This window comes from Rhodococcus yananensis, assembly GCF_020515525.1.
Taxonomy (GTDB): domain Bacteria; phylum Actinomycetota; class Actinomycetes; order Mycobacteriales; family Mycobacteriaceae; genus Rhodococcus; species Rhodococcus yananensis.
Window position 1 is genome coordinate 1 of record NZ_JAIYEP010000033.1, and the last position, 44,711, is coordinate 44,711.

The following is a 44,711-nucleotide window of genomic DNA, read 5'->3' on the forward strand; positions in this document are numbered from 1 at the left end:
GGCCCCGATACGAATCGGGGCCGCGGCGATCTGTGTGTGCGTCACCGTCGACATGCTCGGCACGTTAGACGGGAGTCGAACGGGCGTGACCGTTCGACGCGGTCGCGGTGCGGATCGTGTCCTACTTGAGAAGGTCGCGTGCGGTGGTCGTGACCGTGCTGGTGAGCTCGCGGGCGAACGACACCTGGGCCTTGGTCAGGTCGGCGACCCAGTCGATCGGGGTGGCGTCGGCCAGCTTCTCCTGCAGGTCGAGGAGGCTGGTGACCGCCTTCTCGTAGGTGTCGACGCCCAGGTTGCCGCTCTGCTTGGCGGCCTCGACGAGCTTCGCGTTGAACTCGGTCACGCGCTCGGAGGTCTCGTCGACGGCCTTGGTGAGGTCGGTGGCGGCCTTGTCGGCGGCCGCGGAGGCGCTCGCGGCGAGCTTCTCGGCGGTCTTCTGGGCGTTCGCGGTGGCCTCGGTGGCGGCCTTGACCGCGGCGTCGGTGGCCTTGGTGGCGGCGTCGGTCGCCTTCGCGGCGGTGTCCGCCGCAGCCTTGGTGGCGGTGTCGGTGGCGTTCTTGGCGGCGGTGGACTTGGCGGGAGCGGTCATGGTGGTGGTCCCTTCGTGGGTGGCAGCCCGGTGGTGTGACGGCCCGGGAATGCGGTGGATGGACGCCGCGAGCAGCGCTGCTAGCAGGTTAGCAAGATGATTGCTAACTTGCAAGCTCAGTCGAGCACGTAGGTCCCCGGTGCCTCCGCGATGGGCGGATGTGCGGCGCCGCCCATCGCGGGCGGAGTCACGAGGGCACCGGCACGCGCGGTCGACCACGCGGTCCAGTCCTCCCACCACGACCCCGCCGTGCGCACCGCCTGTTCGTGCCACGCCTTCGGATCGTGCGGGAGTTCGGGCTGCGCCGGGTCGCCGGGTGCGCCGACCGCCTCGAACCAGGCCTTCGGGCTGGGCGGATTGACCGCCCCCGCCACGTGCCCGCCGCTCGTCAGGACGTACCGGACGCTGCCACCGAGCAGGTCGACGGCCTTGTACGAGGCCGTCCACGGCACGATGTGGTCGTTGATCGCACCGACGACGTACGTGTCGCACGTGACGTTCGACAGGTCGAGCGCCTGCCCGTCGAGCACGTACTTCTTCTCGGCCAACTCGTTGCGTCCGTACAGCGACCGCAGGTAGTGCGAATGCATCGCCGCAGGCATGCGGGTGCTGTCCTCGTTCCACGCGAGGATGTCGAAGGCGGCGGGCTTCTCGCCCTTCATCCACCGCGACACCCAGTAGTTGAACACCAGATCCTTGGCCCGGATCATGTCGAAGCTGCCGGCCATCTCCGAGCCCGACAGGAAGCCCTGCCGGCTCATCCGGTACTCCACCCGATCCAGCGTGGCCGGGTCGGTGAGCAGCGACAGTTCCCCGACCTCGCTGTAGTCCAGCAGCGTGTTGAGCATCGTGAACGCGCTGATGCGCTCGTCCCCGAGCGCCCCCATCCGGGCGGCGGCCATCGCGGCCATCGCACCGCCGAGGCAGATCGACAACACCTCGATGCGCGACGCGCCGGTGATCTCCTCGACCGCGTCCAGCGCGGACGCGATGCCCTGGCGGTAGTAGTCGTCCATCGTGATGTCCTGCATCGACTCGTCCGGATTGCGGTACGAGATCGAGAACACGGTTCGGCCGTGCTGCACGGCCCATTCGATGAGGCTGCGGCCGGGGGCGAGATCGAGGATGTAGTACTTGTTGATCCACGGCGGAGCCGCCAGGATCGGGATCTCGTGCACCTGCTCCGTCTGTGGCGCGTACTGGATCAACTCGATCAGATCATTGCGGTAGACGACCTTGCCGGGCGTGGCCGCCATGTTCACCCCGAGGGTGAAGGCTTCGCGATCGACCTTGAGCGGCAGCCCCTTCCGGTTCGCGAGATCGTCGATCGCATACCGTGCACCGCGCCACAGGCTGGCGCCACCGGTGTCCAGGGCGCGGGTGAGCACGCCCGGATTGAACACGAAGTTCGACGGTGCCACCGCATCGAACAGCAGGTTGGTGAGCTGGCGGGCCTTGCCGTCGCTCAGCGTGTCGCCGGCGCCGGCGTCGGTCAGATCGTCGACGTACTCACGTGTCGCCAGATAGCTCTGCAGCAGGGAGAAGTAGGCGGGGTTCTCCCGCCACGCCGCCTCGGCGAACCGCCGATCCTTCGGATCCACCGCCACCGGCGGGTTCGGTTCTTCGGCATTCCACACGCGGGCGGCAGCGGCGGGGATGTGTGCGAGACGGTTCGCGTACTCGGTTGTGGCCTCGGCGAGCGCACGCGGGTTCTTCGCGGCACGTCCGGCGACCGAAGCGACGGCGGGGCCCCACCCGATCGGGTCGAGCGACGACGAAAGCCTCTTCTGCAGATTGTTGAGCACCAGGCAACTCCGGACAAGGGGAACGGACGGTCGCCCCGAGGCTGACACGCCCGACCGGAGGTGCGCATCTTACCGCAAGGTACATGCGTTCTGCATGTTGCCCCGTCGGGTGCGTCGGGCGTCGTGACCTGGGGCTCCGGGTGTCCCCGCTCGCACCGCCCGAGATGCTGTGAGAATGCTCACGTGTCGTCCGCGGTGGGGTTCGGGCCACCGCGTCGTCGTTTGGCGACCGTCACCTCGCGAAAGGCCTCGTACATCTCCTCCAGGGATCGACGCTGGGCATTCGTCAGATCCGGATCCTCACGGATCGCGCGGGTCACCGCCGACTCTCCCTCGGCTGTCGGGGTCACCTGCGAGACCAGCGCGTCCGCCGACACGTGGAGCTGTTCGGCGATGGCGGCGAGGACCCGATCGCTCGGCGCGCGGAGATTCCGTTCGATCTGCGACAGATACGGATTCGAGATGCCCACCATCGACGCCAGCTGACGCATCGGGAGTTCGGCGAGCTCGCGTTGACGCCGGATGAGTTCGCCCAGGGTCGTCGGGCGAGGATCGTCCTCGTTCATGCGGCCAGCATAGGTCGGGTGCCGAGCCGTCCCGGCCGGATACACCCGCGTGTGCCCATCGCGCCCTCGTCGCGGATAATAGGTGTCGTTCCCTGATCACCGAGAGAGGACAACCCATGCTTGCCCGCACCGACCTGCGTGGTCGTACGCCCACCACTGCGGAGCTGAGGGGCGCGCTGCCCCGCGGCGGAGTGGACGTGGACGCGGTGCTGCATCACGTTCGTCCCGTCGTCGACGACATCCGGGACCGCGGCGCCGAGGCCGCACTCGAGTACAGCGAGAAGTTCGACGGTGTCCGTCCCGCCACGGTCCGCGTTCCCGCCGCCGAACTCACCCGTGCCCTCGCCGAGATCGATCCCGACGTGCGTGCGGCCCTCGAAGTGGCCATCGAACGCACCCGTCGGGTGCACGCCGATCAGCGCCGCACCGATACCGTCACCGAGGTCGTTCCCGGCGGCACGGTCACCGAACGCTGGATCCCGGTCGATCGTGTCGGGCTCTACGTTCCCGGCGGCAACGCGGTGTACCCGTCGTCGGTGGTGATGAACGTCGTCCCGGCGCAGGCCGCCGGCGTGGACTCCCTCGTGATCGCCTCGCCGCCGCAGAAGAACTTCGGCGGTCTGCCGCACCCGACGATCCTCGCCGCGGCGGCACTGCTCGGCGTCGACGAGGTGTGGGCCGTCGGTGGAGCGCAGGCCGTCGCCCTGCTCACCTACGGCGGCACCGACACCGACGACGGCGAACTCGCACCCGTCGACATGATCACCGGTCCCGGCAACATCTACGTCACCGCGGCCAAGCGCCTGTGCCGCAGCCGCGTCGGGATCGACGCCGAGGCCGGACCCACCGAGATCGCCATCCTCGCCGACCGCACCGCCGATCCCGTGCACGTCGCCGCCGACCTGATCAGCCAGGCCGAACACGACGTCATGGCCGCCTCCGTGCTCGTGACCGACAGCGTCGACCTCGCCGACGCCGTCGACGTCGCGCTCGCCGCCCAACTCGAACTGACCGCGCACCGCGAGCGCGTCACCACCGCGCTGTCGGGCAGCCAGTCCGGCATCGTCCTCGTCGACGACGTCGACCAGGGCCTGAAGGTCGTCAACGCCTACGCCGCCGAGCACCTCGAGATCCAGACCGAGAACGCCTCCGCCGTCGCCGCACGCGTCCGTTCCGCCGGAGCCGTGTTCGTCGGGCCGTGGGCGCCCGTGAGTCTCGGCGACTACTGCGCCGGCTCCAACCACGTGCTGCCCACCGCCGGCTGCGCACGCCACTCCTCGGGGCTGAGCGTGCAGACCTTCCTGCGCGGTGTCCACGTCGTCGAGTACACCGAGGCCGCGTTGAAGGATGTCTCCGGTCACGTCATCACCCTCGCGAACGCAGAGGATCTGCCCGCGCACGGCGAGGCCGTCCGACTGCGTTTCGAGGCCCTGAAATGAGCGCCCCGATCCCCGGCCGCGGTGTGACGCTCGCCGACCTGCCGCTGCGCGAGAACCTGCGCGGCAAGTCGCCGTACGGCGCGCCGCAACTGACGGTTCCGGTCCAACTCAACACGAACGAGAACCCGCACCCGCCGACGCAGGCACTGATCGACGACGTCGCCGAGTCGGTGCGCACCGCAGCCGCGCAACTGCACCGGTACCCGGACCGCGACGCGATCGCGCTGCGCACCGACCTCGCCGCGTACCTCACCCGGCAGACCGGTGTCGCCGTGGGCGTCGAGAACGTCTGGGCCGCCAACGGATCCAACGAGATCCTGCAGCAGATCCTGCAGGCGTTCGGGGGACCGGGCCGCAAAGCCATGGGTTTCGTCCCGTCGTACTCGATGCACCCGATCATCGCGGACGGCACGCAGACCGAGTGGCTGCCCACCCACCGCCGCGACGACTTCACGCTCGACGTCGACGCGTCGGTCGCCGCGATCCGCGACCGTCGACCCGACGTCGTGTTCGTCACCAGCCCCAACAACCCGACCGGGCACAGCATCCCGCTCGACCAGCTCCGGGCGATCGCCGACGCCGCGCCCGGCATCGTCATCGTCGACGAGGCGTACGCCGAGTTCTCCTCCGTACCGAGCGCGCTGACGATCCTGGACGAGTACCCGGCCAAGCTGATCGTCTCCCGCACCATGAGCAAGGCGTTCGCCTTCGCGGGGGGCCGTCTCGGCTACCTCGCTGCCGCCCCCGCGGTGATCGAGGCGCTGCTGCTCGTGCGGCTGCCGTACCACCTGTCGGTGGTCACCCAGGCGGCGGCGCGTGCGGCGCTGCGGCATGCCGACGCCACGCTCGGCTCCGTCGCGGAACTCGCCGCGCAACGCGACCGGGTCGCCGCGGAACTGACGCGGTTCGGTTACGACGTGATCCCGTCCGACGCCAATTTCATCCTCTTCGGACGCTTCGCCGATGCGGCCGCCACCTGGCAGCGTTACCTCGACGAGGGGGTGCTCATCCGCGACGTCGGCATCCCCGGGCGGCTCCGCACCACGGTCGGGCTGGCGCACGAGAACGACGAATTCCTGCGGGTCAGTGAGAAACTCGCCGCAACCGAAATCGAGGGGACCCGATGAGCGACCGCATCGCGAAGGTCGAGCGCACCACGAGGGAATCGAGCATCAGCGTCGAGGTGAATCTCGACGGGACGGGCCGCACCGACATCTCCACCGGCATCCCGTTCTACGATCACATGCTCACCGCGCTCGGGCAGCACGGCAGTTTCGACCTGACCGTCCACGCGAAGGGCGATATCGAGATCGAGGCGCACCACACGGTGGAGGACACCGCGATCGTCCTCGGGCAGGCGTTCGGGCAGGCACTCGGAGACAAGCGGGGCATCCGCCGCTTCGGTGACTGCTTCATTCCCATGGACGAGACCCTCGCGCACGCCTCCGTGGACGTGTCCGGGCGCCCCTACTGCGTGTTCACCGGTGAACCCGAGTACATGACGCACTCGGTGATCGGCGGCCACCCCGGTGTGCCGTACTCGACGGTGATCAACAAGCACGTGTTCGAGTCGTTCGCGTTCCACGCGCGGATCGCCCTGCACGTGCGGGTGCTGTACGGTCGCGACCCGCACCACATCACCGAGGCCGAATTCAAGGCGGTCGCGCGGGCACTGCGTGAGGCGGTCGAGTCCGATCCGCGTGTGAGCGGTGTCCCCTCCACGAAGGGCAGCCTGTAACCGTGGACGTCGTCCTGACGTACGCGTGCTTCCTGCTGGCCGGTCTCACCGCGGGCGGCACCTGGTCGATGTGGAAGGCCGACAACAAACTGTTCGCGGGAGTCCTGCTCGCCGTGACGCTCCTGGCGGCCATCGCCGGTGTCCTGCGCATCGTGTGACGACCGAGCCGCCACGCACCTACTCCGACGGATCCGATGTGACTGAACGAACCACGCTGTTCGGTGTCCGCGGACTACCGGCCGCATGGTCGCTGTCCGCCGCCGCCTTCGGCGGCTTCTCGCTGCTGCTGCCGGTGGTACCGCGCGCCATCGCCGACGCCGGCGGCAGCGACACCCTCGCGGGGTCGGTGACCGCGGTGTTCATGCTCACCACGGTGCTCACCCAGCTGGCGATGCCCCGGCTGATGCGCGCCTACGGGCACCGGGCGACCCTCGTCGCCGGCTGCCTGTTCCTCGGCCCACCCTCGCTGCTCTTCGTGCTGTCGATGGCCCCGGCCGCGGTCCTGGGCACCTCAGCGATCCGCGGCATCGGTTTCGGCATGATCACCGTGGCATCCGCGGCGCTCGTCGGCGAACTGGCGCCGCCGCGCCTGCTCGGCCGCGCCACCGGGGTACTGGGCATGTGCATCGCCGGGTCCCAGATGGTCGGTCTGCCCGCCGGCCTCGCGATCACCGAACGGTTCTCGCCCACCCCGGTGTTCGTGCTCGGTGCGGTGGTGTCCTCGGCGGGACTGTTGGCGGCCGCCCGGCTCCCGCGGACCCGGGCCCGCGCCGCAGGCCCGGCGACCCGCGCACCGTGGTCGATGTTGGCCCTGCCGATGGTGTGTGTCGGCGCGGGGGCCATCGCCTACGGCGGTCTGACCTCACTGCTGAGTATCGCCGTGCCCGATCTGCCGGTGCCCGTGGCCCTCGCCGTGCTGAGCGCGTCGACACTGATCGGTCGATTCGGAGCGGGCGCGCTCGCCGACCGGGTCGGCGCAGGCAGGTTGTTGCCCGTCGGTCTCGGTCTCGCGGCCCTCGCGATGGTGCCCTTCGCGCTCGTCGCGGACGGCCGGTTCGGGGCCGCTGTGCTGATCGGGGCCGCGGTGTGCTTCGGGCTCGGCTTCGGGATCGTGCAGAACGAGGCGCTGCTCGTCGCCTTCCGTCGCGCCGGCACCGAGCACATCGGGTCGGCCAGCGCCGCGTGGAACGTCGGTTTCGACGCCGGTACCGGTGCCGGATCGTTCGCGCTCGGCGCTCTCGCGACCGCATCCGGATATCCGGTCGCGTTCACGGTCGCCGCCGTCGCTGTGCCCGCACTGCCCCTGCTGGCCCGGATCGCCGGGCCGTCCGAGAAGCCCCGCCCCTCCACCTAGAATCGGGAACCATGAGCGCAACCAAGGTCGCCGTCCTCGACTACGGCTCCGGCAATCTGCATTCCGCGACCCGGGCGATCGCCCGCACCGGTGTGCACGTCGAGGTCACCGCCGACCCGAAGGTGGCGCTCGCCGCGGACGGACTGGTCGTGCCCGGTGTCGGCGCGTTCGACGCGTGCATGCGCGGGCTGCGGGCCGTCGGCGGCGAGAAGATCATCGGTACCCGCCTCGCGGGGGGCCGCCCCGTCCTCGGCATCTGCGTGGGGATGCAGATCCTGTTCGAGAAGGGCGTCGAACACGGCATCGAAACCGCCGGCTGCGGCGAATGGCCCGGCACCGTCGAACGCCTCGACGCCCCGGTGCTGCCGCACATGGGCTGGAACACCGTCGATGCACCGGACGACTCGGTGTTGTTCGCCGGTCTCGACGCCGACACCCGCTTCTACTTCGTGCACACCTATGCGGCGCAGACCTGGGAGCTGCCCGATCCGGAGCGGATCGCCCCACCGAAACTCACCTGGGCCGAGCACGGCAGCCGCTTCCTCGCCGCCGTGGAGAACGGTCCGCTGTCGGCGACCCAGTTCCACCCCGAGAAATCCGGGGACGCCGGCGCCACCCTGCTGCAGAACTGGGTGCGCTCGCTGTGACCGGGCGCCGCGAGCGCGACCGCCGCGACGACGAGCCTTCGGGTGACCTGTCGATAGGTCGGCTCGCGCTCGCGTCGCTCGGTGCCGCTGCCGCGGTCCTCGCCGTGGCCACGATCGTCATCGTGACGGTCCGGCCCGGTCCGGTGGCCGGGTTGATCATCGCGCTCGTCGGTGTGGTCGGTGCGATCGTGGCGATGGGTGTGGTGTCCACGAGGATGACGCGGCGGGCGTACGGTCGCGATCGCTGAGGGCCTGTCCCGAGAATCGCCCACCGTGCGCGGCCACCGACCGCACCGAGCGCGACGCACCCGGCCCCGGTCGTTCACGGCGACCGCGTGCGCGCCATCCGTGCGGCACGGTCGGTTCGGAGTTGGACGCGGCAGGCACTAATGTGGTCGCAGTGAGCCTGGTCCTTTTGCCTGCAGTCGACGTGGTCAACGGTGAAGCAGTTCGCCTCGTACAGGGAGAGGCGGGCAGCGAAACCGGTTACGGTTCGCCACGCGACGCCGCCCTGCAATGGCAGGACGCCGGCGCCGAATGGGTGCATCTCGTCGATCTCGACGCTGCGTTCGGCCGCGGCGACAACCGCGAACTGCTGGCCGGGGTCATCGGCGAACTCGACGTCCACGTCGAACTGTCCGGCGGGATCCGCGACGACGACACCCTCGCCGCGGCCCTGGCGACGGGGTGCGCGCGCGTGAACATCGGCACCGCCGCGATCGAGAACCCCGAGTGGTGTGCCCGCGCGATCGCCGAGTACGGCGACCGCATCGCCGTCGGTCTCGACGTCAAGCTCATGGACGGCCAGTGGCGGCTCCGGGGGCGCGGCTGGGTGTCCGACGGCGGTGACCTGTGGGAAACGCTGGAGCGACTCGATCGGGACGGGTGCTCCCGGTACGTCGTCACCGACGTCACCAAGGACGGCACCCTCACCGGCCCGAACCTCGACCTGCTGCGCGACGTCGCCGCGGCCACCGACTCGCCCGTCGTCGCCTCCGGTGGCGTCTCCACGATCGACGACCTGCGCGCCATCGCCACGCTGGTCGACGACGGGGTGGAAGGCGCGATCATCGGCAAGGCCCTCTACGCCGGCCGGTTCACGCTTCCCGAAGCCCTCGACGCGGTCTCACGCTGACGCATGACGGACCGGGACGAGCTCGACCGCCTGCTCGCCGTCGCGAGCGGGGTCCTCGACGAGGTCTCCGACCGGTTCGTCACCGGCCACGGGGCACCCCGCGCCGTGGACAAGGGCGGCAACGACTTCGCCACCGACGTCGATCTCGAACTCGAACGTCGCATCGGCCGTGAACTCGTCGACCGCACCGGCATCCCCGTGCACGGTGAGGAGTTCGGTGGTCCGGCCGCCGGTGCGGGCACCGTGTGGCTGCTCGATCCCGTCGACGGCACCGTCAACTACTCCGCAGGTCTCCCGATGGCCGGAATCCTGCTGGCGCTGGTCCACGACGGTGAGCCGATCGCCGGCCTGACCTGGCTCCCGCTGGCGCGGCAGCGGTTCGCCGCGGTCGCCGACGGTCCGTTGCTGGTCGACGGTGTGCCCCGCACGCCGCTCGCTGCGGCCCGGCTGGACGACGTGATGATCGCGGTGGGCAGCTTCGACGTCGACAGCCGCGGCCGGGTGCCCGGCCGCACACGCCTGTCGGTGATCACCGAACTGAGCCGGCGGGTCGCCCGGCTGCGCATGCACGGATCCACCGGGGTCGACCTCGCCTACACCGCGTCCGGGGCGCTCGGCGGCGCCGTGGTGTTCGGGCACCACCCGTGGGACAACGCGGCCGGGGTGGCGCTCGTCCGGGCGGCCGGCGGAGTCGCCACCGATTTCGAGGGCCGGCCGTGGCGTATCGGCTCCGGTTCGGTGCTCGCCGCTGCACCCGGTGTGCACGATGAGATACTGGACATCGTCCGATCCGTGACGGATCAGCATCCAGAAGGAGAACAATGACTCTCGCCGTGCGGGTGATCCCGTGCCTCGACGTCGATGCCGGACGCGTCGTCAAGGGCGTCAACTTCGAGAACCTGCGGGATGCCGGCGACCCCGTCGAACTCGCGGCCCTCTACGACGCGCAGGGCGCCGACGAGTTGACCTTCCTCGACGTCACCGCGTCGAGCGGTGACCGCGGCACGATGCTCGACGTCGTCACCCGCACCGCCGAACAGGTCTTCATCCCCCTGACCGTCGGCGGTGGTGTCCGCACCGTCGAGGACGTCGACCGCCTGCTGCGCGCGGGTGCCGACAAGGTGTCGGTGAACACCGCGGCCATCGCGCGCCCCGAGGTGCTGCGGGAGATGTCGGAGCGTTTCGGCTCCCAGTGCATCGTGCTGTCCGTCGACGCCCGCACCGTCCCCGACGGAGACGAACCCACCCCGTCGGGCTGGGAGGTCACCACCCACGGGGGTCGCCGCGGCACCGGTATCGACGCGGTCGAGTGGGCGCGGCGCGGCGAGGAACTCGGAGTGGGGGAGATCCTCCTCAACTCGATGGACGCTGACGGCACCAAGAACGGTTTCGATCTGAAGATGATCGAATCGGTGCGGGCGGCGGTCCGGGTTCCGGTGATCGCGTCCGGCGGCGCCGGCGCGGTCGACCATTTCGCGCCGGCGGTACAGGCCGGTGCCGACGCCGTGCTCGCGGCGAGCGTGTTCCATTTCCGGGAGCTGACGATCGGTCAGGTCAAGGACGCCATGCGAGCAGAAGGGATCACAGTGCGATGAGCGACATTCTCGACCCGAGGATCGCGGCACGACTCGAGCGCAACGACGCGGGTCTGTTCGCCGCGGTCGTGCAGGAGAAGTCGACGGGCGACGTGCTGATGATGGCGTGGATGGACGACGAAGCGCTCGCCCGCACCCTCGCCACCCGCAAGGCCACCTACTTCTCCCGGTCACGCAACGCGTACTGGGTCAAGGGGGAGACCAGCGGCCACACCCAGTACGTGCACGAGGTGCGCCTCGACTGCGACGGCGACACCGTGCTGCTCGTCGTCGACCAGGTCGGTGCGGCCTGCCACACGGGCACGCACACCTGCTTCGACGCGGATGTGCTGCTCGCCGCGGAGTGACCTGCCGTCGGGACGGTCAACATCGAGGTTTCACGGCCGCACCGAGGGTGGTCGCACCGAACATCTTCGGTGTTCCCCGCATGTAGAAGACGTCGAGATCCGGGGTGTCGAAGCCTGCCGCGCGCAGCAGCGCCGGGACGTCCCGGGTCAGGTGGCATCCACCGGCGAGGGTGCGTTGCAGCGGCTCGACCCGCCGCTGCCACCGTTGCACCCGCGTGTCGGGTGCGAGGCCGTGCTCGACGAAATGCAGTGTGCCCCCGGGCTTCAATACGCGACGCGCTTCGCGCAGGGCCGCGGCGACGTCGGGGATCGTGCACATCGTCCACGTCGACAGTGCGGTGTCGAAGGTGTCGTCGTCGAACGGCAGTACCTGCGCGTCGGTGCCCCCACGCTCGACGGGCACGACCGACCCCGCGCGGCGGCGTTCGGCGAGTTCCCACGCCAGATCGGACGGTTCGACGGCGACCACCGAGTCGACGGCGGGCGGATAGTGCGCGACGTTGAGCCCGGACCCGAAACCGATCTCCACGACGCTCCCGAGCAGATCGGCGCACACTCGTCGGCGCAACGGCTCGGCCACCGTCGTCGAGCACGTGCACTCCACCACGCGTGGAACGATCCGCTCCGCGTAGAACCCCACATCCGCCCCCCGCCGCTGCGTCTCCGGTCCGTCGTGTCCACCCTACGGTGTGGCACGATGTGCCGATGCCGTTGATCCAGATCAGCCAGACACCCGGGCTCACCACCGAGCAGAAGACCGAGGTCATCGCCGCGGTGACCCGCGCCTACGCCGAGGCGTCGGGCAAGAACGAGTCCTCGGTGTGGGTGACGATCACCGAGGTGCCGCGCGAGAACTGGGGTGTCGGCGGTACACCACTCGGCTGATCGACCAAGCCTCTCGGCCGAGCGCCGGCACGAGCGAGCGTAGAGGGATTCCGCCCCCGCGACTCAGGCCTTCCCGGTGCCTTCGGCGATGCCCCGGTCGAGTTGGGTCAACAGCGCCGCACCCAGCGTGGTGAGTGTGTCGACCTGGGCATCGTCGAGGCCGTCGAACACGAGTCGACGCACGGCCTCGACGTGTGCGGGCGCGGACGCGACGACCTTCGCGTAGCCGTCGTCGGTGAGCACGGCGAACGAACCGCGACTGCCGGGGACGGTTTCGCGCCGCACCCAACCGCGTGCACCGAGCCGCGTGACGACGTGTGAGAGCCGCGACAGCGAGGCATTGGCCTGCTCGGCCAGCGTGGACAGTTGCAGCCGGCGCCCGGGTGCCTCGGACAGCACGGCGAGGACGAAGTACTCGAAGTGCGTCATGTCGGAGTCGCGTTGCGACTGGGTGTCCAGAGCGGCGGGCAACCGGGTGATCAGCGCAACCAGCGTCCGCCACGCGGTCTGCTGTCCGGCGTCGAGCCACCGGGGACTGTCGCTGCCCATGGATGTGTCCTCGCTTCTCTCGTTCCGTCCGATCCAGCCTGCCAGAGGGCCGTCGTACGTCGGCGCGCGGTGGTGGCCCGATCACGCGGGCGGTGTCGTCACTTCGGGAACCGACCCGCAGACGGTGCGGACTCGAGAGGATTTCCCGCATGGCGGTGATCGCAGCGGTGATCGTCTCCCGTGTCACACACCTGCTGCTGTCGGTGGCGCACGCGACGACCCTGGCCGGGTCCGCGACCTGCGCAAGGCCTGGAACGCCGGCAGCTCGACGCGGACGTTCGTCCGGTACGGGGTGCCGCTGACCGCGACGGTTGCGACGGCGGCGATCGGGACGGGCTGGATGATGCTCACGTTCGCGGCCCGAACCCGCCGATGTGACGACCCCGGGGGACGACCGCGGCGGGGCCTGGGATGATGGGCGGCATGTCCGGCGAGCCCACCACCATTCCCGCAGCCACCCCGTCCGCGTCCGCCGCAGGATGGTCGGATGCGACCACCACCCGGGAGCAGTTCCGCCTGCTCGCCGCCGAGCATCGCGTCGTCCCGGTCACCCGCAAGGTGCTCGCCGACGCGGAGACGCCGCTGTCGGCGTATCGCAAGCTCGCGGCCGACCGCCCGGGCACCTTCCTTCTCGAATCGGCCGAGAACGGGCGGTCGTGGTCGCGGTGGTCGTTCATCGGCGCCGGTGCACCGGCCGCGCTCAGTGTCGTCGACGGCGATGCCGCGTGGTTCGGCCACGTCCCCTCCGGCGCCCCCACCGGCGGCGACCCCCTCGACGTGCTCCGCGACACCCTCGATCTGCTGCACACGGACCGCATCCACGGACTGCCCCCGCTCACCGGGGGGATGGTCGGCTACCTCGGGTACGACATCGTCCGCCACCTCGAGAAGCTGCCGTCGCTCGCCACCGACGACCTGCAGATCCCGGAGATGGTGATGTTGCTGGCCACCGATCTCGCGGCCGTCGACCATCACGAGGGCACGATCTGGCTCATCGCGAACGCCGTCAACTGGGACGGTTCCGACGAACGCGTCGACGAGGCCTACGACGACGCCGTCGCGCGCCTCGATCGCATGACCGTCGATCTGTCGGCTCCCGCACCGTCGACCGTCGCGACGTTCACGCGACCGGAGCCGGATTACCGGAGGCAACGGACCACCGAATCGTTCTGCGCGGACGTGCGCTCGCTCATCGGGGAGATCGAGGCCGGCGAGGCATTCCAGGTGGTGCTCTCGCAGCGTTTCGAGATCGACTGCGATGCCGCCCCGATCGACGTCTACCGGATGCTGCGCGCATCCAATCCGAGCCCCTACATGTATCTGCTGCACATCCCCGATGCCGACGGTGGCACGGCATTCTCCGTGGTCGGTTCGAGCCCCGAAGCGCTCGTGACCGTCGCCGACGGTGTCGCCACCACGCATCCGATCGCCGGAACCCGGTGGCGCGGCGCCGACGACGAGGAGGACATCCTCCTCGAGAAGGATCTGCTCGCCGACGAGAAGGAGAATGCCGAGCATCTGATGCTCGTCGATCTGGGCCGCAACGACCTCGGGCGGGTGTGCGAACCCGGCACCGTCACCGTGCACGACTACCGGCACATCGAACGCTACAGCCATGTGATGCACCTCGTCTCCACCGTCACCGGGCGCCTCGCCGACGGACACACCGCCCTCGACGCCGTGACGGCGTGTTTCCCCGCCGGAACCCTGTCGGGTGCACCGAAGGTGCGCGCGATGGAACTGATCGAGGAACTCGAAACCACCCGGCGCGGCATCTACGGCGGCATCGTCGGCTATCTCGATTTCGCCGGTGACGCCGACACCGCCATCGCCATCCGGTCCGCGTTGATCAAGGGCGGAACGGCCTACGTGCAGGCCGGCGCCGGCGTCGTCGCCGACTCGGATCCCGAAGCGGAGGACACGGAGGCCCGCAACAAGGCGATGTCCGCGCTCGCCGCCGTCGCCGCGGCGGCGACCCTCACCCCGTTCCGCGGAGCTGCCGAATGAGCGCGCCACAGCAGACGCGGCCCGGACGCAGCCGCAACACCGTCGTCGCAGTGGTCCTGCTGATCCTCGCGGCCGCGGCGCTGTGGGGGTCGAGTCGGATGACGTGGGTGCGGGTGGAGTCCGCCGACGGACTCGGCGCCGACCGCGTCACCGAACTCAACGGTGGTGCGTGGGCCGCGGCGACCACGCCGCTCGCTCTCGTCCTGCTCGCCGCGGTGGCCGCCGTGCTCGCGGTGCGCGGCACCGCGGTGCGGATCGTCGCCGCCGCGGTCGCGCTCGCCGCCGTCGCGGCGGCGATCGGCCCCGTGGACCTGCTCGCGACGGGCGCCGACGCCGACACTGCCGCGCAGATCGCCGCGCTTCCCGACCGGGCGGAGGTCACCGCCACCGATGTCTTCGTGTTCCCGGCGCTCCTCGCGCTGGCCGGTGCCGTCTTCGCCGTGGCCGCGGCGGTCGCCGCGTGGCTCACCCCCGTCGCACAGGCGGGACTGTCGTCGAAGTACGACAGTCCCGGAGCGCGGAAGGAAGCGACCGCGAGGCTGGCCGACAGCCCGGCCGGAACGGACGAACCCGTCACCGAACGGGCCCTGTGGGATGCCCTCGACGCGGGTATCGACCCCACCGTCGACGGCGGTGACGACGACCCCGGAGACGAGGGCAGGAGTGATTCTTCTCCTTCGGGGACCCGCCGCTGACCGGTGCGGGGGCACGCACTAGGCTGAAGTCGACCCTCGATGAGGTTGATCACACGAGGATCGGCCGAACGCGCCGGAAACCACGGTGCACGGGACGACCCGACGCAGGGGTAGACATGGGTGCGAAAGGACTCGGGCCACGATGACAGTTCTCGACTCGATTCTCGAAGGGGTGCGCGCCGACGTCGCCGCTCGGGAGGCGGTTGCCGATCTCGCCTCCGTCAAGGCCGCCGCCGCGGCCGCACCCCCGCCGATCGACGCGAAGGCGGCCCTGCGCGAACCCGGTATCGCCGTGATCGCCGAGGTCAAGCGTGCGAGCCCGTCGAAGGGGGCGCTCGCCACCATCACCGATCCCGCCGAACTCGCCCGCGCGTACGAGTCCGGGGGAGCCCGTGCGATCAGTGTGCTCACCGAGGAACGCCGCTTCCACGGCAGCCTCGCCGATCTCGATGCGGTGCGCCGCGCGGTGGGTATCCCGGTCCTGCGCAAGGATTTCATCGTGGGCCCGTACCAGATCCACGAGGCCCGCGCACACGGGGCCGACATCGTGCTGTTGATCGTCGCCGCGCTCGAACAACCCGTGCTCACCGGATTGATCGAACGCGCCGAGTCCCTCGGGATGACCGCGCTCGTCGAGGCGCACACCGAGGAGGAGGCCGACCGCGCACTCGAAGCGGGCGCGTCCGTCATCGGGATCAACGCCCGCAACCTCAAGACGCTCGAGGTGGACAAGGAGACGTTCGGCCGGATCGCCCCCGGGTTGCCGACCGAGGTCCTCAAGATCGCCGAGTCGGGCGTGCGGGGACCGGCGGACCTGCTCGCCTACGCGGGTGCCGGTGCCGACGCGGTACTCGTGGGCGAGGGCCTGGTGACCAGCGGCGATCCGCGTCAGGCCGTCGCGGAACTGGTGACGGTCGGTACGCATCCGTCGTGCCCGAAGCCTGCGCGCTGACCGGCTCGACCCGATGGCGCGTCGGACCGCGCAGTGGGGCAGACTGGACGGGTGACTGAAGACGATTCCGTACTGTCCGCCAAGGGGCGCGGACTCCCCGCGATGAGCGACGCCGTCTCGACGCAGACCGCGCACGAACCCGACGCCGGTGGGCACTTCGGGTCGTTCGGCGGACGGTTTCTTCCCGAGGCGCTCATGGCGGTCATCGAGGAGGTCACCGCAGCCTACGAGAAGGATCGCACCGATCCCGGTTTTCTCGGCGAACTCGACCGGTTGCAGCGCGACTACACGGGCCGGCCGTCGCCGGTGTACGAGGCGACGCGGCTCGGTGAACACGCCGGGGGGGCACGGATCCTGCTCAAGCGCGAGGATCTGAACCACACCGGGTCGCACAAGATCAACAATGTGCTCGGGCAGGTGCTGCTCGCGAAGCGCATGGGCAAGACCCGCATCATCGCCGAGACCGGAGCCGGCCAGCACGGCGTGGCGACCGCGACCGCGTGTGCTCTCTTCGGGCTCGGATGCCGGGTGTACATGGGTGAGGTCGACATGAAGCGGCAGGCCCTCAACGTCGCCCGCATGCGGCTGCTCGGTGCGGAGGTCGTCGCCGCGACGACCGGTTCGCGCACCCTCAAGGACGCGATCAACGAGGCGATGCGCGACTGGGTCACCAACGCCGACAGCACCTACTACTGCTTCGGTACCGCCGCGGGCCCGCACCCGTTCCCCGCCATGGTCCGCGATTTCCAGCGCATCGTCGGACTCGAGGCCCGAGCCCAGGTGCGCGCGCTGACGGGTCGGTTGCCCGACGCCGTCGCCGCGTGCGTCGGCGGTGGTTCCAACGCGATCGGCATCTTCCACCCGTTCATCGACGACGCGTCCGTCAAACTCGTCGGGCTCGAGGCCGGGGGAGACGGCGTCGACACCGGCCGGCACGCCGCGACCATCGGCGGCGGCTCGCACGGTGCCCTGCACGGCGCGTACTCGTACCTGCTGCAGGACGAGGACGGTCAGACCATCGAATCCCACTCGATCTCCGCGGGACTCGACTATCCCGGTGTCGGTCCCGAACACGCGTGGCTCGCGGACACCGGGCGCGCCGAGTACCGCGCCATCACCGACACCGAGGCGATGGACGCGTTCTCACTGCTGTGCCGCACCGAGGGCATCATCCCGGCGATCGAGTCCGCGCACGCCGTCGCCGGTGCGCTGCAACTCGGCCGGGAACTCGGGCAGGGCGCCATCGTCCTGGTGAGCCTGTCCGGTCGCGGCGACAAGGACGTCGACACCGCAGGAAAGTGGTTCGGGTTGCTGCCCGACGACGACACCCGCACCGAAGGAGACGCGCAGTGAGCGCCCCGTACGAACGCCTCGCCGACATCTTCGCCACGTGCCGCGCCGAGCAGCGCGCCGCGCTCGTCGGATACCTCCCCGTCGGTTATCCCACCGTCGCCGCCTCGATCGAGGCGATGACGACCCTCGTCGAGGGCGGATGCGACCTCGTCGAGGTCGGCATCCCCTACAGCGATCCGGTCATGGACGGCACGACCATCCAGAACGCGGCGAATCAGGCCCTGGCCGGCGGTGTCCGGGTGCGGGACGTGTTCCCCGCGGTCGAGGCGATCACCGCGGCGGGCGGCGCCGCCGTCGTCATGACCTACTGGAATCTCGTGTTGCGGTACGGGATCGACAACTTCGCCCGTGATCTCGCCGCGGCAGGCGGACTGGGGATCATCACCCCGGATCTGATCCCCGACGAAGCCGCCGAGTGGATCGCCGCATCGGAGAAGTACGGCCTGGGCCGCACCTTTCTCGTCGCTCCGTCGTCCACCAACGAACGCCTCGCCACGACCCTCGACCGGTGCCGCGGATTCGTGTACGCGACCTCGACGATGGGGGTCACCGGCGCCCGCGACTCCGTCGACAACCGGGCCCCGGAACTCGTCGCGCGGGTGCGTACCCACTCCGACATTCCGGTCGGTGTCGGTCTGGGGGTGCGCAACGGCGCCCAGGCCGCCGAGATCGCGGCCTACGCCGACGGAGTGATCGTCGGTTCCGCGCTGGTCACGGCGGCCGGCCAGGGACGGGACACGCTGCTGGCGCTGACGCAGGATCTCGCGAAGGGTGTGCGGTCCGCTAGCGTGGCGTCGTGACATCGACTGCAACAGTTCTGGCCTACCTGCCCAGCCCGCCGCAAGGCGTCTGGTACGTCGGGCCGCTCGCCCTGCGTGCCTACGCGCTGTGCATCATCGTCGGCATCGTCGTCGCGATCTGGTGGGGTGACCGCCGCTGGGTGGCCCGCGGTGGGCGGCCCGGCACCGTTCTGGACATCGCGGTGTGGGCGGTGCCCTTCGGGCTCGTCGGCGGCCGGCTCTACCACGTCATCACCGACTGGCGGAAGTACTTCGGTGAGGGCGCCGACCCCGTCGACGCACTGAAGATCTGGGAGGGCGGCCTGGGGATCTGGGGTGCCGTCGCGCTCGGCGCGGTCGGTGCGTGGATCGGCTGCCGCAGGCGGGGAATCCCGCTGCCCGCGTTCGGTGACGCTCTCGCTCCGGCCATCCTGCTCGCGCAGGCCATCGGCCGCCTCGGTAACTGGTTCAACCAGGAACTGTACGGTCGGGAGACGACCGTCCCGTGGGGCCTCGAGATCTACGAGCGCGCCGACGACGCCGGTCGGATGTCGCCGCATCTCATCGACGGGGTGTCCACCGGTGAGGTCGCATTCGTCGTGCACCCCACCTTCCTGTACGAACTGTTGTGGAACCTGCTCGTCGTCGTGCTGCTCGTGCTCGCCGACCGGCGATTCGCGATCGGGCACGGGCGTCTGTTCGCGCTGTACGTCGCCGGATACTGCGCGGGCAGGTTCTGGGTCGAACTCATGCGCGCCGACACCGCCACCGAGATCGCGGGAATCCGCGTCAACACGTTCACCTCGGGCATCGTGTTCGTCCTCGCCGTCGCCTACGTGATCTTCGCGCGCAAGGGCAGGGAAGCGCCCGAGACACTCGACCCGAGCGGTGAGTCCGGGGAGGACGATGCGGGCTCCGCCGGGAAGGCGGCGCCGGGCGGTGACACCGGGCCGGGCGAGCCGGAGGCCGGTGCCGCGGGACGGTCCGGAGCCGGTACCGGATCCACCGGTAAGGTCGACGGCACAGCCGTCACGACAGACGAAGGGGAGAAGCTGTGACAACGCCGGAGCCGGGCAGGTCCGATGCGGGGGACGAGGAACCCGCCAAGCCGGATCTGCGCAAGGACACCGATCCGCTTCCGTCCGTGCCCGACCAGTACGGGTCGACGACCGGCAGTCCCGGTCCCGGATGGGAGACGCAGACCGGTGTCGGCACCGGTCCCGGGTGGGGCAGCTCTCCGACGTATCCGACACCGACGTCTCAGTACCCCGACAACGCGGGCTATCCGGAGCCGACCCCTGGCTACCCGGAGTCGACGCCCGGATCCGGGCCGGTGTACGGCACTCCCGATCCGCAGTATCCGATGTCCGGTGCGCCGGGGCAGACGGGCGCGGGGTATCCGGGTGAGGCATACCCGAGTGCGGGATATCCGGGGGCGACGTACCAGGCATCCTCGCAGGCCGGTTACGGCCCCGCACCTCAGCCGACGTACGGGGCGTACACGGCGCCGCCCGGATACCCACAGGGCGCCGGCTACGACGTGACCGCGCCGTACGGACGCGACCCGTACACCGGCGAACCGTACTCCGACAAGTCGAAGGTCACAGCGGGCATCCTCGAGATCCTGCTCGGCGCATTCGGCGCCGGACGGTTCTATCTCGACCAGCCCGGTATCGCCATCGCCCAGATCGCGGTCACGTGGCTCACCTGCGGCATCGGCGGAATCTGGCCGCTGATCGACGGCATCCTCATGCTCACCGGCAAGGTTCGAGACAACAACGGACGACCCCTGCGCCCCTGATGCTCGCGGGTCTACGCCGGTCGGTGCGATCGGCGTAGACTGACGCGACCGACGGCACATCCGGGTGCCGCGACACCCCCGGCAGGCGGCCGGTGCAGCACGACCATCCACACCTCCGCCGTCACCCATCGGACGACGGATTGCCCGCCGCGTGTGGGCTCTACGATCCCGCACGCGAAGTGGACTCCTGCGGCGTCGCCGGGATCGTGGATGTGCACGGGCGCCGATCCCACCGCGTCGTCGCGGATGCGCTCGCGGCGCTGCGCGCCCTGGCCCACCGCACGGCGAGCGGCCGCGAACCGGACTCCGGCGACGGCGCCGGAATCACGGTCACGGTGCCGTGGGAACTGAACCGCGAGACCGTCGCCCTCGATCTTCCCGCCCCGCGGCACTACGCCACCGGGCTGTGCTTCCTTCCCCGCGACACGGCCCGGCGCATCGTCGAGTCGCTCGCCGCGGCGGAGGGACTCGACGTCCTCGGCTGGCGCGACGTCCCCGTCGATCCTCACGGCGCGCACCTCGGTGACACGGCGGAACGGTCCCGACCCCACATCGCCCAGCTGTTCGTGGCCCCCACGGTCGCCCACCCGTCGGGTCGCGATCCCGGGGTCGACCTCGACCGCGCCGTGCATCCGCTGCGCCGCCGCGCCGAACACGAGTGCGCGGTGCACGGTGTACCCGTCTACTTCCCGTCGCTGTCCGCCCGCACGATCGTGTACAAGGGGATGCTCACCGTCGGGCAGTTGCCCCTGTTCTACCCGGACCTGCGTGACCCGCGGTGCGTGTCGGCGATCGCCCTCGTCCACGGCAGGTATTCGACGAACACCTTTCCGGCGTGGCCGCTCGCCCAACCGTTCCGGTACTGCGCGCACAACGGCGAGATCAACACGATCCGGGGCAACCGGGCCCGGATGCGCGCCCGGCAACCGCACCTGCACGCCGCGTTCCTGCGCGGCCCGGTCCACGACATCCCGATCTGCTCACCGCACATGTCCGATTCGGCGTCGCTCGACGAGACCCTCGAACTCCTGCATCTCGCGGGCCGCACACTGCCGCACGCCGCCGTGATGATGATGCCGCCCGCCTGGGAGAACGACCCCCGTACCGCTGGGCAACGGCGGGCATTCCACGACTTCCACGCCGGGTTGCTCGAACCCTGGGACGGTCCCGCCTGCCTGGCCTTCACCGACGGCGCGGTGTTCGGCGCCGTCGGCGACCGGAACGGCCTGCGCCCCGGCCGGTGGTGGCACACCCGCGACGACACCGTGATCTTCGCCGGTGAAGCCGGGGTGCTCCCCACGGAACCGTCCGATGTGATCGCGAAGGGCCGGCTCGAACCCGGGCGACCGTTCGTCGTCGAAACCGGACCCGGCACCGCGGGGCGCATCGTTCCCCCGGACGAACTGCTCGACACGCTCGCCGCCGAACACCCCTACCGGTGCTGGCTCGACCGCGGCCGGATCCCGTTCGTGACCGGGCGACCGGACCCCGAACCCTGCGGTGAGCGCGCCGATCCCCGGACCCGGTGGCTGTACGGATACACCGCCGAGGACCTCGACGAGACCCTGGCGACCATGGCGACCACCGGCCGGGAACCGGTGGGGTCGATGGGCTCGGACATCCCACCCGCCATGTCCTCCCCGCGACCGCGACTCCTGTTCGACCACGTGACCGCCATGTTCGCGCAGGTCACCAATCCGCCGCTCGATGCGATCCGCGAACGGGTCGTCACGGCGCAACGCCATCTCACCGGCCCCGAGGGAGACCTCCTCGCCGCGACACCACGATCGGCACGCCGACTGTCCCTCGACACGCCGATACCGACCGCCGCCGACCTCGAGGCGCTCCGCCACCTCGGCGCACGCCACCCGGCGCTGCGCGCGACCCAGGTGTCGGCGACGTTCCCGCCGGACGGCACCGCCGCGGCTGCCCTCACCGGGGCGCTCACCCGGCTGCGCCACGAGGCCGAGAGGGCCGTGGACTCCGGCCACGGAATCCTGATCGTCACCGACCAGGCGCGCGACGGTACCGCGGTGCCGATACCGTCGCTGCTGGCGCTGGCGACGGTGCACCGGCATCTCGCCGCGACCGGCCGGCGCACCCGCGTGGCGCTGGTCGTCGACAGCGGTGATGCGCGGGAGGTCCACCACGTCGCGGCGCTCCTCGGGTTCGGGGCCGACGCGGTGTGCCCGTCGGTGGCGTACGGCGTCGTCGCGACGCTCGCGGACGACGGACGGCTCGGAGACGTCTCCGCCGCCACCGCGGTCCGCAACTACCGGACCGCGCTGATCGACGGTGTGATCGAGGTGATGGCCAAGTGCGGTGTCTCCACGATCTCGTCGTACATCGGGGCGGGCACCTTCGACGTGATCGGACTCGACCCCGACGTGCTGGGTGTGGACGCGGCGATCGGCGGCACCACCGTCGCCGACGTCGCCGAGCAGGCGCGCGAGCGGTACCGGATGGCGCACTCGCCGCGCGCCGACACCGCGGCACCGCCGAGCGGTGGAATCCACCGGTACCGGCGGGACGGCGAACCGCATCTGTTCACCCCGGAGGCGGTGTTCCTGCTGCAGCACGCGACACGCACCGGCCGCGCCGAGGTGTACGCGCGGTACTGCGCCGAGATCGACAGCCGCTCGGCGGACGGCGGCACCCTGCGGGGACTGCTGCGGTTCCACCGTGCCGCCGACCCGATCGACGTCGTCGACGTCGAACCCGTCGAGTCGATCGTCACCCGGTTCGCGACCGGTGCGATGAGCTACGGATCGATCTCCGCGGAGGCCCACGAGACGCTCGCCGTCGCGATGAACCGGCTCGGGGGTCGGTCGAACTCGGGGGAGGGAGGTGAGGACGTGGCGCGGCTCGGTGACCCGCTGCGCCGCAGCGCCGTCAAACAGGTCGCGAGCGGCAGGTTCGGGGTGACCGCCGCCTACCTCGCCGACGCCACCGATCTGCAGATCAAGGTGGCGCAGGGAGCGAAACCCGGTGAAGGCGGGCAGCTTCCGGCCGAGAAGGTGTATCCGTGGATCGCGCGGACCCGATGCTCGACCCCCGGAGTCGGACTGATCTCACCGCCCCCGCACCACGACATCTATTCGATCGAGGACCTCGCCCAACTGATCCACGACCTGCGCTGCGCCAACCCCGCCGCACGTGTTCACGTCAAACTGGTCAGCGGTCTCGGGGTCGGTACGATCGCGGCGGGCGTCGTCAAAGCGGACGCCGACGTGATCCTGATCTCCGGTCACGACGGGGGCACCGGCGCGGCGCTGCTCACCGCGCTGCACCATTCCGGACTGCCGTGGGAGATCGGGCTCGCCGAAACCCAGCAGACCCTGGTGCTCGGGGGTCTTCGTGACCGCGTCACCGTCCAGTGCGACGGTGGCCTGCGCACCGGTCGTGACGTCGTGATCGCCGCGCTCCTCGGCGCCGAGGAGTTCGGTTTCGCCACGGCGCCGCTGGTGGTCCTCGGCTGCATCCTGATGCGCGTGTGTCATCTCGACACCTGTCCCGTGGGCATCGCCACCCAGAACGAGGATCTGCGCGCCGCGTTCGCGGGGCGTGCCGAGCACGTCGAATCGTTCTTCCGGTTCGTCGCCGAGGACGTGCGTGCCCGCCTCGCCGGGCTCGGTCTGCGCAGCATCGACGACGCGGTCGGGCGCGTCGACCTGCTCGACCCACGCGCCGCCGGGAGTCGTTCCGCGGGAGTGGATCTGGCTCCGCTGCTGGAGGTTCCCCGGGACGTGGGCGGCGCCGCGCCGCACCGCCGGTGTCTCCGGCGTCGCACCCGCGCGGACGCATCGACCCTCGACGGACGGCTGCTCTCCGCGGCACGTTCGGCCCTCGACGACGGCCACACCGTGCGGATCGACGACGTCGTGCACAACACCGACCGGGCGGTCGGGACGCGGGTGGGTGCCGCCGTCACCGTCCGCCGCGGTATACCCGGCCTGCCACCCGACACCGTCCGGATCCACCTGCGCGGCAGCGCCGGTCAGTCGCTCGGGGCGTTCCTCCCGCGCGGGGTGACCGTGGTCGTGGTCGGGGACGCCAACGACTACGTCGCGAAAGGACTCTCGGGCGGGTGCGTGGTGGTGCGGCCCGATCCGGCCGCACCCTTCGCGGCGCACACGCAGGTCATCGCCGGCAACACCGTCCTCTACGGTGCGACCACCGGGGAACTGTACCTGCGTGGCAGGGTCGGTGAACGGTTCGCCGTACGCAATTCCGGTGCATCGGCGGTGTGCGAGGGAACCGGCGACCACGCGTGCGAGTACATGACCGGAGGCCGGGTCGTGATCGCCGGACCGACGGGACGCAACCTCGCGGCCGGAATGTCCGGTGGTGTCGTCCACGTCCTCGACCTCGACCCCGAGTGCGTGAACACCGGGTCGGTTCGGATGCGGGCGGTCGATGCCCGCGACATGCAACCGCTGCGAGTGCTGCTCGAACGCCACCGCGAGCGCACGGGATCACCCATCGCTGCGGCGGCGCTCCGTGACTGGCCCTGCAGCGCCGCCCGGTTCTCGACCGTCACCGCGGTCGACGAGCCGGGCTGCAGCCCCCGCCCGCGCGCCGCGCGACGGTCGGTGACGGGGAGCGGACCGTGACCGGAGTGCGTAGCGCGCAGGCGCAGGCACAGGCACAGGCACAGGGAGGCAACCTCGATGAAACAGGAAGGCCCCGTCGTGAGTCGGGCGATCTCCCGTCTCCGGGCGGGAGAGGAAGTCGATGATCGTCGATCGTCCCCACGCGTGCCGCGGGCCGAGATGCCGCAGCGGGACATCCGCGAGCGGGTCCTCGACTGGCGCGAGACCCGCGCGGCGCTGCCACCGCCCGAACGGGATGCGCTGGTGAGCGTGCAGGCCGGCCGGTGTCTCGACTGCGGGATACCGTTCTGCCAGTCGGCGGGTTTCGGATGTCCGCTCGGCAACCGCATACCGGAGTGGAACGCGCTCGCGTCACGGGGGCTGTGGGCGGCCGCCTCCGCACGCCTGCACGAGACCGACAACTTCCCGGAGTTCACCGGCAGGCTCTGCCCGGCGCCGTGCGAATCGGCATGCGTTCTCGCGCAACACGATCACACCGCCGGAGTCACGATCGAAAGTGTCGAGCGGACGATCGCCGACCATGCCTTCGAGGACGGTGCGGTGCATCCGCTCACCGCGGAACACCGCTCGGGGCGCACCGTCGCGGTGATCGGTTCCGGGCCGGCCGGGCTCGCCGCCGCCCAGCAACTCACCCGGGCGGGCCACACCGTGATCGTGTACGAGCGTGACGACAGGCCCGGTGGGTTGCTGCGCTACGGCATCCCGCCGTTCAAGATGGACAAGGCGCTCATCGACCGCCGACTCGAGCAGATGCGGTGCGAGGGGACCGTGTTCCGCACCGGATGCGATGTCGGCGTCGACGTCACCGTCTCGGAGCTCCGATCGGACGTCGACGCGATCGTTCTCGCGGTGGGGGCCCGGCGCGGACGCGACATCGAGGTGCCCGGTCGCGGGCTCGCCGGGATCCGGCCGGCGTTGCCGTACCTGATCGAATCGTGCCGTGCCCGGCAGGACGGACGTCGTGCCCGTGCGGACGCCCGCGGCCGCCGGGTGGTGGTGATCGGTGGGGGTGACACCGGCGCCGACTGTGTGGGCACGGCGCACCGCCAGGGTGCGCGTTCCGTGGTGCACCTGGACTACCGGCCGCGACCACCGGACCACCGCACCGGTGCTGATCCGTGGCCGACCCGACCGCTGGTGTTGCGCACGTGCCCCGCCCACGAGGAGGGCGGTGATCGCCGCTTCGAGGTGGCCGTGCAGCGGTTCGTCGGCGACCGGGCCGGACACGTGCGGGCCGTGGTGCTCACCCGCGTGGATCGGGCCCGGACCCCGACGGGCGCCGCGGTGACCGTCCCGTGCGATCTGGCGCTGCTCGCACTCGGGTTCGACGGGGTCGGTGACGCGCCGGTGCTCGACGATCTCGGTGTCGCCCGCACACGTCGAGGGACACTCGCGTGCGACGACTCGTGGCGCGCGGCCGTTCCCGGCGTGTTCGTCTGCGGCGACGCGCACCGCGGTGCGTCGCTGGTGGTGTGGGCGATCGCGGAGGGGCGGGCGGCGGCTCGTGCCGTCGACGACCTGCTCAGCGGGAGTTCGGATCTGCCGGCTCCGGTGACACCGCGATCGGGGCCGTGCGGGTCGTGAGGGCGTACCGCGGCGAGGCGCCGCCGACACGCACGGATGGAGACCGCGCGCCGGGGGGACTAGGGTTGTGCCGTGACCCGACGCACCAAGATCGTTTGCACCATGGGCCCCGCCACGGCCGATCCCGACGTTCTCCGCGAACTCGTGGCCTCCGGCATGGACGTGGCCCGACTCAACTTCAGCCACGGAGAGCACTCCGACCACCGGGGCCACTACGACCGGGTGCGCGCGGCCGCCGAGGAGTTCGGCAGCGCCGTCGGCATCCTCGCCGACCTGCAGGGACCCAAGATCCGCCTCGGCCGGTTCGCCGACGGCCGGACGGTCTGGGAGAACGACGAGATCGTCCGGATCACCGTCGACGATGTCGACGGCACCCACGATCGGGTGTCCACCACCTACAAGCAACTCGCGCAGGATGCCGCGCCCGGCGACCGGTTGCTCGTCGACGACGGCAAGGTCGGCCTCGTCGTCGAATCCGTCGACGGCAACGACGTCGTGTGCCGCGTCACCGAGGGCGGGCCGGTCAGCAACAACAAGGGCGTGTCCCTGCCCGGAATGAACGTGTCCGTTCCGGCCTTGTCGGACAAGGACATCGACGATCTCGAATTCGCGTTGCGGCTCGGTGTGGACTTCGTCGCACTGTCGTTCGTGCGCTCGCCCGCCGACATCGAACTCGTCCACGAGGTCATGGACCGGGTCGGCCGACGTGTCCCGGTCATCGCCAAGCTCGAGAAGCCCGAGGCCGTCGAGAACCTCGAGGCGGTCGTGCTCGCGTTCGACGCGGTGATGGTCGCCCGCGGTGATCTCGGCGTCGAACTCCCGCTCGAAGAGGTGCCGCTCGTGCAGAAACGAGCCATCCAGATCGCGCGGGAGAACGCCAAACCCGTCATCGTCGCCACCCAGATGCTCGAGTCGATGATCGAGAACTCGCGGCCCACCCGCGCCGAGGCGTCGGACGTCGCGAACGCCGTGCTCGACGGCGCGGACGCGGTGATGCTGTCGGGAGAGACCTCCGTCGGCAGGTTTCCCGTCGAGACGGTGCGCACCATGGCGCGGATCGTCGCCGCCGTCGAATCCGACTCGACCGACGTGCCCGCGCTCACGCACATGCCCCGCACCAAGCGCGGTGTGATCTCGTACGCCGCACGCGACATCGGTGAGCGTCTCGACGCGAAGGCGCTCGTCGCGTTCACCCAGTCCGGCGACACCGTGCGCCGGCTGGCACGGTTGCACACGCACCTGCCGCTGCTCGCGTTCACGCCGGTACCGCACATCCGCAACCAGCTGGCACTGACGTGGGGGACCGAGACGTTCTCGGTCGAGCCGGTGGACACCACCGACCGCATGGTCGAGCAGGTCGACGCCGCGCTGCTGTCGCTGGGCCGCTACCGGCGCGGCGACCTCGTGGTCATCGTGGCCGGGGCGCCTCCGGGGCGGTCGGGTTCGACGAACCTGATCCACGTCCACCGACTCGGTGAGAAGGACACCCGTTGACGGACACCGCGGCGCGCGGGTCCGACCTCGACGTCCTCCTCGGTCTCCTCGACATCGAGCAGATCGAGGAGGACGTGTGGCGCGGTGTGCACCCCGCGCAGACCGGGAGCCGCACCTTCGGTGGGCAACTCGTCGCCCAGGCACTGGTCGCGGCGGGCCGCACCGTCGGGGATCGGCCCGTGCACGCCGTCAACGCGCATTTCATCCGGGGCGGTGACGTCCGCCGACCCATCGAATACCGGGTGGTGCGTCATCGCGACGGTCGCGATTTCGCCAACCGGATGGTCACGGCCGTGCAGGACGACCGGGAGCTGTTCGTCATGCTCGCGGCGTTCCAACGGTGGGGTCGCGGACTCGAACACTCGGTGACGGTGCCGGACGTGCCGTTGCCCGACGCGCTGCCCCCGATCGGGGACAGGCTGCGCGGATACGAGGAACAGCTGCCGCATTTCGTCGGGGCCCTCAAACCGATCGACATGCGGTACGCGAACGACCCGGCGTGGGTGCTGCGCGACGCCGGTGAGCGTCTCGAGCACAACCGCGTCTGGATGCGCGCCGACGGTGCACTGCCGGACGATCCGCTGCTGCATGTCGCGACCCTCGCGTACGGCTCCGACACCACCGTCCTCGACTCCATCCTCACCACCCACGGTCTGTCGTGGGGACTGGACCGGATCGTCGCCGCCACCGTGAACCATTCGATCTGGTTCCATCGCCCGGTGCGGTTCGACGAATGGCACCTGTACGCAACGGAATCGCCGGTTGCCGCCGGGTCCCGCGGCATGGCGACGGGACGCTACTTCACGCTCGAGGGCGAGCTCGTCGCGACGATCGTGCAGGAGGGGCTGGTGCGGCACTTCCCGCCGCGGCGGTGACGGGCACCGCGGCGGCCGGGTGTTCCTCCCGCAGGTGTGCTGTCCCTCCCACAGGTTTGCGCTCCGCTGTTTTCCGGGGCTAGCCTGTCGCGGGGCCCACCGTCGTGGTCTCCGTCGTCAACGAGGTCGTCGTCGACCTCCCGGAGGAAGAATGCTCGGCAGCAAGCGCGCGCAGATCGTGTACACACGCATGGTGGGCATGGCCCCCGCGTGTTGTCGCTGCCGCCTCTGACCGTCCCCTCCCTCCTCGGCCGTCCGCAGATTTCCCGTTCCCCGTGTCGCATGCCCGCACATCCGCGGTGCGTCCACGACGGAACCACCGGACTCGCCCGCCCGGCCGCCGCCCTCCGGGGCGCCGACCGTCCCGGTTCGAAAGGATCCACCCCAGTGTCCGCACCCTCCGACCCCGCATCGTCCGCGGCGAAAGGGGTCGGGACCGACGACCACGGCGGTACGTTGCATGCTGTGTACGCGTCTCAACGCGCTCGAGTCCAGGCTCCGCGCACACCCGATACGCGACCGCGCGAGACCGCGCCGACCTCGCCCGGTCCTTCGTCGGATGACCGGGCCCGCGACGGGCAGCCCGCTGCCCGGCACCACGTCCCGGGTCGCGCCGCGGCCCGGCAACACCACGGAAGGTTGACACCGATGTTCCTGCGCCGCTTCGCCGTCGCCACCTCAGCTCTCGTTCTCGGGGTCGGGCTGGCCGCCTGCTCGTCCGGAAGCGACGAGAACACCCTGTCGATCTCGGCGTCGTCGACCCCGCACGTGGAGATCCTCGAGCACATCGTGGACTCCGGTGCACTCGGCGACTACTCGCTGGACATCCACGAGGTCACCGGCGAGATCGACCCGAACGACCTGCTGCAGGCCGGTGACGTCGAGGCGAACTTCTTCCAGCATCGCCCCTACCTCGACGACTGGCAGGTGCAGAACGGTGTCGACGACCTCGTGGCCGTCGCCGAGGTGCACCTCGAGCCGATGGGTCTGTACTCGAACAAGGTCACCTCGCTCGACGAGTTGCAGGACGGCGACACGATCGCCATCCCCCGCGACACCACGAACTTCGCGCGTGCCCTCTATCTGCTCGAGTCGGCCGGGCTGATCACGATGGACGTGCCGTTCGCCGACGCGAACCTGTCCGTGGTGACCGAATCGAACATCGTCGACAACCCGAAGAACCTGGCGATCGTGGGGATCGAACGTCCTCAGCTCGCGCGGCAGCTCGACGACCCGCAGATCACCGCGGCCGTGATCAACTCCAACTACGCGCTCGAGGCCGGTCTGACACCCTCGGACGACGCCATCGTCAGCGAATCCGTGGAGAACAATCCGTTCTCCAACCTGCTCGTCGTCAAGGAGGAGAACGTCGACGATCCGAAGGTCGTCGCGCTGAAGGACGCGTTGGAGTCGCCGGAGACCGCCGCGTGGATCGACCGGACCTACTCCGGTTCCGTCGTCCCGGTGCATCCCGCGAACTGATGATCGTCGTCGAGAACCTCGTCAAGACCTTCCCCGGTGTCGGTGGTGCCGGGACGGTCGAGGCCCTGCGCGGCATCGACCTGGAGATCCCCACCGGGGAGATCTTCGGGATCGTCGGACCGTCCGGATCGGGCAAGTCGACGCTGCTGCGCTGCCTGAACCTGCTCGAGCGGCCGACCTCGGGCCGAATCCTCCTCGGCGGCGACGACCTGTCGACGCTGTCGGGCGCGGACCTGCGCTCGGCGCGCCGACGGATCGGAACGGTGTTCCAGCAGTTCAACCTGCTGCATTCGCGCACGGTTCTCGGCAACGTCGAGTTCCCGCTCGAGGTGGCGGGGGTCGACAGGACGCAGCGGCGCACCCGCGTGCGCGAGCTGCTGGAGCTGGTGGGTCTGGCCGGCAAGGAGTCGTCCTACCCGTCGCAGTTGTCCGGAGGACAACAGCAGCGCGTCGGAATCGCGCGGGCTCTGGCCGCCGAACCCGACGTGCTGCTGTGCGACGAGGCGACCAGCGCGCTCGATCCCGACACCACCGACCAGGTGCTCGATCTGGTCGCCGAGATCAACCGCCGGCTGGGCGTGACCGTCGTGGTGATCACCCACGAACTGGGGGTGCTGCGTCGGGTGTGCACGTCGGCGGCGCGGCTCGAGTCCGGGCACATCGTGGAGACCGGGCGGATATCGGATCTGGTGGCTGATCCGGGTTCGATGCTGGGCGCCGCGATCGTCCCGGTGGGGGACGATCCGTCGGCCGGCCCGATCGCCGACACCGCGCTCGTCACCGCACTCGGAGAGGACGCGCACGGGCCGTGGCTGTCCGATCTGATCCGGACGGTCGACGCGGACGTCGCGGTCGTCGGCGGACGGGTCGAGCGGGTCGGGACGACGACGGTGGGCCGATTGCGGCTCCGCTTCGGTGGGGCCGTCGACCGGGACGCGGTCGCGCGTTTCGTCGGGGACCGCCCGCACCTGACGCTGTCGTGGGGCACGGACACCGATCTCGAGGGGCTCGCCGGATGAACAAGACCACCTGGTACGAGGCGCTGCCGGAGGTGTGGATCGCCACCCTCGAAACGCTCTACATGGTCGGTGTCTCGTTCGTCCTCACCGTGGTCGGTGGGGTCGCGGTGGGTATCGTCCTGCAGGTCACGTCCCCGTCGGGACTGCGACCGATGCGCGCGCTCAACACCGTGCTCGGGGTGATCGTGAACCTGTTCCGGTCGCTGCCGTTCCTGATTCTGCTCATCGCGCTGATCGGCGTGACGCGGTTCATCGTCGGGACGGCGATCGGGCCGACCGCGGCGATCGTGCCGCTCACGATCGGCGCGGTGCCGTTCTTCGCCCGCATCGTCGAGTCGGCGTTGCGGGAGGTGCCGCGCGGCCGGGTGGAGGCCGCGCAGGTGATGGGTGCGACCGACGGGCAGATCGTCCGGAAGGTGCTGGTGCCCGAGGCGACGACGGCGCTGGTGGCCGGCGCGACGCTGACGCTGGTGCTGCTCGTCGGGTACTCGGCGATGGCCGGGGTGATCGGTGCCGGCGGCCTCGGTGATTTTGCGTTGGTGTACGGGTACCAGCGGTTCAACACTCCGGTGCTGTTGGTCGCCGTCGTGGTGCTGATCATCATGGTGCAGATCATGCAGTCGGCCGGTGACGCGATCATCCGGAGGCTCGCGCACCGTCGGTGATCCGCGGGTGTGGGCTCCGCCCGGACCCGTCCGCGACGATGCCGCGGCAGCGGGAAACCTTTGTGCACCTGATTGGACAAGCAATCAGGTGCATATCGGTTCGGTTCATGGCACTCGATCACGCGCTCCTGGTGCCGCTGTCCGAACAGGCCGGCTCCGGCTACGAGCTCACCCGCCGCTTCGACCGATCCATCGGCTTCTTCTGGGGCGCGACACACCAGCAGATCTACCGTGTCCTGCGGCGCGTGGAGGACCGCGGCTGGGTCGAGGCAACCGTCGTCCCGCAGGACGGGCGCCCCGACAAGAAGGACTACCGGGTGAGCGCCGCCGGTGCCCGCGAACTCGCCCGGTGGATCGCCGCACCGACCGAACCGGGCCGCTTACGCGACGAACTCGCCGTCAAGATCCGCGCCGCCGCCCACGGCGACGCCGATGCGCTGCGCGCAGAGGTCGCCCAGCATCGCGATCGCCACGCCGAACGTCTCGCCCACTACCGGGCGATGGAGCACAAGGGGCAGGGCCGATCCTGGGGATGTGTGGGTGTGGCTACCTGAGTAGGCCCCAGTTCGGCCGTTGATCATCACGAATTCCGGCCAGTACTTCCGGTATGCGGCCGAGTATTGGCACATCGGCGTACTACGAATCCATCGAAAGTGCTTTTGTCACAGTGCGTGTACGTACCAAGGTCACCAAAGTTCGCACTGACGCGGCAAACCATACCGATTGGTTTATTCTGAGCGCTCGTCGAGATGATCATCTCCTCACGCAGCAGACCGAAGGACACAATGAACCGCTTCACGGGCAACGTTCTCCTGGACGAGCTGATCGCGTCGGCGCGGGCACGCCCACATGTCACAGCGGTGGTCGAGGCGAAGACGGGGAGGTCTCTGTCTTTCGAAGAGCTTCTCGCACGGGCCGCTGCCGCAGGTCGGAGCATGGTCGCCGCTGGGGCTCGCCCCGGGAGCAACGTCGTTGTGACAGGCTCGCTCGATCTGGATTTCGTTGTCGCGTGCTTCGGAGCGTTCACCGAGAACATCACGCCTGCTCTGCTCGACCCGAACTCATCCGAGGCCACGTTGAGGCAGTGCATCGACGAACTTGAAGCGACGGTGTGGGTGACGACGAGCAAGCTCGATGACACTCTCGGGTTGACCCACTTCGACCCGACGGGCCTCGCGGCGCTCACCACCGCCGAGGAAGCCGAACCCCGGTGGTCGCCGACGTGCGATGTGCTCGATCCGATCCTCATGCTCTATACGAGCGGGACGACAGGTATCCCCAAGGGTGTCCCGTGGGCCACTCGCGAGCTGTCCTCCCAGATCCGGTACTACTCGGCGGCGACCGAGGTTCAGACCGAGTTCTGCTTGTTCCCCCACCTGGCACTGGTCGCCATTGCCATCGGGCGTACTGCGGTACTGCCTGACGTGACCACGCTACAGCCGCTGAAAATCCCCATCGACTCTGTGCACAGGCAGATGATGAAGCACGGCTGCGACTATGTGTTCGCCTCTCCGCTCGTGTGGGACAGGCTGGTCCGCTTCCTCGAAGAGTCGGGTGAAGAGGCTCCGCCGATCAAGATCGCGGCCACGGCTGGGTCCGCACTCAGTGGACGGCTCATCGAGCGCATCTCATCGACGCTTCCTCGGACCACCGTCCGCATCCCATTCGCCAGCACCGAGGCGGTGATGCCCATCACGGTGATCGACGCGCCCGAGTTCGTGTACTTGTCGAGAACGAGGACGTACGCGGGTGCCGGCGTGCCCCTCGGCGCGGTCGCGGACGAGATGTCGGTCGGGGTTGTCCCGATCGAGTCTGACGAGAGCGACTTCTCCATCGGGCGGTCCAGTCTCGCGTCGATGGAGGTCGGGGAGATCGTCGTGACGGGCAGTCGGGTGACGCGGACGTACTTCCGCCGCCCCGACGTAGAGTGCCACGCGAAACTGCGCGACGTCGTGACCGAACGAGTGTGGCACCGAACTGCCGACCTCGGGTACATCGACGACAAGGGACGGCTGTGGTTTGTCTGCCGCAAGAAGGACGTGATCCGTCGTGCGGGGGGTGGTGACCTTTACCCGGACGCCTTGGAGCAGATGTGGAACATGGCGACGGGGGCGTCGATCAGCGCCGTGGTGTACTCGGAGCCGAGCGACGAGCTGTTCTACGTGCTTCCAGGTGATTCGGTCGCCGAGGTTGATGAGTTCGTGCTGAACCTGCAAGCCGACCGCGCTGACGTCCCCCGTCCTACCGTCGTGACGCTGAGCGGCTCGCTGCCTGCCGATGTTCGCCACAACAGCAAGGTTGACCGCCCCTCGGTCTTGCGGATCGTCGAGTCCCAGCAGGAGGCGAACGAGGGGGTGCGCGGATGAACACAGAACTCCACCCCGCAGAGGTGCTGGACGCCTACCTCCACGTGTGCACCGATTCCTCCGCGTTCGTCGATCAGTTCGTGGGCCCGGCGGACCAGCTCGAGATTCGCGGACCAGTGCTCGATTGCGCGGTTGGAACAGGCTTCGGCACTATCGAACTTCTTCAGCTCGGGCACAGCATCGTGTGCTCGGACGGATGTGCTGAGATGTTGAGGCAGTTCTCCGCCAACTCCGAGGCAGCCGGTGTCCCGGCGAAGCCGCTGCTTCTTCGCTGGAACGAGCTGGCGTACGCATTCCCGCAGGTGTTCGAGCTGATCCTGTGTCGAGGCAACTCGCTCGCATACGCTGACGCATGGGACAGCCGCGTTGATGACCCGAGTGATTTCAGTAGCCTCGTCGAACACCTGAGCGGGATGTACGGAGCAATCAAGCCTGGCGGGTACCTCTTCGTCGACTAACCCTTGGGAATTGCATCTGGTGAGTGGATCGCGGCTGGTCGCCTGGTAGCCGCGCTCCGGAATGCGTGAATCGAGTGACCCGAGGATCGGGTCTGACCTGCATCACTTGCCTAGCGATCCCGTTAGATGCATGATTTTGGCACTTAACGGGTGGACTTTTGGGTGGGTGGAGGAGCGGATGGGCCGTGGTGATCTGGCGGGGGCGGCGCACCTCGAACTCGTCTCCGGGGTGGTGCAGCTGCGGCCGGAGGACGCGATGGTCGAGGCGATGCTGCGGGGGTTTCGAGCGCAGCAGACGGCCCGGGGCCTGCGGGACGAGGGCATCACGAAGCGGGAGCAGGTGGTGAAGCGGTTCATGGCGTTCACCAATGACTATCCGTGGTTGTGGTCGGCCGGGCAGGTCGATGAGTGGTCGCTGTCGCTGACCGCCGAACACCACCTCGCACCGTCGACGATCCGCCAGTACCAGGGTCATCTGCGGTTGTTCACCGAGTACCTCACCGATCCGCGCTACGGGTGGGTTCGTGCGTGCGAGAAGGAATTCGGGACCGGCGTGCATCCGGTGCCGGTCGTCCACGAGTGGAACACGATCGCCCACCTCAACGACTACGAGGGGAATCCGGAGGCGCGCCCGTTCACGCGGGAGGAGTTGCAGCGGTTTTTCGACTACGCCGACGACCAGGTCGAACGGGCGGTGCGGGCGGGACGTAAGGGAGCCCTGGCCGCATATCGGGATGCGACGCTGTTCAAGGTCGTCTACGGGTGGGGACTGCGTCGCACGGAGGCGGCCAAGCTCGACGTCGTCGACTGGGGCCGCAATCCTGCCGCCCCCGAGTTCGGCCGGTACGGGATGCTGCACGTGCGCTACGGCAAGGCCAAACGTGGGCAGACGCCACGTCGGCGCAATGTCGCGGCGACGATGGGGTGGGCGGTCGAGGCGGTGGCCGACTACGTCGAGAACGTTCGCCCGAGGTTCGGACACGCCGAGCACCCCGCGTTGTGGGTGACCGAACGTGGCGGTCGGATCAAGTCGGCGGAGATCAATGCGCGGTTCGCCGCCTACCGCGATGCCCTCGGCCTGCCGTCGGTGCTGGTGCCGCATTCGTTGCGGCACTCCTACGTCACGCATTTGACCGAGAACGGTGTCGATCGTCGGTTCATCCAGACCCAGGTCGGGCACGAGTGCGACAGTTCGACGGCGATCTACACCCATGTCAGCGACGACTTCATGAACAGCGCACTACGGCGGGCGCTGGCGCCGGCATTCGACACCTACGAGTCATCCGAAGAAGGGAGTCTGTGATGGCGGCACGCCTGGACTATCGCTGGCATCTGCGTCAGGTCATGGCCGGACGGGGCATGTTCTCGACCACCGATCTGATCGAACCGTTGGCACAGCGAGGGATTCGGCTGTCGTCCTCTCAGGTGTATCGGCTGGTGGTCGAACGCCCCGAGCGGTTGAGCCTGAAGGTCCTGATGGCGTTGCTCGATGTCCTCGACTGCACGATGGCCGACCTCATCGAACCGATCGAGTCCGCGGCGGCCAAGCCCACCCGCGCGGCCGCGGGCGGATCGGCTGCGGACGGTGTCGGTGACCTGCGCCCCAAGAGGGCGCGGATCGTCGGTACCGATCGCCCGTGACCGGCCTCGATGGGCGGGACCGAGCCGTTGCCGACCCGGTCGGAGCGATCATGGACCTGCTCGCACAGGCAGACCCGGGATTCGAGCCCGACACTGCGCGGCGAGTGGTCAAAGATGTCGCTCCGGGACGGGCGAAGGCACGGCGGCTCGCGCTCGCGCTCACCGACCGCCCCGGACTGCTGGTCGACGGGCGCTCGCCGGCACCGCTGGTTGTCGGCGAGTTGCTGGTCGCGATCCGGGCCGCCGGCGCCGAGCATGTCGCCGCACCTCGCTGCACCGACTGTGATCGACCGATACAAGGCACCCTGGCCCGCATGGGCGAGAACTGGTACTGCCACGTATGTGGGCGGCCGCGAGAACGCTGCTTCTCGTGCGGGAACATGAGGCCTGTAGCCCGGCGGGATCGACACGGGGAACCTCACTGCCTCCGCTGCCCGGTGCGCGACTCCCGCGATCCCGACTCGCTGCTCGTCGAGGTGATCACCCGAATCGACCCACCGCTCGCTCCCGGCGCGATCATCGCCGCCGCATCTCTCGCGGCCCCACGACCGACTGCTCGTCGGCGGTTGGCGTGGGTGATCGAAGACCGTCCAGGACTGCTGACCGGCGACGGACATGAGGCGCCGATACCGGCCGTGCTCCGGCTGATCGACGCCCTCTGCGAAGCCGGAGCGACCGGCATCGTGCGCCCAGCCTGCTCAGGCTGCGGGCGGGTCACCCCACTGACCCGCCTCCGCGACGGACTGCGCATCTGCCGACGATGCAGCATCGCAGCCCGCTCCGTGCCGTGCTCACGTTGCGGCCGGACCCGAGAACCCGGCGGACGCGACGGCCAAGGTCTGCCGTTGTGCTCGAGATGCGTGCTCAACGACCCTGCCAACCACGAACACTGCACCAGCTGCGGCCACCTCAAACCGGTCGAGGCCCGCACCGACGCCGGCCCGTTCTGCTGGAACTGCCGCCCGAAACAGCTACTGACGTGCGCGATCTGCGGCCGCCACGGGCCGGCCGAGATCTCCCGCGTCACCGGCGAACCGTGGTGCACGGCATGCCAGCAACGCTAGACTCGCTGCACCGGCTGCGGCCAAGTCGAGCTGGTCCGTTCCGGAACCCTCGAGGATCCGCTCTGTGCCCGCTGCACCGACTTCGATCCCGCACCGTGGCAGCCGTGCCCGCGCTGCGGAACCGCCGAACGCCTCGTGGGCAATCACCCCTGCAAGCGGTGTGTCCTCGACGAACGCCTGCGCGCACTTCTCGCCGACGACAGCGGGAACATCAGGCCCGAGCTGACCGAGCTGCACCGCACGCTGGTGGACACGGATCGCCCCGGCACCGTGCTGAATTGGCTCACGCGCAGCGCCGCCGAGGCGGTGCTGCGCGACCTCGGCAGCGGCAGAAGAGCATTGAGTCACGACGCTCTCGACGACCTCGGCCCCAGCAAGCCGATCGACCACCTACGCAGCGTGCTCGTCGCTACCGGCGCCCTTCCCGACCGCGACGAACACCTCGCCCGGCTCGAACGCTGGATTACCGACACCGTCGACACGGTCACCGATCCGGGACACCGAAAGCTGGCGCGCCACTACGCAACCTGGCACCTCATACGGCGACTACGCGCACGCAACCGCGGCCGACCGGTCAGCTACGGGCAGGCCACCGGCATCCGGACCCGCCTCCGCGGAGCGGCTGTGCTGCTCAATTGGCTCACCGCCCATCAGCTCAGTCTGGCCACCTGCACCCAAGCTGACATCGATCGATGGCTCACCGATCCGGATGCCCGTTACCGCAATGCCGGCAGTGGATTCCTGCGCTGGGCCACCGCCAACAAGCTGGTGGACACCTCACTCGAGGGCATCCGCCGTAGCTGGCGTGGACCGGCAGAACTGATCGACGGCGAGCAGCGGTGGGACATCGCCCGCCGTCTTCTGCACGACGACGCCGTCAAACCCGAGGACCGGGTCGCCGGGCTGCTGGTGCTGCTCTACGCGCAGCGCGCCTCGACGATCACCCACCTGATCACCGACGACGTCACCACCGGGACGAACGGGGTCCAGCTACGGCTGGGCAGCAGTCCCATCGTGCTGCCCAAACCCCTGTCCATGCTCGTCTCGGCCCTGGTCGACGCCCGCACCGGGCACGCCACCATCGGCGACCAAGGCTCCTCACCGTGGCTGTTCCCCGGCGGCCAACCCGGCCGACCGCTCAGCGCCGCACAGATGGGAGTGCGTCTGCGTGCACTCGGAATCCGCCCCAACCCGGCCCGCTCAGCCGCCCTGTTCTCCCTTGCCGCCGAGGTACCCGCCGCGATCCTCGCCCGCACCCTCGGCATCCACATCAACGTCGCTGTCGACTGGCAACAGGCCAGCGCCGGCGACTGGACCAGCTATGCCGCCGATATCGGCCGACGACCGTCACGGGACTCGTGATCGAAATACCAGGTGTCAGAGCTGAATGAACCCATGATGCCCTCGACGAACCAGTGCTGACCCCCTACTCGTCCTCACCAGGCCGGAACCCCAAGACGCGTTATCGGCCACCTCAGGCGCCGTGTACGCCGACTACACCGCTGCGGCGGTCCAACTGCGGGAGCTTGATAAGGAACGGGAGGCTCCCGCCGGTCAGGGATGTGCCGGGTAGTGCAGCGAAGCCAGGAGCTCACTGTGCAGGATGCCGTTCGAGTACAGGCCGCCGCCCTGATCGCTCGCACGTCCACCGGTTCGATCGGTGAAGCGGCCGCCGGCTTCCTCGACGAGTAGAACCCAGGGCGCGTGATCCCATTTGTAGTAGCGCTCGGCCAAGAAGGCATCGATCTCGCCACGAACGAGCTCGACCAGCGGTAGGGGGCTCGCAGGCGCTCGAGCCGCACTCGGTGGGAGACGAGCTCTGGACTCGTCATCCAGAGCATCGAGCACCGCGTCAGCGAGCGTCGACGTCGCACTGACCTTGAGGCGCCGCGCCTTGCCGTCCGCGCGGGGCCAAGACGACTCGAAGGAACCGCCACCTCGGGTCGCCCACCAGCAGCGCTGTAGCGCAGGAGAGGTGACGACCGCGACCTCGGTGGTCCCTTGAACCTCCAGAACAATGTGGATTCGCCAGTTCGGATCACCCCGACTGAAGAATCCGGTGCCATCGATAGGGTCGAGGATCCAAACCCGATCGGATTCGCCGAGCTGACCAAGTTCCTCGCCGAGGAACGCATCGTCGGGCCGTGCCTGCGACAGCGTCTCTCGAAGCAAGCGCTCGACTGCCCGGTCGGCTTCGGTGACCGGTGTGCCGTCGGCCTTCAGTGTTGCCGTCACGCCGGACGTGAAGTGGGCGAGCGCGAGTTCCGCCGCCAGGTCCGACGTGTCGAACGCGAGTTGGAGATCATCAACGCTGTTCATCGCAGCTGACACTAGACGGACCTTCGGCGAGCGATGGCACGGTTCTGGGGTTGAAAGTGGCAGGGTGTCCGGAACCGGTGCGACGTCGAAGCCAGAAGAGACACTTTTGCCGGAGCCCTGGCGCGCCACTCGATTGGTAGTGCCCGCCCTGTGTGAATGCTGCAGTGCCCTGCACGTTGGACATGTCGTTGGCGCTGGGCAAGCAAGGCAATGATCTGTTCGTCGAGTGCGTCGATAGCTCGGCAAACGTCCTCCAAAGACACTGGGAGCTTTCCTTTCTCATCAACGGAGTGGCGTGCCACGGTATGGGTGAGTCACTTCCGGGCTGCGGACTGGGCATGACTGCACACCAGCATGTGGTCTCCGCCTCTCTGAAATTCGTAGTCGACCTTGACGATTCGGCCGACGATGTTGCGGGTATGAAGGTCGACGAGCAGCTGGTCGAGTCGCGGATAGCGCTCATCCGATCCCACGGCCACCAGCGGGAAGATCCGCACCTCACCCCTGGCTACGCGCATCAGCTCACCGATCGCGCTGACATGGAAGCTGTAGTCAAGGCGGTCGGAGTAGCTGAACAGCAGATGGGAGCTGAGCACCAGATCGAAGCTGGTATCTGGGAACGGCAACGACGGCAACCGTCCGGCGACGTAGCGGTGTGGATGCTGGCGTAGATGAGCGGCAAACTGCTGGGCGGCTTGTGCCCGGACGCGCTGGTGTTCGTCGGGACCGGTGAAGAACCTCCACTCGTACTGCTCCGCGTGCGTGCGGACGTATCGGTTCCCCCGATCCGTCTCCGTCTCTGCAATGGCGGCGAGATCGTCAGCGCTGCGTCCGAAATAGGCAACATCGCAGGCGGTCACGTCACCACCGCGGCTGTTCACTTCGCTGGCGAACCCGGCGGCACCGCCGGGACAGTCCAAGATCTGAACGGCCAGGTCACCGTCGGTGAGGTTGAACATCGCCCGGTACTCGTCGAATGAGCGGGAACTGATCAACAACTCGCCGATACCAGTGGCGCGAACCGATTCATCGTCGAAGGTCATGGGGGTCCTCTCGATAGGGGGCCACCTCACCGCATCAACCGGGATGCCTGCCGCCGTTCAGGCGGGAATCTTCGGCCGCGCGAGAGGCGGCCGACAAAACACAGTTCAAGGCCGCTAAGAGAGCGGCCACCAGAGCTGCGCGAAGGTCATCACCCGGCAATTAGAGCACATGCACCGCCGGAAATGCGCCGAAACAGACCTGCGCTCCGTCTGCGCGCGCCTGGCGGGACCTACTGGCAACCGAGCGGGTGCGAGGCGTCGTAAAACCATCGTTTGTCGACACCTCCGACGGTCGGATCGTCAACCCAGGTCGAGTCTGTCGAAAACCCGCGTCGATAATCAACGTCGGATAACCCCAAATTCGGATATTGCCGACACATGCTGATCGGCTATGCCCGTGTCTCGACCGGAGACCAGAATCCGGACCATCAGATCGACGCCCTACGCCGGGCCGGCGTCACCGACGAGAACATCCACGTCGACTACGCCTCCGGAGCGAAAGCGTCCCGACCGCAGCTCGATCTGGTGCTCAGGCTCCTACGCGACGGGGACCAGCTCGCGATCACTCGTCTCGACCGGTTGGGTCGGTCGGTACTGCACCTGATCGGTCTCGGCGCGCAGCTCCGGGAGAAGGGAGTGGGCCTGAAGGTGCTCGAACAGGGCATCGACACCTCGACCGCCGAGGGGCGAGCGATGTTCGGGATGCTCTCGGTGCTCGCCGAACTCCAACGCGAGTTGATCGTGGCCAACACCCGCGACGGACTGGCCGCCGCCCGGGCGCGTGGCCGCAAGGGTGGACGGCCCTCGAAACTCACCGCCGAGCAGGTCGAGCACGCCCAACGCCTCTACGACGAGGGCAAGCACACCGTCGCTCAGATCGCCGGCCTGCTCGGCGTACGCCGCACCACCCTCTACGGGCATCTGAAGAAGACCGACCTCGTGGCGACAGGTCCCGTGATGCCGACTGCCGCCGGCCCTGGCGTCGCCACGCTCGAGCACCCCGCACCGGCGCGAAAGACGTCACGCGCCTGCCCGAGCTGCGGGCACGAGCCCGCCACCCGATCCGAGGCGGCTCACCAACGGGCAGACCTGGCCGTGACGTGGCTATATCGGGACCCCGCCGTACCAGGCGAGACCATCGCCCGGCACCATTGCCGCAGTTGCCAACCCGAAGAACCCGCTGTCGACGTTGCCTGCACCGTCTGCGGAGACGGACCCATCCTCGCCGGAGAACTGGCCGCTGGCACCGACATCAACGACGCCCTGCCTCATCCGGTCCAGCGATGGCTCACCGATGCAGGATGGCAAACGAATCCGACGCTGCTGTGCCCTGACCACACCTGAACTGGGGCCACTACGTACTCGGGGTCAGTCTCGGACGTGCTGCGTCTGAACGATGGAAGCCTGGTCGCCAGGACTCACTCGGGCGGCGTCGATGGACTGTTGCATGTCGGCCAGGAATCTTGCGATCGTCTGTACCTGCACTGCGCTGTACGCGCCGATGGCGTTCGTAGCGTTCGCGATCGCCGGGCCGAAGAATGACTGGCCGAGTTGCACAGCTTCGGGGGTGACGTGGATCAGTACTCTTCTGCGGTCCTGGTGGTCTCGTTGGCGGCGTACATGCCCGGACTTCTCCATGCGATCGATCAGTGCAGTCACCGATGCGGAGTTGAGGTGAAGCTGTTCCCTCAACCACGTCGGGGTCGCCTCGCGGCCGTTGCGCTCCGCGTCGAGTAGGCAGATCAATGCCCGGAGATCGGTGGCGTGCAGACCGTGCATACGAGCGAAATCCGCACCGAGCAGATGCAACTCGACCACCAGTGCGCGTAGTCGATGAACGGTGTCCAGAGAGTCCTCGACAGGCTCGCGCCCGGCATCCATCGCACTCTCCCGTGGTCGACAACATTGCCCTGACAATCTACTATCTCGACAGCCAAAGTATCTCGATGTATCGAGCTAATTACTGAGGAGTCCGGATGCCCCCGCTGTCGACTGTCGATTTCACGACCACGGCCGAAGGTGTTGCCTTCTACCGTGCCTACGATCGCGTGCTCGAGAAGTGGTCGATCGACGTCACCTGTGTCGATCTCGCATCGCAGTACGGGACCACCCGGGTGAACGTATGCGGACCGCTCGATGCCCCACCCGTAGTCCTTCTGCCGGGTGCGGGGGCTACGTCCACTGTGTGGTTCGAGAACGTTGCTGCTCTCGCGGATCGATTCCGGGTCTACGCGGTCGATCTGATCGGTGACGCTGGTCGAAGCATCGCTGACGGCGACCGCCTGCGGTCGGTCGACGACCTGATGTTCTGGCTCAACGCCGTCGCCGAGGCCGCCGGCCTGACCGACTTCGGTCTCGTCGGGCACTCATACGGCGCGATGATCGCGCTCGCATACGCACTGCGCGAGCCGGACCGAGTCCGGAACCTGGTGCTACTCGACCCCAATTCGTGCTTCGCCGGAATGCGGGCTCCCTACCTTGCCCACGCCGTACCGCTACTGCTGCGTCCCAACGAGAAGCGCGAACGTGACTTCATTCGCTGGGAGACCGGCGGACAGGACATCGACGAAGACTGGCTCGACCTACTCGCCCGAGGCGCGGCGTACTTCCCGAAGTCGAAAACCATTGTTCCCAAGCGTCCCAAGCGAAGTGCACTCGATGAACTAGCCGTCGCAACTACGGCGATCCTCGCGGCCAACAGCAAAGTTCACAACAGTGGACAGCTGGCCACGATCATCGCAGAGTCGCTCCCTCGACTGCGTTCAATCGTCGTCGAAGGGGCAACCCATCACACCATGCCGATGAGCCCCGCCGCAGAGTTGAACGATGCCCTGATCAACGCGCTGTCCGCGCGATAGAGGCAGCGAAGCCCCAGAGACGAATTCGGCTCGGCCTCATCGATGAACATCGACGCCCAGAATTCGGAGAGTTTCAATAACCGACTGTCCCATTATTCCTGTCGAGGAGAGTCCCGACGCCGTGTCGGTGCGCCGCAGCGTCCGTTCTGGAGCGCTCGATGACGCGCGGCCAGTGGAAGTCGTGGAGGTGATCGAAGCGAATCGCCAGTCGGGCCAACGGGTGTGGTCGGTCACGATGACCATATCCGAGAGTACGTACGCATTCGAGAGGGTCTCGCGAATTCTCGGTGCTGATCAGCTCACTGAGGCGCTTCTTGAAGCTGGTTTCTCCGAGGTGCGGCGGGTCCCGAGCAATGATCAGAACCTGTGGATCCCGGGAGGACGCACCTTCCCGGATGATGATCGACGAAGTCACAGGAATCTGATCAAGACCAGCGTTGGCGCGCTGGCGGGAAGGCACGCCCATGCTCACGGTAGTACACGAAGACCAGGACCCGAACGAGGCCGGTGGCGGTGCCGCCACGGGTCGGTCGCTGCTCGACGAGATCGTCCGTGACGGCGCCCGGCAGATGCTCGCCGCCGCACTGCAGGCCGAGGTCGCCGACTACATCGCCCGCCACGCCGGTGAGGTCGACGACAACGGCCACCGGTTGGTCGTGCGCAACGGCTACCACACTGAACGCGACGTGATGACCGCCGCCGGCGCAGTGACAGTGAAAGCCCCACGCGTGAACGACAAGCGCATCGACCCCGACATCGGCACACGCAAGAAGTTCGCCTCGTCGATCCTGCCGGCCTGGGCCCGCAAGTCCACCCAGGTGTCCGAGGTGCTGCCGCTGCTGTATCTGCACGGCCTGTCGACCAGCGACTTCGGGCCCGCACTCGAGCAGTTCCTCGGCTCCGGAGCGGGTCTTTCAGCCTCCTCGATCACCCGGCTGACCGCGCAGTGGCAGGACGAGGCGAAAGCCTTCGCCCAGCGGGATCTCTCGCAGGT

The 44,711-nt window shown here is 68.9% G+C and carries 43 protein-coding genes and 1 pseudogene; 36 read left to right on the top strand and 8 right to left on the bottom strand.

Annotated features, from left to right (window positions below; translation table 11 throughout):
- Positions 1–121: 121 nt before the first annotated feature.
- The 3 genes from LDQ05_RS10120 to LDQ05_RS10130 form a co-directional block, all read right to left on the bottom strand.
- Positions 122–589 carry a hypothetical protein gene (locus LDQ05_RS10120; RefSeq protein WP_226436832.1) on the bottom strand — a complete coding sequence of 156 codons (468 nt, stop codon included), beginning with the start codon at positions 587–589 and terminating at the stop codon, positions 122–124.
- Positions 590–705: 116 nt separating this feature from the next.
- Positions 706–2,394, bottom strand: a complete 1,689-nt coding sequence (locus LDQ05_RS10125) for a PHA/PHB synthase family protein (RefSeq protein ID WP_226436833.1) — start codon at positions 2,392–2,394, stop codon at positions 706–708.
- A gap of 179 nt (positions 2,395–2,573) precedes the next feature.
- Complete coding sequence (locus tag LDQ05_RS10130) at positions 2,574–2,960, bottom strand: helix-turn-helix domain-containing protein (protein WP_226436834.1); 387 nt, start codon at positions 2,958–2,960, stop codon at positions 2,574–2,576.
- A 116-nt stretch (positions 2,961–3,076) separates the two neighbouring features.
- Here LDQ05_RS10130 and hisD point away from each other — a divergent pair, with 116 nt between their 5' ends.
- From hisD to hisI, 11 genes are all read left to right on the top strand, one after another.
- Positions 3,077–4,399 carry a histidinol dehydrogenase gene (hisD, locus tag LDQ05_RS10135; RefSeq protein ID WP_226436835.1) on the top strand — a complete coding sequence of 441 codons (1,323 nt, stop codon included), beginning with the start codon at positions 3,077–3,079 and terminating at the stop codon, positions 4,397–4,399.
- A complete protein-coding gene (locus LDQ05_RS10140; RefSeq protein ID WP_226436836.1) occupies positions 4,396–5,526 on the top strand; it encodes a histidinol-phosphate transaminase in 1,131 nt (376 codons plus the stop codon). The genes hisD and LDQ05_RS10140 overlap by 4 nt, the downstream gene beginning before the upstream one ends.
- Positions 5,523–6,137, top strand: coding sequence for an imidazoleglycerol-phosphate dehydratase HisB (hisB, locus tag LDQ05_RS10145; protein ID WP_226436837.1), 615 nt, complete (start codon positions 5,523–5,525; stop codon positions 6,135–6,137). Before LDQ05_RS10140 ends, hisB begins: the two co-directional genes overlap by 4 nt.
- A gap of 2 nt (positions 6,138–6,139) precedes the next feature.
- Positions 6,140–6,295, top strand: a complete 156-nt coding sequence (locus LDQ05_RS10150; protein WP_226436838.1) for a CG2302 family histidine operon protein — start codon at positions 6,140–6,142, stop codon at positions 6,293–6,295.
- A 38-nt stretch (positions 6,296–6,333) separates the two neighbouring features.
- Entirely contained in the window at positions 6,334–7,491 is a 1,158-nt protein-coding gene (locus LDQ05_RS10155; protein WP_226436839.1) for an MFS transporter, read from the top strand.
- An 11-nt stretch (positions 7,492–7,502) separates the two neighbouring features.
- A complete protein-coding gene (hisH, locus tag LDQ05_RS10160; protein ID WP_226436840.1) occupies positions 7,503–8,138 on the top strand; it encodes an imidazole glycerol phosphate synthase subunit HisH in 636 nt (211 codons plus the stop codon).
- Complete coding sequence (locus LDQ05_RS10165; RefSeq protein ID WP_226436841.1) at positions 8,135–8,386, top strand: hypothetical protein; 252 nt, start codon at positions 8,135–8,137, stop codon at positions 8,384–8,386. Before hisH ends, LDQ05_RS10165 begins: the two co-directional genes overlap by 4 nt.
- A gap of 152 nt (positions 8,387–8,538) precedes the next feature.
- A complete protein-coding gene (gene priA, locus LDQ05_RS10170) occupies positions 8,539–9,273 on the top strand; it encodes a bifunctional 1-(5-phosphoribosyl)-5-((5-phosphoribosylamino)methylideneamino)imidazole-4-carboxamide isomerase/phosphoribosylanthranilate isomerase PriA (RefSeq protein WP_226436842.1) in 735 nt (244 codons plus the stop codon).
- A 3-nt stretch (positions 9,274–9,276) separates the two neighbouring features.
- Entirely contained in the window at positions 9,277–10,098 is an 822-nt protein-coding gene (locus LDQ05_RS10175) for an inositol monophosphatase family protein (RefSeq protein WP_226436843.1), read from the top strand.
- Entirely contained in the window at positions 10,095–10,868 is a 774-nt protein-coding gene (gene hisF, locus LDQ05_RS10180) for an imidazole glycerol phosphate synthase subunit HisF (RefSeq protein ID WP_226436844.1), read from the top strand. The genes LDQ05_RS10175 and hisF overlap by 4 nt, the downstream gene beginning before the upstream one ends.
- Entirely contained in the window at positions 10,865–11,215 is a 351-nt protein-coding gene (gene hisI / locus LDQ05_RS10185) for a phosphoribosyl-AMP cyclohydrolase (RefSeq protein WP_226436845.1), read from the top strand. The genes hisF and hisI overlap by 4 nt, the downstream gene beginning before the upstream one ends.
- A gap of 16 nt (positions 11,216–11,231) precedes the next feature.
- On the opposite strand, the gene LDQ05_RS10190 is transcribed toward hisI, so the two are convergent.
- Positions 11,232–11,855 carry a class I SAM-dependent methyltransferase gene (locus LDQ05_RS10190; protein ID WP_226436846.1) on the bottom strand — a complete coding sequence of 208 codons (624 nt, stop codon included), beginning with the start codon at positions 11,853–11,855 and terminating at the stop codon, positions 11,232–11,234.
- Between the two features lie 65 nt (positions 11,856–11,920).
- On the opposite strand from LDQ05_RS10190, the gene LDQ05_RS10195 reads away from it, so the two are divergent.
- The gene (locus tag LDQ05_RS10195; RefSeq protein ID WP_226436847.1) at positions 11,921–12,100 is read left to right on the top strand and encodes a tautomerase family protein; all 180 of its coding nucleotides are present in this window, start codon (positions 11,921–11,923) and stop codon (positions 12,098–12,100) included.
- 63 nt (positions 12,101–12,163) lie between these two features.
- On the opposite strand, the gene LDQ05_RS10200 is transcribed toward LDQ05_RS10195, so the two are convergent.
- Positions 12,164–12,649, bottom strand: a complete 486-nt coding sequence (locus tag LDQ05_RS10200) for a MarR family winged helix-turn-helix transcriptional regulator (protein ID WP_226436848.1) — start codon at positions 12,647–12,649, stop codon at positions 12,164–12,166.
- A 423-nt stretch (positions 12,650–13,072) separates the two neighbouring features.
- Between LDQ05_RS10200 and LDQ05_RS10205 the strand changes: the two genes are divergently transcribed.
- The 21 genes and pseudogenes from LDQ05_RS10205 to LDQ05_RS10305 all read left to right on the top strand — a co-directional run bounded on the left by LDQ05_RS10205 (position 13,073) and on the right by LDQ05_RS10305 (position 38,859).
- On the top strand, positions 13,073–14,656 hold the full coding sequence (locus LDQ05_RS10205) for an anthranilate synthase component I (protein ID WP_226436849.1): 1,584 nt from the start codon (positions 13,073–13,075) through the stop codon (positions 14,654–14,656).
- Positions 14,653–15,351, top strand: coding sequence for a TIGR02234 family membrane protein (locus tag LDQ05_RS10210; protein WP_226436850.1), 699 nt, complete (start codon positions 14,653–14,655; stop codon positions 15,349–15,351). The genes LDQ05_RS10205 and LDQ05_RS10210 overlap by 4 nt, the downstream gene beginning before the upstream one ends.
- A 142-nt stretch (positions 15,352–15,493) precedes the next feature.
- Positions 15,494–16,303 carry an indole-3-glycerol phosphate synthase TrpC gene (gene trpC, locus LDQ05_RS10215; protein WP_226436851.1) on the top strand — a complete coding sequence of 270 codons (810 nt, stop codon included), beginning with the start codon at positions 15,494–15,496 and terminating at the stop codon, positions 16,301–16,303.
- A gap of 102 nt (positions 16,304–16,405) precedes the next feature.
- A complete protein-coding gene (gene trpB, locus LDQ05_RS10220) occupies positions 16,406–17,656 on the top strand; it encodes a tryptophan synthase subunit beta (RefSeq protein WP_226436873.1) in 1,251 nt (416 codons plus the stop codon).
- Entirely contained in the window at positions 17,653–18,456 is an 804-nt protein-coding gene (gene trpA, locus LDQ05_RS10225) for a tryptophan synthase subunit alpha (RefSeq protein WP_226436852.1), read from the top strand. Before trpB ends, trpA begins: the two co-directional genes overlap by 4 nt.
- On the top strand, positions 18,453–19,493 hold the full coding sequence (gene lgt, locus LDQ05_RS10230; protein WP_226436853.1) for a prolipoprotein diacylglyceryl transferase: 1,041 nt from the start codon (positions 18,453–18,455) through the stop codon (positions 19,491–19,493). The genes trpA and lgt overlap by 4 nt, the downstream gene beginning before the upstream one ends.
- Positions 19,490–20,236, top strand: coding sequence for a TM2 domain-containing protein (locus tag LDQ05_RS10235; protein WP_226436854.1), 747 nt, complete (start codon positions 19,490–19,492; stop codon positions 20,234–20,236). Before lgt ends, LDQ05_RS10235 begins: the two co-directional genes overlap by 4 nt.
- Before the next feature lie 92 nt (positions 20,237–20,328).
- Positions 20,329–24,849: a glutamate synthase large subunit gene (gltB, locus tag LDQ05_RS10240; protein WP_226436855.1), complete on the top strand. Its 4,521-nt coding sequence runs from the start codon at positions 20,329–20,331 to the stop codon at positions 24,847–24,849.
- 159 nt (positions 24,850–25,008) lie between these two features.
- Positions 25,009–26,433 (top strand): glutamate synthase subunit beta, encoded by a 1,425-nt coding sequence (locus LDQ05_RS10245; protein WP_226436874.1) that lies wholly within the window; start codon positions 25,009–25,011, stop codon positions 26,431–26,433.
- 72 nt (positions 26,434–26,505) lie between these two features.
- Positions 26,506–27,927: a pyruvate kinase gene (pyk, locus tag LDQ05_RS10250; RefSeq protein ID WP_226436856.1), complete on the top strand. Its 1,422-nt coding sequence runs from the start codon at positions 26,506–26,508 to the stop codon at positions 27,925–27,927.
- Positions 27,924–28,802: an acyl-CoA thioesterase II gene (locus tag LDQ05_RS10255; RefSeq protein WP_226436857.1), complete on the top strand. Its 879-nt coding sequence runs from the start codon at positions 27,924–27,926 to the stop codon at positions 28,800–28,802. Before pyk ends, LDQ05_RS10255 begins: the two co-directional genes overlap by 4 nt.
- Positions 28,803–29,450: 648 nt before the next feature.
- Positions 29,451–30,284 carry a MetQ/NlpA family ABC transporter substrate-binding protein gene (locus LDQ05_RS10260; RefSeq protein ID WP_226436858.1) on the top strand — a complete coding sequence of 278 codons (834 nt, stop codon included), beginning with the start codon at positions 29,451–29,453 and terminating at the stop codon, positions 30,282–30,284.
- Entirely contained in the window at positions 30,284–31,303 is a 1,020-nt protein-coding gene (locus LDQ05_RS10265) for a methionine ABC transporter ATP-binding protein (RefSeq protein WP_264184734.1), read from the top strand. The genes LDQ05_RS10260 and LDQ05_RS10265 overlap by 1 nt, the downstream gene beginning before the upstream one ends.
- Positions 31,300–31,968 carry a methionine ABC transporter permease gene (locus tag LDQ05_RS10270; protein ID WP_226436860.1) on the top strand — a complete coding sequence of 223 codons (669 nt, stop codon included), beginning with the start codon at positions 31,300–31,302 and terminating at the stop codon, positions 31,966–31,968. Before LDQ05_RS10265 ends, LDQ05_RS10270 begins: the two co-directional genes overlap by 4 nt.
- 107 nt (positions 31,969–32,075) lie before the next feature.
- Positions 32,076–32,480: pseudogene (locus LDQ05_RS10275) on the top strand (PadR family transcriptional regulator); the annotation flags it as partial.
- 273 nt (positions 32,481–32,753) lie between these two features.
- Entirely contained in the window at positions 32,754–34,334 is a 1,581-nt protein-coding gene (locus LDQ05_RS10280) for an AMP-binding protein (protein WP_226436861.1), read from the top strand.
- Positions 34,331–34,792 (top strand): class I SAM-dependent methyltransferase, encoded by a 462-nt coding sequence (locus tag LDQ05_RS10285; RefSeq protein WP_226436862.1) that lies wholly within the window; start codon positions 34,331–34,333, stop codon positions 34,790–34,792. The genes LDQ05_RS10280 and LDQ05_RS10285 overlap by 4 nt, the downstream gene beginning before the upstream one ends.
- A 256-nt stretch (positions 34,793–35,048) precedes the next feature.
- Positions 35,049–36,095: a tyrosine-type recombinase/integrase gene (locus LDQ05_RS10290; protein ID WP_226436875.1), complete on the top strand. Its 1,047-nt coding sequence runs from the start codon at positions 35,049–35,051 to the stop codon at positions 36,093–36,095.
- Entirely contained in the window at positions 36,095–36,433 is a 339-nt protein-coding gene (locus LDQ05_RS10295; protein ID WP_226436863.1) for a helix-turn-helix domain-containing protein, read from the top strand. Before LDQ05_RS10290 ends, LDQ05_RS10295 begins: the two co-directional genes overlap by 1 nt.
- Complete coding sequence (locus LDQ05_RS10300) at positions 36,430–37,497, top strand: hypothetical protein (protein ID WP_226436864.1); 1,068 nt, start codon at positions 36,430–36,432, stop codon at positions 37,495–37,497. Before LDQ05_RS10295 ends, LDQ05_RS10300 begins: the two co-directional genes overlap by 4 nt.
- A 135-nt stretch (positions 37,498–37,632) precedes the next feature.
- Complete coding sequence (locus tag LDQ05_RS10305; RefSeq protein ID WP_226436865.1) at positions 37,633–38,859, top strand: site-specific integrase; 1,227 nt, start codon at positions 37,633–37,635, stop codon at positions 38,857–38,859.
- Positions 38,860–39,051: 192 nt separating this feature from the next.
- On the opposite strand, the gene LDQ05_RS10310 is transcribed toward LDQ05_RS10305, so the two are convergent.
- Together LDQ05_RS10310 and LDQ05_RS10320 are read right to left on the bottom strand one after the other, a co-directional pair.
- Positions 39,052–39,816, bottom strand: coding sequence for an inositol monophosphatase family protein (locus LDQ05_RS10310; RefSeq protein WP_226436866.1), 765 nt, complete (start codon positions 39,814–39,816; stop codon positions 39,052–39,054).
- A gap of 314 nt (positions 39,817–40,130) precedes the next feature.
- A complete protein-coding gene (locus LDQ05_RS10320) occupies positions 40,131–40,859 on the bottom strand; it encodes a methyltransferase domain-containing protein (protein WP_226436868.1) in 729 nt (242 codons plus the stop codon).
- A 378-nt stretch (positions 40,860–41,237) separates the two neighbouring features.
- Between LDQ05_RS10320 and LDQ05_RS10325 the strand changes: the two genes are divergently transcribed.
- Positions 41,238–42,203, top strand: coding sequence for a recombinase family protein (locus LDQ05_RS10325; protein ID WP_226436869.1), 966 nt, complete (start codon positions 41,238–41,240; stop codon positions 42,201–42,203).
- A 24-nt stretch (positions 42,204–42,227) separates the two neighbouring features.
- Here the strand turns inward: LDQ05_RS10325 and LDQ05_RS10330 are convergent, their stop codons facing one another.
- Entirely contained in the window at positions 42,228–42,740 is a 513-nt protein-coding gene (locus LDQ05_RS10330) for a MarR family winged helix-turn-helix transcriptional regulator (protein ID WP_226436870.1), read from the bottom strand.
- A gap of 95 nt (positions 42,741–42,835) precedes the next feature.
- On the opposite strand from LDQ05_RS10330, the gene LDQ05_RS10335 reads away from it, so the two are divergent.
- A complete protein-coding gene (locus LDQ05_RS10335) occupies positions 42,836–43,717 on the top strand; it encodes an alpha/beta fold hydrolase (protein ID WP_226436871.1) in 882 nt (293 codons plus the stop codon).
- Between the two features lie 464 nt (positions 43,718–44,181).
- On the top strand, positions 44,182–44,711 hold a 530-nt coding region (locus tag LDQ05_RS10340; protein WP_226436872.1), incomplete at its 3' end, for a transposase.

Excerpts from the sequence above, each read along its gene's own strand:
- LDQ05_RS10120 (WP_226436832.1), bottom strand. The coding sequence starts at position 589 with ATGACCGCTCCCGCCAAGTCCACCGCCGCCAAGAACGCCACCGACACC.
- LDQ05_RS10130 (WP_226436834.1), bottom strand. The coding sequence starts at position 2,960 with ATGAACGAGGACGATCCTCGCCCGACGACCCTGGGCGAACTCATCCGG.
- hisD (WP_226436835.1), top strand. The coding sequence starts at position 3,077 with ATGCTTGCCCGCACCGACCTGCGTGGTCGTACGCCCACCACTGCGGAG.
- LDQ05_RS10140 (WP_226436836.1), top strand. The coding sequence starts at position 4,396 with ATGAGCGCCCCGATCCCCGGCCGCGGTGTGACGCTCGCCGACCTGCCG.
- hisB (WP_226436837.1), top strand. The coding sequence starts at position 5,523 with ATGAGCGACCGCATCGCGAAGGTCGAGCGCACCACGAGGGAATCGAGC.
- hisH (WP_226436840.1), top strand. The coding sequence starts at position 7,503 with ATGAGCGCAACCAAGGTCGCCGTCCTCGACTACGGCTCCGGCAATCTG.
- LDQ05_RS10175 (WP_226436843.1), top strand. The coding sequence starts at position 9,277 with ATGACGGACCGGGACGAGCTCGACCGCCTGCTCGCCGTCGCGAGCGGG.
- hisF (WP_226436844.1), top strand. The coding sequence starts at position 10,095 with ATGACTCTCGCCGTGCGGGTGATCCCGTGCCTCGACGTCGATGCCGGA.
- hisI (WP_226436845.1), top strand. The coding sequence starts at position 10,865 with ATGAGCGACATTCTCGACCCGAGGATCGCGGCACGACTCGAGCGCAAC.
- LDQ05_RS10195 (WP_226436847.1), top strand. The coding sequence starts at position 11,921 with ATGCCGTTGATCCAGATCAGCCAGACACCCGGGCTCACCACCGAGCAG.
- LDQ05_RS10200 (WP_226436848.1), bottom strand. The coding sequence starts at position 12,649 with ATGGGCAGCGACAGTCCCCGGTGGCTCGACGCCGGACAGCAGACCGCG.
- LDQ05_RS10205 (WP_226436849.1), top strand. The coding sequence starts at position 13,073 with ATGTCCGGCGAGCCCACCACCATTCCCGCAGCCACCCCGTCCGCGTCC.
- LDQ05_RS10210 (WP_226436850.1), top strand. The coding sequence starts at position 14,653 with ATGAGCGCGCCACAGCAGACGCGGCCCGGACGCAGCCGCAACACCGTC.
- trpC (WP_226436851.1), top strand. The coding sequence starts at position 15,494 with ATGACAGTTCTCGACTCGATTCTCGAAGGGGTGCGCGCCGACGTCGCC.
- trpB (WP_226436873.1), top strand. The coding sequence starts at position 16,406 with ATGAGCGACGCCGTCTCGACGCAGACCGCGCACGAACCCGACGCCGGT.
- LDQ05_RS10245 (WP_226436874.1), top strand. The coding sequence starts at position 25,009 with ATGCCGCAGCGGGACATCCGCGAGCGGGTCCTCGACTGGCGCGAGACC.
- LDQ05_RS10260 (WP_226436858.1), top strand. The coding sequence starts at position 29,451 with ATGTTCCTGCGCCGCTTCGCCGTCGCCACCTCAGCTCTCGTTCTCGGG.
- LDQ05_RS10265 (WP_264184734.1), top strand. The coding sequence starts at position 30,284 with ATGATCGTCGTCGAGAACCTCGTCAAGACCTTCCCCGGTGTCGGTGGT.
- LDQ05_RS10270 (WP_226436860.1), top strand. The coding sequence starts at position 31,300 with ATGAACAAGACCACCTGGTACGAGGCGCTGCCGGAGGTGTGGATCGCC.
- LDQ05_RS10280 (WP_226436861.1), top strand. The coding sequence starts at position 32,754 with ATGAACCGCTTCACGGGCAACGTTCTCCTGGACGAGCTGATCGCGTCG.
- LDQ05_RS10285 (WP_226436862.1), top strand. The coding sequence starts at position 34,331 with ATGAACACAGAACTCCACCCCGCAGAGGTGCTGGACGCCTACCTCCAC.
- LDQ05_RS10290 (WP_226436875.1), top strand. The coding sequence starts at position 35,049 with ATGGTCGAGGCGATGCTGCGGGGGTTTCGAGCGCAGCAGACGGCCCGG.
- LDQ05_RS10295 (WP_226436863.1), top strand. The coding sequence starts at position 36,095 with ATGGCGGCACGCCTGGACTATCGCTGGCATCTGCGTCAGGTCATGGCC.
- LDQ05_RS10310 (WP_226436866.1), bottom strand. The coding sequence starts at position 39,816 with ATGAACAGCGTTGATGATCTCCAACTCGCGTTCGACACGTCGGACCTG.
- LDQ05_RS10320 (WP_226436868.1), bottom strand. The coding sequence starts at position 40,859 with ATGACCTTCGACGATGAATCGGTTCGCGCCACTGGTATCGGCGAGTTG.
- LDQ05_RS10325 (WP_226436869.1), top strand. The coding sequence starts at position 41,238 with ATGCTGATCGGCTATGCCCGTGTCTCGACCGGAGACCAGAATCCGGAC.
- LDQ05_RS10330 (WP_226436870.1), bottom strand. The coding sequence starts at position 42,740 with ATGGATGCCGGGCGCGAGCCTGTCGAGGACTCTCTGGACACCGTTCAT.
- LDQ05_RS10335 (WP_226436871.1), top strand. The coding sequence starts at position 42,836 with ATGCCCCCGCTGTCGACTGTCGATTTCACGACCACGGCCGAAGGTGTT.